Below are 56092 nucleotides of genomic sequence, written 5' to 3'. Positions count from 1 at the left end.
AGCGAGTCGGCAAACTCCTTGAAGAACTCGGCATTGGCGCCGGTCATCATGCAGACGATCGCATAGGCACGCTGCCGGTTGAGGCCGTGGGTGCCCATGAAGTCGTCTTCCTGGGGGCCGTCCTGATTGGCTTCGTCCAGCAGGAACCAGCCATCGGCGGCATCCTGCATGGTCGTATTGAGGTCCTCGTCCTCGGCACCGAGCAGCAGCACGGAGGAAAGCGCATCGACGGCATCCTCCTCGCGGCCGAGAACCGGCAGGTTGAGCTCAGAGACCAGCATGTGGCCGGCCTCGTGGAAGAGAATGAAGATGGCGTTGTTGACGACGAAACGCTGGCCTTCCTCGACCTGTTCGGCCGTCAGCTCCTCGGCCCGAACACTTGTGAATGGCTGGCAGAGCCATGCGGCAACGGATGCCAACGTGACCACGGCGACAGACTTGATTGACAGCATGTGAGAGACCCCGAACCCCTGATAGCTCGCCGATTATCTACAGCAGAGGTTAAGCGAGAGAGAAGCACCATTTCTGACAAAAACAGGCCGCATCCCGTGGCCCTGCCGTGTCGATGACATCAGCCATAACGATACGCGGCCTTACGGCAGCTTGGTCGATGAACGCTTGCTGACCGCCGGCTTCAGTTGAAATTCATCCGCGACATGCAAAAGCTTCTCTCACGACATTCCAGACAGGGAGGACACGCCATGGACAGACGTCTGTTTCTGACAATCTTGGGGGGCGCTCTAGCGTCGCCGGTCGTTGGCTTCGCACAGGAAGCCCCCACGGAAGACATGATCATGCGGCGGCTGGATGCCGCTCCGCAGCGGCAGATCGCCCCGCGGAACCGGGTCACCATCGACGAGTTCAAGCGGCGGCCGGAGCTTCGACGCCAAGCGCCTTCGATCGATATCCAGGCGATCAACTTCGCAACAGGCTCAGCGGATATTCCGCGTTCGGAATTTCGCAAGGTGCAGCAGATCGCCCGCGCCATGGAACAGCTGCTGCGTCGCCGGCGCGCGGTTCGCTTCCTGATCGAGGGTCACACGGATGCGGTCGGGTCCGCCTATTCCAATCAGGTCCTGTCGGAGCGCCGGGCTGCCTCGCTCAAGATGGTTCTGGTCCGCGAATTCGGCATTCCCTCGCGTGTTCTTGAAACCGTCGGCTATGGCGAAGATTACCTGCTGATCCCGACCGAGCGATCGGAATGGCGTAACCGACGCGTCACGCTCCGCCGTATCGACGACTTCATCCGCTGATCTTGTGCGTGAGTGAGGGCCAGTGCGCTGGTCCTCCCGTCGACGGATCGATGTTTCCGGGGGAGGAACACGCGGCTGCGGCCCGCGTTCACTCCCCCGGAACACGTCCCCACGGAGCACTCGATGCCGCATCAATCCCCCATCCGCTACCATGCCGATCTTGAAACCCCGTCCGCCGACGAAAAGGAGGCGATCGAAGAGATCAAGGACAGCATGCTCTACATCATCGGCAAGACGCATGAAGATCTCGGACATGCGCAACGCAGCGTGCACGCCAAGAGCCATGCCCTGCTCGAAGCCACCGTCACCGTCCATCCGGAGCTTTCGGCCGAACTGCGCCAGGGGATTTTCGCCGAACCGGGGCGGACCTATCCCGCCATCATCCGCATCTCGACCATTCCCGGCGACCCGCTGCGCGACAGCGTTTCACTTCCCCGCGGCTTTGCAATCAAGCTCTTTGATGTCGAGGGTACGCGGTTGCCTGGCAGCGAAGGCGATCGGACGCAGGACTTTCTGTTTGCCTCGGCGCCGGCCTTTGCCGCACCGGATGCCGCCGGCTTTGCCAAGAACCTCAAACTGATCGCCCGCACCACGGACAGGGTCGAGTGGGCCAAGAGCGCGCTCAGCTGGATCCTCAGACCGATCGTCCGGGGACTGGAGGCCATGGGGGCGGATGCCGGGGCGCTGAAAGCAATGGGCGGTTATCCCGAGACCCATCCGCTTGGTGAACACTACTACACCCAGGTTCCCTTGCGCTTCGGCGAGTATGTGGCAAAGCTCGACCTCGTGCCGCGGTCCGAGAGCTTCAAACGCCTCACTGACGACAGGATCGATCTATCCGAAGGTCCCGATGTTTTGCGCGAAGCGGTCGCCGAGGTCATGGCACGCGATGGCGGAGAATGGACCCTGCGCGCGCAGCTCTGTCGCAATCTCGAGACCCAGCCGATCGAGGATGCCTCCGTCGTCTGGCCCGAGGAAGACAGCCCCTATCTGGAAATCGCGACCATCAGCGTGGCGCCGCAGACGGGCTGGTCGGAAGGTCGCTCGCGCGCCGTCGATGACGGGCTGACCTTCCGTCCATGGCGCGGCATCGAGCAGCATCGGCCTCTCGGCAATGTCATGCGCGCCCGCCGGGAAGTCTATCCCGTCGCAGCCGCCAAACGCAGCGCCTTGATCGGCTGTCCGATGCATGAGCCGAAGAGCAGGCCCGATCTGCCTTGATCGATGAATAAAAACGGGCCGGCCGATGGGAAGGCCGGCCCGGATCGGCCGCTTTACGCGTTACATTCGCGGACCTGACGCAGCGTAAGGCGACCGGAGAGTGCAGCCTTACGCAACGTTAAGCACAGCTTCTGGCGCGTGCGCCGGGTAACCAAGCGCTTCTGCGACCGGCTTGTTGGTGATGCGGCCCTTGTGAACGTTGAGACCGTTGCGCAGGTGACGGTCTTCGGCAATCGCCCGCAGACCGCGATCGGCGAGCGCCAGACCATGGACCAGCGTTGCATTGTTGAGGGCATGCGCCGAGGTAATCGGCACCGCGCCCGGCATGTTGGCGACGCAATAATGCACGATACCGTCAACCTCGTAGGTCGGATCGGAATGGGTCGTGGCATGCGAGGTCTCGAAACAACCGCCCTGGTCGATGGCAACGTCGACGATGACGGCACCCTTCTTCATGCCGGACAGCATTTCGCGGGTGACGAGCTTTGGGGCGGCTGCACCTGGGATCAGGACCGCGCCGATGACGAGATCGGCCGAGAAGCTTTCCTGCTCAAGCGCATCGATGGTGGAATAGACGGTGTGAACGCGACCGCCGAAGATGTCGTCCAGCTGGCGCAGACGCGGCAGCGAGCGGTCGAGGATCGTGACGTCAGCGCCGAGACCGACGGCCATCTTGGCCGCATGCAATCCGACAACACCGCCACCGATGACGGTAACCTTGGCCGGCAGCACGCCCGGCACGCCGCCAAGCAGGATGCCGCGACCCCCATGGGCTTTCTGCAGGGCCGTCGCACCCGCCTGGATCGCCAGGCGTCCGGCGACTTCCGACATCGGCGCCAAAAGCGGCAGGCCGCCGCGCTCGTCAGTCACGGTTTCATAGGCAATGGCTGTGACGCCCGAATCGAGCAGGCCCTTGGTCTGGTCCGGATCCGGCGCGAGGTGGAGATAGGTATAAAGGATCTGGCCTTCACGCAGTTGCACCCATTCGGAGGGCTGCGGCTCCTTGACCTTGACGATCATGTCGGACTTATCGAACACGTCCTTTGCCGAGGCTGCGATCTTCGCGCCAGCGGCGATATAGGCGTGGTCGTCTGCGCCGATCCCGGCGCCTGCTCCCGTTTCGATCAGGACGTCATGGCCATGTGCCACATATTCTCTGACGGCACCGGGGGTCAGACCCACACGGTATTCATGGTTTTTGATTTCCTTCGGGCAACCGACACGCATAAGCGTTCCTCTCTTTTATTCGCAGCCTGCGCTGCTTTGTTTCAGATACGGAAATTCAAACATTCTCCGCACAAAATGTCCTTGCAAAGTGAAGCCTAGGACATCAGACAATTCGCAGCTTCTTGCGTCAGACAGCTGCAAAACGGAGAAATCTACGAATGGCGGAACTGGATGCCATTGATCGTGCCATTCTGAAGGCGCTTCAGGAGAATGGCCGGATGACAAATGCTGAGCTTGCCGAAACGGTGGGCTTATCGCCATCTGCCTGCTCGCGGCGTCACGACATGCTTGAAAAATCCGGCGTCATCAGCGGCTATCATGCCCGCCTGTCGCACAAGGCGATCGACTACAAGATGATGGTGATCGTGCACATCTCGCTGTCGGGCCAGTTTGCCAAGACGCTGACCGAATTCGAGGCCGCCGTGAAGCGCTGTCCGAACGTGCTTGTGTGCTATCTGATGTCGGGCGAGTACGATTACATTCTGCGTGTGGCCGCCAAGGATCTCGAAGACTACGAGCGTATCCACCGCGACTGGCTCTCGGCGCTTCCGCATGTGGTGAAGATCAATTCGAGTTTTGCGCTTCGCGAAGTGATCGAACGTCCCAATGTGGGTCTTTGATCGAGGATCCTGAAAATCCTAATGATTTGTTTTAGGCCGTTCTTACGGATGCTGCGTAAGGTCATGCCATTCCTTTTTGTATTCAGGACGGCATCATGAGCAATAATCTCGGTATGGATGTTCGCAAATCACCCCGCAGCCGTTGCCGGCTCGACAGCAAGATCCATTATTTTCGGCAGCAGGCAGATGCGCGCGTGATCAACATTTCGCGCACCGGCCTCGCTCTGGAACTCGCCACCAAGCTAACCGCCGCCGCCGGCAGTCAGGTGATCATCGAAAACGAGGATATCGGCCATCTGGAAGGCGTCGTCCGGTGGAACTATGGCGGCCGCATCGGCATCATGTTCCGACCGAACAGCAATTCGATTGCCAAGGTCGCGGCCTATTTCCGCAACTACCATCAGGAAGTCCGACCGGTCCTGCGCGGCTGAGCTCTTCGGACCGGAAGTTAACGGTAAACACCCCGCATAACCGACAAAACACCCAAAATCTCCTGAGGAGGTCGCTCGCATTCTAATGACCTTGGCCAGATGCCGTTAAGGCGCCTGGCTGAGGTTTCCTGCGTTTCTTTCAATCAATTTGACGGAGCGCAATTTTATGCTTGCTGCCAAACTCAACCCGGACGGCCGCCGCAGCCACCGTATCCGCTGTCATATCAGGGGAACGCTGGAATTCATCGGCCAGAAGTTCAACGTCCGTATTCTCGACATTTCCCGAACCGGCATGGCCCTGCATCTCGAGGGCTGGATCGAAGCCAAGCGCGGCGCGACAGTGACTGTCAGTTGCCCCGAACTCGGCCACATCGAATGCACCGTCCGCTGGTACCGCGCCGGCAAGATGGGGCTCGAATTCGAGCAGACCACCAATGCGGTCGCGCAGGTCACCGCCTACTTCCGCCACTTCCATCGGGATCCCCGCAACCTTGTTCCGATCTGACCCAGGAGAGAGCAACACGTCTCATCCCTGTCATTTTAGAGGTGCAAGCCTCTTAGAAGCGACCTAACCTGCGTCGCTTTCAGAACCTGTTCTTCGTGAGGCCCCTATGCCGTCTTTGCTCGATCTCCATCCGATTTCCCGCCGCTCCTTCTTGAGCGGTATTGCCGCATCGGCGGCTCTCGTCACGCTTCATCCCTTTGCGGCGCGCGCCGATGGCAACCAGGCGCATCTCAGGCTGATGGAAACCACCGACATCCACGTCAACGTGATGCCTTACGACTATTATGCCGACAAGCCGAACGACACGATGGGCCTTTCGCGCACCGCAAGCCTGATCGATTCGATCCGCGCCGAAGCCGGCAATTCGATGCTGATCGACAATGGCGACTTCCTGCAGGGCAATCCGATGGGCGACTACATGGCCTATCAGAAGGGCATGAAGCCTGGCGACGTGCATCCCGTGATCAAGGCGATGAACGTGCTCGGCTATGATTGCGGCACGCTCGGCAATCACGAGTTCAATTACGGCCTCGACTTCATGTTCAACACGCTGGCGGGTGCTACATTTCCCTTCGTCTGCGCCAATCTGACCAAGGGGCAGCTTGCCGCTGATCCCAAGCAGGATCCGCTTTATTTCAAGCCCTACCACATCATCGAAAAGCAGATCCGCGACGGATCGGGGGCAACCAGCCCGATCAAGGTTGGCTTCATCGGCTTCGTGCCGCCGCAGATCATGCTCTGGGATGCGAAGAACCTCGAAGGCAAGGCGATGAGCCGCGACATCCTGCAGGCGGCCCGCGCCTGGGTGCCGCAGATGAAGGAGGATGGCGCCGACATCGTGATTGCGCTCTCCCATTCCGGTATCGACGGGAATGGTGAAAGCGAAGGCATGGAAAACGCCTCGCTTTATCTCGCAGGCGTCGAGGGTATCGATGCGATCTTCACCGGACACCAGCATCTCGTCTTCCCCGGACCGAAGGATTTCGAGAACGTGCCGGGTGCGGATGCCGTGAAAGGCACGCTGCTCGCCAAGCCCGCGGTCATGGCTGGCTTCTGGGGCTCGCATATGGGCCTGATCGACTTGCTTCTCGAAAAAGACGGCTCGAGCTGGAAGATCGTCGACTTCACCTGCGAGGCACGGCCGATCTACCACCGAGACGACAACCGCAAGGTCGTGGCCGACGTGAAGGACAAGCCCGAGGTCATCGCCTCGGTCGCGACCGAACACCAGGCGACACTCGATTATGTGCGCACGCCGGTCGGCAAGACGTCCGCGCCGCTCTACTCCTATTTTGCGCTGGTCGCCGACGATCCGTCGATCCAGATCGTTTCGATTGCCCAGTCTTGGTACATCAAGGAAATGTTGAAGGATGGGCCGCACAAGGATCTGCCGGTGCTGTCGGCGGCGGCCCCGTTCAAGGCCGGCGGTCGCGGCGGTGCCGATTATTTCACCGACGTGCCGGCCGGCGACATCGCGATCAAGAATGTCGCCGATCTCTATCTCTATCCGAACACCATCCAGGCGGTTGCGATCACCGGCGAACAGGTGAAGAACTGGCTGGAAATGTCGGCCGGCATCTTCAACCAGATCGAGAAGGGCGCAAAGGATGCGGCCCTGATCAATCCGGATTTCCCGTCCTACAATTACGACGTCATCGATGGCGTGACCTATCAGATCGACCTGACGCAGCCAGCCCGCTACGACAAGGACGGTGTGGTCGTCCATCCGGAAGCAAGCCGCATCGTCAACCTGCAATTCGACGGCAAGCCGATCGACCCGGGCCAGACCTTCGCTGTCGCGACGAATAATTACCGCGCCGGTGGCGGCGGCAAGTTCCCCGAGATCGCCTCCGACAAGGTGATCTTCGTCGGCCCGGATACCAATCGCGACATCATCGTCCGCTACATCGTCGAACAGGGCACGATCAATCCGTCGGCCGACGGCAACTGGTCCTTCGCACCGATCGGTGAGACCACCGTTGTCTTCGAGACCGGCCCGAAGGCACTCGATTTCCTCGCCGACTTCAAGGGCGGCCAGATCGAGGATGCCGGCGAAGCAGCGGAAGGATTTGCGAAGTTCCGCCTGACGCTCTGAACCACGGCAGACGGCGCAATCGCTCAACAAGAACGGAATCGATTCAAGATGTTGAATCGATTCCTTAAACTGCTGTGGCAAGCGCTGGCGAAGATGTCAGATCCATGGGGCAATTCGACAGCTGTTCTTCGAAGGCCCGGATCAGCCAAGTGCCGGCAGGCCCAGGCGGATTGTCGGTCCGCCTGATGGCGTAGAGATTGTAGGACCCCTGCTCATAGGCTGGCAGATCGAGATGCACGATCCGGCCGCTCGCCATGTCTTCGCGGATGATCGAGGCCGGCAGCCCACCCCAGCCGAGGCCGCCACGAATCAGCTGATGTTTCGTTGCCATGTCGCTGACCCGCCAGGTCTTGAACGACAACACGTTGAAATCGCGCCCCGACGTCAGATCCGAAGCGTCGCTGACGACGATCTGGGTCTCCTCGCGCACGTCCTGCAGCGACAGCGTGGCCTTGCGCCTCGCGAGCGGATGATCGGCCGCTGCCGCCGGCAGGAGAAAATTGTGGCCGATCCGGTCGACGATCAGCGTGTCGTCCTGCCGGGTCGGCGCTCCGCCGATGCCGATGGTCGCCTTGCCGCTCATTACCAGTTCGACCAATCGTCCGAGTTCGCCTACTTCGAGTCGCAGCGAGACGGATGGAAACTGCTGCTGAAATTCCCGAAGCACCGCCAGCATGGCGCCGGTCGGGACGAGCACGCTGATCGCCACCGACAGTTCCGCCTCCAGGCCCTGATGCATGCTGCGGACCTTGGCGCGCATGACCTGCAGATCGCCGACGATCCGGCGGGCATCGGTCAACATGGCCCTGCCCTCGTCCGTCAGTCTGGGTTGCCGCGTACCGGTCCGCTCGAACAGCGTCACGCCGAGCTGGCTTTCCAGATTGCCGATCGTATAGCTGACCACCGACTGGGCGCGGTTGAGCTGCCGGGCGGCTGCGGAAAAACTTCCGGTATCAGCCACGGTGAGAAAGACCTGCAATTGGTCGAGAGTGGGATTGGCATCCATGCGATCGGGCATCCATCCAGTTATTCGATATGACCGATCTAGATTATCACAGTTTTATTGATGCGTGGTCGGACATAGATGCATGGCAGGCCTGCTCCCAAGGGCCCACCACCATTCGAGGAATTGCACATGTCTTCCATCCTTCTCGTCACCTCCAGCCCGCGCGGCTCGGAATCCCTCTCGAACGCGATCGCCACCGAGCTCGCCGAGAAGTTCGCCGGCGAGACCGGCACGCTGGTCCGTCGTGACCTTGTCGAAACCCAGCTCGACCACGTCGACGGCGCCTTCACCACCGCAATCCGCAAGCCGGCTGATGCACGCACCGCCGAAGAGGCCGCATCCGTCGCCACATCCGACGCGCTCGTCGCGGAACTGATGGCCGCCGACACGATCGTCATCGGCACCGGCCTCATCAACTTCAACATCTACTCGTCGCTGAAAAGCTGGATCGACCACATCGCTCGCGCCGGCCTGACCTTCAGCTACACGGAAAACGGCCCGGTCGGCCTCGCCAAGGGCAAGAAGGCCTATCTGGTGCTCGCCGCCGGCGGCATCTACTCCTCCGGCCCAGGCGCCCCGATGAACCATGCTGAACCCTATCTCAAGACGGTCCTCGGCTTCCTCGGCATCGAGCTGGTCGAGACTGTCTATGTCGAAGGCGTGGCATACGGTCCGGAAGCCGCCGAAAAGGCCGTGGCTTCTGCCAAGGCCAAGGTCGAGGAACTGGCGCGCGCTGCCTGAGCTATCAACGCTCCAACGCGGCAGCCGCGCTGCCGCCCTCATTTTGCAAACGGCAAGGTCCTTCAGTTGCCGTTTGCCGCCAGAGCAAGCCCTGTCTCGCTCCCCGTCCTGGACAGGCGCTTGTCGCGGTGCGCTTGAAGCCGCGCGACGTTGGTCAGTTCCGAGACAATCTCCGCGCTCACCTCGGATGCGATACTGTCGACCGGCTGCGGGCGGCCCAGCAGATAGCCCTGGAGCTCGTCACAGCCAGCAACGCTCAGGTAACGAGCCTGATCCAGCGTCTCCACACCCTCCGCCACGACCCGCATGCCGAGCCCGCTGCCCAGATCGATGATCGTGCGGACGATGGCGTCGGCCGTCTCCTCGGTTCCGAGGGCTGACACGAAGCTGCGATCGATCTTGATCACGTCGAAGGGGTAGCGGCTCAGATAGCTGAGCGATGAGTAGCCGGTGCCAAAATCGTCGAGCGCAATCCTCAAGCCCAGCGTCTTCAAATGGCCGAGAATGAGGCGTGCCCGCTGGTCATCATCGATCAGCACGCTCTCCGTGATCTCAAGCTCCAGCTGATGCGGCGAAACCTCGGACGCATCCAGGATCGCTTCGATCCGCTCCAGAAACTGCGGATGGCGGAACTGCACCGGCGAGACGTTGACGCTGATATGCAGATGCTCCGGGAAACCGGTTGCCAGACGGCAGGCCTCGATCAGCACCCATTCTCCCAGTTCGATGATCTTGCCAGACACCTCGGCGACGGGGATGAAATCACCCGGCTGCACCATGCCGCGCTCCGGATGTTTCCAGCGCACGAGAGCCTCATATCCGACGATCATAGCATCCGATGCCGAGACCCGCGGTTGGAGATAGAGCTCGAATTCGCCGCGTTCCAGTCCTCGCTCGATATCGGCTTCGAGCGCGCGTCGCTTTTCGATCAGCTCATCCATGCCCCTGCGGTAGGATCTGAACGTGTTCCGGCCGGATTTCTTGGCGTGATAGAGGGCGATGTCAGCACGGCCGATCAGCTCGTCGAGCTCGCCCGCATGTTCGGGGCAAAGCGCGCCACCGATGCTGACACCGCATTTGATGCGTTCGCCCTGGCCGGTGTCGAAGGGTTGCCGGAAGGCTTCGACCAGGCGGCGACCGAAATCTTCGCATTGGGCTTCGAAATGGCAATTGCCGAGGATGATTGCGAACTCGTCACCGCCGAGGCGAGCCGCCATGTCGGCGGGACCGAGTGCTGCGGACAGACGCCGCGCCGTCTCTCTGATCACCTCGTCGCCAGCAGGGTGCCCGTAAAGATCGTTGACGTCCTTGAAATGGTCGAGATCGACCAGAAGAACCCCGCAACCCCACCCGTCATTCGCCTGTTTGACATGGGCGGCGAGCGTTTCGGTAAACAGCGCACGGTTCGCAAGCCCTGTCAGCGGATCGTGCTGCGCCAGATGGCGCATGCGGCTTTCGACGGCCTTGCGCTCACGAAGATCGACGAGGCAGCTGATCCGGATATGCCGGCCGCGATATTCTATATTGCGGCCCCGAGCCTCGATCGGGATGCTTGAGCCGTCGGCGCGGACGATCTGGAACTCTCGCGACACGTCGGGCGCCGGATTGGGATCCTCGATCAGCATGCGCCGCCCGGTCTGGTCGACAACATCGAGGATCGACGTTCCGATGAGATCTGCAATCTTGCGACCCGTCAGCACCTCGAACTGCTCATTGCCGTCAATGATCACGCCGTCTTCGTGCATGACGATCGCTTCAAAGGTGGCGTTGGCGAGCGCCGTCACCCGATCCGCCTCTTCCTGATCGCGGACCTGGGATTCGAGTGCACTTCGATTGCGTTCCTGGTGCTGGATATTGTCCATCAGGTGGTTGAACAGCCGGGTCAGTTTCTCCGCCTCGTCGCCCGGATCGACCAGCAACCGATCGCCCAGATCGGCTTTGCCGGAAACGAGCTTTGAAAGAGCGTCCTCGACATGGCCGACACCGAGCCGCGTCCCATGTTCGGCGACGTTCAGGCCGATGTCTTCGGCCTCGGCCGTGACGCGAACCGGCACGAGTTTGTCGAGCGTCCAGAAGAAGGCATAGCCGAGGCCGAAGGCCCAGTAGAAGTTCAGGGCAGAACCAAAGATCTGGATGTAGAGCTGATCGAACCGTCCACCGAGCGGCAGCCGATCGACCGGCGCCAGAAGCGCAAGTGCCACGGTTCCGGCGACACCGGCAAAGGCGTGCACGCCGACGGCGCCGACGGCATCGTCAACCTTGAGCTTCTGTTCGAGGTACTGATTGCCGACGATGGCGACGATCGCGCCGAGCGCGCCCGTGAGGAGGGCGCCACCCGGCTCAAGCAGGTGGCAGCCCGCTGTGACCGCGACCAGCGCACCCAGCATGCCACACAGCGCCTTTTCCGGCAGCACCACGCCATCTTGCCTCGCACCGATCACGTAACCGACGCAGGTGCCCATGCCGCCAGCGAGAACCGTGTTGAGGATGATCGGCGCAACATCCGCGTTGGCTGCCAGGGTGGAGCCGCCATTGAAGCCAATCCAGCCGAAAAACAGGATGAGGCCCCCGGTGGTCGCCAGAACCGGATTGTTGCCGGCAAGACGCACCGGGCGTCCCTGCGCATCAAAACGCCCGCGTCTCGCTCCGATCACCAGGCAGGCAGCAAGTGCGACCCAGCCACCCGTGGCATGTACCACCGTGGAGCCGGCAAAATCGACGAAGCCGAGATTGGCGAGAAAGGCCCCGGAGTTCGGCCCGATCGCCGTGCCCCAGACCCAGTGCACGAAAATCGGATAGATCAGCGTCGACAGGATGATCGATCCGAGCACATAGGCCGAGAGTGTCATGCGCTCGGCGACGGCACCGGAAACGATCGTCGCCGCCGTGCCGCAGAACATCACCTGGAAGACGAAGAACCCGGCGAGCCAGCTGTCGAGGCCCTGCAGCAGGAAATAGTCAGGATCGAGCCCGACCGGCAGGAAGCCGGAGCGGCCGAAGGCGAGCATGAAACCCACGACTGCGAAGCCGACGACGCCAAAGACAAAATCCAGGAGGTTCTTCTGGGCGACATTGATGGAATTCTTCGAGCGCACCATGCCGGCTTCAAGAAGCAGGAATCCCACCTGCATCATCATCACCATGCCGGCCGCCGCCATCAGCCAGGCGAGATCGGCGGAAGCCTTGGCCGCCTGAACGGACACTGCGTCAGCGGCATGAACAGGGAGTGCTAAGCCGAACACGAGGCTCGCTGCCAAGCCGTGAAAAGCAAGGAATGAAACGGAGCGAAACGCAATGATCACTGGAAAACCCGGACAATATCTCAGGGGCCAGTGTTGCGGTGCATCATTAACATTCGATGATCGCGAAGAAACATTTCTTCGCAATATCAAAGTGCAACGTTAGACGATGCGCGTTTCCTCACCGTCACCGAAAAGCGCGGGGCCATTCTGATCGATGATCTGCTGCGCCTTGCGGAAGGTGCAGTCGAGGGCATCATCGAGCGAGGTGAAGACGTCGGCGCGGATGAACTTGCGCTCGAGCACCCGACCATCCACGGTCTGGACGATGCGACCGGCGAGCCGGTACTGGCTGCCTTCACGCATGGGTTCGGCATGGATGACGCAGTCCTTGTAGGGCTGCGGCTCGGCCAAGGGCTTGGCAGCGGTCTCGGAAGAGGAACCACCGGTGAAAATCGAGAGGATGCTGGACAGAATAGACATGGCCTGACCTAGCACAAGCGGGCCTGCCGAGGAAGAGCAGGTGCGGCGGCTTCCCGCATCATGATGGCGTGATACAGTCGGCACCGGTCGGGAGGGACCGTGGGAGGCTTGAGGATGCGGATCGTCATGGGCTTGTTGCTTGCACTCGTTTTTCTCAGCATCGCGGCTATCGTCTTTCTCTATCTCAGACCACCGGTGCTCGCGCTCGAACGGGAGGCAAAGACAGGTGCGGACACGCCGCTCGATTCGCTTGAAGCCCTGATCGCAGATGGCGAGACAGCGGCCGGCAAAATCCGGGAAGGGCTTGCCAAGCAGATCGTCTGGGCGGACCCAATCCGCAAAGCGAAGGCGCCGGTGTCTGTGGTCTATGTGCACGGCTTTTCCGCCTCGTCCGCCGAGGTTCGCCCCCTGCCCGACCTCGTGGCACAAGCGCTCGGCGCCAATCTCTTTCTCACCCGGCTTACCGGTCATGGCCTCGACGATCCCGACGCCTTGGGCCTCGCGACGATCGATGACTGGGCGACGGATGTCGGCGAAGCACTTGCCATCGGTGCCCGCCTGGGCGATCGCATCGTCGTTATCTCGACTTCCACCGGTGCCTCGCTCGTCACCTGGGCGCTCGGTCGCCCTACCCTTGCGGACAAGATCGCGGCTTCTGTGTTCCTCTCACCCAATTATGGCGTACAGGCTTCCGGAAGCTTCCTGCTGACAGGCCCGTTCGGCGCGCAACTGGCCAGCCTGATCATCGGCGAGCGCACGGGCTTTGAACCGATCAGCCCGCTCAACGCACACAACTGGACAACTAATTACCCGGTGGCCGCGCTCGTTCCCATGGCGCAATCGGTCCGGCTGGCAAACCACACGCCGGTGCAAGATATCCGCGTCCCCGCCCTCTTCCTTCAATCGGCCGAGGACAAGGTTGTCAGGCCGGATCGGACGGCGGCGGTTGCAGCGCGCTGGGGCGCTGATCACAGGCTCGTCGACCCGGGTCCGACCGGCGACGCCAACAATCATGTGATTGCCGGCGACACCTATTCGCCCGAGACCACGGAGCCGATCGCGAAGATCATCCTGGACTGGCTCGCTGGCCAAGGTATCAGATGATGAGGTTGGCGAGGATCTCGTTTTCGGTAATGTCCTCGAAGCCGAGACCTGCCTGATCGAAACGGTCGAAGAGCTCTGCGAAGTTCTCGCGCTTGCCCGTCTCGATGCCGATCAGGATAGAACCGAAGTTGCGCGCCGACTTCTTGAGGTACTCGAAGCGGGCAATATCGTCTTCGGGCCCGAGCAGATTGAGGAAGTCACGCAGCGCACCTGGACGCTGCGGCAGGCGCAGGATGAAGTATTTCTTCAAGCCGGCGTAACGCATGGCGCGTTCCTTGACGTCCGGCAGACGCTCGAAATCGAAATTGCCGCCGGAGACGACGGCGACGATCGTTCGACCGCTCAAGGCGACTCGCGGCAGAAGATCCAGGGCCGCCAGTGCCAGCGCCCCTGCTGGTTCCAGCACCACGCCCTCGACATTCAGCATGTCGGTCATGGTCACGCAGATCGCGTTTTCCGGTACGATCAGCACCTGGTCGGGGCGGAAGGCCTTCAGCGCTCCGAAATTATGGTCGCCGATCCGGGCGACGGCTGCCCCATCGACGAAATTGTCGACCTTGGGCAGCGTGATGACCTTGCCGGCTTCAAGGCTCTTCTTCAGGCTCGGTGCGCCCTGGGGTTCGCAGAAGATCATCGCCTCGGGCGAAACCTTGCCGGCCATATAGCCGGTCATGCCCGACGAGAGCCCGCCGCCGCCGACCGGCATGATGACGAGATCAGGCGTCACGCCTTCCGGCAGCTGCTGCATCACTTCAGCCGCTACCGTCGCCTGGCCCTCGATGATATCGGGATGGTCGAAGGGCGGCACCATATAGCCGCCGATCGCTTCGACATGTTCGCGGGCCGCCTGATAGCACTGATCGAAGATATCGCCGATCAGGCGAATGGTGATGAATTCGCCGCCGAAGATGCGGGTCTTGTCGATCTTCTGCTGCGGCGTCGTCACCGGCATGAAGACCACGCCCTGCACGCCGAAATGGCGGCAGACATAGGCGAATCCCTGGGCATGATTGCCAGCGGAGGCGCAGACAAAGGTGGTGCCGGAGGGGCTGTCGGCGACGATCTTGCGGAAAAAGTTGAAGGCGCCCCGGATCTTGTAGGAGCGAACAGGCGTCAGGTCCTCGCGCTTCAGATAGACATTGGCGCCGTAACGGGCGCTCAAATGCTCGTTGAGCTGCAGCGGCGTCTCGGGGAAAAGCCCGCGCATGGCTTCCAGCGCTTGGTCGACCTGATCGGGGGTCACGTCAGCCTCCGTTGAATTTTGGACAGAGCCCCGCTATGGCATAGACATCGGGCAGAGACAAAGCCTCTTTGCGTTGCAACAGACGGAAGTCATTCCTTGAATACCAATCTGCTCCGCTCCGTCGTCTATATCGCAGCCCTGTGCGGGCTCTATCTGTCGACGGCCATGCTGATCCCGGCCATGGTGGACCTCTATTATGGCGATCCCCACTGGTCTGTCTTTACGGTGTCTGCAGCCATGGTTGGCGGTCTGTCGGTCACGGCAGCCATGGCAACTCGCGGGCCGCCGCCAGCCTTCTCCAAGCGCATGGGCTTTCTCCTCGTCAACGTGCTCTGGGCTACCTTTTCGCTGGTCGGTGCGATCCCGATCTATTTCTCTCAGCTCGACCTCACCTTTGCCCAGGCCCTGTTCGAATCGGTTTCAGCCATCACCACGACGGGCTCGACCGTTCTTTCCGGACTGGACGACATGGCGCCCGGTCTCCTCGTCTGGCGCTCGCTGCTGCAATGGCTGGGCGGGATCGGGATCGTGGCGCTCGGCCTGTTCGTGCTGCCGTTTCTAAGAGTGGGCGGGGTCTCCTTCTTCAAGATGGAATCCTCCGACATCGCAGACAAGCCGTTCGCACGCATCGCCACCTTTACCAGTGCCTTCGTCGCCATCTATGTCGCGATCACCCTGATCTGCATGATCGCATACGATGTCTTCGGCATGAGCCATTTCGATGCGCTCAACCATGCCCTGACAACGATCGCCACCGGTGGCTTCTCCACCCATGACGCCTCCTTCGGTTATTTCGACAGCTATGCGCTTCGCGGGATCGCAACCTTCTTCATGACGGTCTGCAGCCTGCCCTTCTCGATCCTGATCGTCTTCTTCATCAAAGGGCGCCTCGACGCCCTGCGCGATCCGCAGATTCTCGTCTTTCTTGGCTATCTCACCGCCTTTGCCATCTCTGCCGCGCTCTACAACCATCTGCGCAACGGCGTGGACCTGCCGCTGGCACTCTCGCATTCCCTCTTCAATTTCGCATCGATCCTGTCGACGACAGGCTATGCCAGCGAGGACTACACGATGTGGGGGCCGTTTGCGGTCGCAGCCGCTTTCTTTGCCACCTTCATGGGCGGCTGCTCCGGCTCAACCGCCGGCGGCATCAAGGCCTACCGTTTCGTCATCATTTTCAACATCATCGTCACTGGCCTGAAGCGGCTCATCTACCCGAATGCCGTCTATTCCGTCCGCTACGGCAACCAGATCGTCGATGCCGATACGCAGCGCGCCGTGTTCCTGTTCTTCAGCGCCTATATCTTCATCTGGGTGATGGGCAGCCTTGCCATGGCGCTGGCCGGCTACGATTTCGCCACCGCCTCGTCCGCCGTGATCACGGCGCTCTCGAATGTCGGCCCCGGCATCGGGTCGCTGATCGGCCCGGCCGGCAACTTCGCCACGATGCACGATCCGGAACTCTACATCCTGTCGCTTGCCATGCTGCTCGGCCGTCTCGAAGTGCTGACCGTCATGGTGCTGCTGGTGCCTATTTTCTGGCGCTCGTGAGCATCAGGCCAACGTGATCGCAGAGAACCGCTCCGCGCTTGACGCCCGGGCTTGGTTCTTCCCACACTCCGGCTGAATCAAAGCCGGAGAATCACGTGTTTCTGAAATACCAAGCCCCTGCCCGCGGCCTTGCCGTCACCATTGTCGGCGCACTTCTTTCTGCGGCACCGGTCACGGCCGGCCCGCTTCTCGACGCGGCGATCGAGGCGGAGAAGCTTGCGGCACAAAACGATGCAAAGGGTGCCTTCGAGGCGATGCGTTCGGGGCTTGCAGCCTTCAGCCAGAGCCTGCCGCTCACGGTCCCCCGCGCCGTCTTCATCACGGAAGTCCCGAAGGCCTACAGGGCCTATACCGCAAAAGCGGAGCCGGTCTTCGTCACCGGCGAGAAGCTCATCACCTATGTCGAGGTGGCCGGTCTCAAATGGCGCCCGGCGCCCGACAACCAGCGGGAATCCCGCTTCACGGTCGACCTTGAACTCACCGACGACAAGGGCAAGACGCTGGCACTGCAGAAGGAATTCGGCAATTTCACATTTACCGGCCATTCGGATGCGATCGAGATCTACACCCATCTGACGCTCGACGTGGATGGCGCCAAGCCCGGCGCCTATGTGCTGCGCTATACAGTGAACGATGTGATCGCCGAGCGCTCGACGCCCTTCGAACTGCCCTTCACGCTGAAAGACAAGAGCTGAACGCCCATATCGGGCGTTCAGTGTGTCGGATCAATTCGCCATGGTCGAGCGGTGCGCCCAGCCGGTCATGCGCTTTTCGAGCCAGGCCATTAGCGCATACATGGCGATGCCTTCGACCGCGAGCGCCAGAAGCCCGGCAAAAACCAGGGGCACGTTGAACTGGCTCTGGGCCGAGCTCATCATGTTGCCGAGGCCGTAATTCGAGGCCACCGTCTCCGAGACAACAGAGCCGACGAAGGCGAGCGTGATCGCAATCTTCAGGGAGCCGAAGAAATAGGGCATCGAGCGAGGAATGCCGACTTTCAACATGATGTCGAGCTTCTTCGCACCCAAGGCCCGCAGCACGTCCTCGGTTTCCGGCTCGATGGTCGCGAGGCCCGTTGCCACATTCACGACAATCGGGAAGAAGGAGATCAGAAAGGCGGTCAGCACAGCCGGTACCGTGCCGATGCCAAACCAGATGACGAGGATCGGCACCAGCGCCACCTTGGGAATGGCGTTGAAGCCAATCATCAAGGGGTAGAGCCCGGCATAGATGGTCTTCGACCAGCCGATGAAGAGGCCGAGCGCCAGTCCGGCGACGACGGCAATCAGGAAGCCGAGCGTCGTTGTGTAGAGCGTCTGCAGCGAATTCTTCCAGATCGGCGACCAGTATTGCACCACCGCCTCGAAGACCCTTGATGGCGCCGGCAGGATGGTCGGCGGCATGTCGAGCGCGATCACCGTCAGTTCCCAAACGGCAAAGAGCGCCAGCGTGTAGAGGAAGGGCGCGGCCCGCACCCAGTTGATACGCTGCATCAGTGGCTTGACCACCGGCCGGGTCGGGGCTGTCTCGATCGTCATCGTCATGCTGCCACCCTCGCCTTTGCGATCTCGCCGTGTAGCACATGCACCATGTCGTTGAACTCGGTCTCGTACATCAGTTCCAGGTCCCTTGGTCGCGCGAAGGGCACTGTGTGTTCCTTGACTACCTTGCCGGGTCTGGCACTCATCACAAAAATCCGGTCGGCGAGGAAGACTGCCTCGCGCAGGTCATGGGTCACAAGCACGATGGTCACGCCCTGGGCCGCATGCAGGTCGCGGATGACGCACCAAAGCTCCTCGCGGGTGAAGGCATCCAGCGCGCCGAAGGGCTCGTCGAGCATCAGGAGTTCGGGTTCGTGGATCAGGGCGCGGCAGAGATTGGCGCGCTGCTGCATGCCGCCCGACAGCTGCCAGGGGAATTTCGAGCCGACGCCCTTCAGGCCGACGATCTCAAGCAGGTTCTCGGCCTTTTCGACATATTCCTTCTTGTTGGCTCGAAGGCGATGGCGATGCCTTTCGACGATCTCAAGCGGCAGCAGGATGTTTTCGAGCGTAGTGCGCCAGGGCAACATGGTCGGGTTCTGGAAGGCCATGCCGACGATCGACACCGGCTTGGTCACCTGCTGGCCGGCGACGATGACGACGCCGGATTGCGGGATATGCAGCCCGGTCACGAGCTTCATCAGGGTCGACTTGCCACAGCCGGACGGGCCGACGACGGCTGAGAATTCGCCCTTGTCGACGCGCATGGTGAGGCCGGACACGGCCAGCGTTCCGTCGGCGCCGCCATAGCGCATGTCGACATTGTCGATGGAAACGAGGTGGGACATCGGGGCTCCGGTCAATATTGCATTACCCAACCTCCCCTTGAGGGTGAGGTCGCTGCGAAGCAGGAGTGGGGTGATCTCGCGAAAGGTCACCCCACCCCGAACCTGCGGTTCGACCCTCCCCCTCAAGGGGAGGGTCAGACCATCAAGGCAGCATCCGCTCTTCCTTGGCCGGCAGGAAGCTTCCGTCGAAGACCTGCTCGGCCGTGACATTGCCCTTCAGGCCCATGGAGACCTTGAGCGTCTCGATCGAGGCGGAAAGGCGCGCCATGTCGACGCTGCCCATGCCGTTTTCGACGACATAAGGCGTCTTGATGTTCATGGCATTGGCCATCTCGAGACGTTCCTTCTCGATGTCGGCGTTCAAAGTCTCATTGCGCTTCAAGACGGCGGCTGCCCCCTCTTCCGGATTGGCAACGGCATCGGCAAAGCCCTTGGCGAGCGCCTTCAGGAAGCCTTTCACAGCTTCGGGATTTTCGGCAGCGAAGTCGGAGTTCACCAGCACGCTGTTGCCATAGAGGTTCAGACCGTTATCGGCCATCAGAATGGTCGCGATGTCGTCGGCCGGAATGCCTTGCGCCTTGAGGTTCAGGATGACCGAGAAGGCAAAGCCGAAGACGGCATCGACATCGCCCTTGGCGAGCATCGGCTCGCGAACGGGAAAGCCGATCGATTCGATGGTGATGCCGCTGTCGTCGATTCCGGCGGCCTGCTTGAAGGCCGGCCACTGCGCAAACGCGCCATCCGGCGGCGGGGCGCCGAGCTTCTTGCCTTCGAGCGACTTTGGATCTTCGGTCACGCCGAGCGACTTGCGGCCGACGACCGAGAAGACCGGCTTGTCATAGACCATCATCACGGCCTTGACCTTCTGGGACGGATCCTCATCCAGGAACTTGATCACCGAGTTGATGTCGCCGAAGCCCATCTGATAGGCGCCGGTTGCCACGCGCGGGATCGCCTCGACCGAGCCATTGCCCGAATCGATCATCACATTGAGGCCTTCCGCTGCGAAATATCCCTTGTCCTGCGCCAGCAGGAAGCCGGCGGCTGGGCCCTCGAACTTCCAGTCGAGCGTGAACTTGATGGCCGTCTCGGCATGCGCCTGACCGACCGGCAGCGTCACGCCGGCAAGCAGACCCGCCGCAACAACCGAGGCCGAAAAGAGACGTCTTGTGATCATGGATTTGAGCTCCCCTTGTTTTTGATGGGCGCATCAAAGCAGGAAACGCGGAACCCGCAAAGCGGAAAATGCTCAAACTTTCGTCAAAAATGGATCTGCACAAATTTGGCGCATTGAATGCAAAGAGATGTACGACATCAAAGACCTGCCCCGAAGGGAACGGGTCAGCGCTAACAGTCAAATAAGAAATAGCAATATTGGTGCGGACGGCGGGGATCGAACCCGCATGACCTAAGGCCGAGAGATTTTAAGTCTCTTGCGTCTACCAGTTTCGCCACGTCCGCGCGGGCCCTGTTTCGATCACTTCGGCGGACGCGTCAAGGGTGGCGGGCCAATGCTGTGGCCCGCCCCGTGTCATCGATCACTCAGCTTGCCAGTGCATCGAGGAATTCGACGCCGATCTCGCGGGGGCTGCGCCATTTGACCGCGCAGTCATGGGTCGTGCCGTCCTCGAGGCGCAGGCGGAATTGAGGGGGAATGTCGGCGGTCGATTCGAAGCTCACCTTGGCGCCGAGCGGCGAGAGATTGCGAATCATGCAGTCGAAGGTGGAATGGCCGCCGGGGAGAATGGCGCGGCCGGCTTTAAGCGCCCGAAGGCGGGGCTGACGACGACGATCTGGCTGTTCCATGGGCATGCATCCTTTCAGGCCTTACAACCGTAAGAATGCACAGAAGCGCTCAACAAAGGCTTCAATCGACCGGTCGCATTTTAACGATCGGGCAGCACAGCTGTCGCAGAAACGAAAAAAGGCGGAGCTTGCGCCCCGCCTTTTGACGATCGTCAATTCCAGTTATCAAGCGAGCTTGGCAGCCAGCTTGGCGACATGGGCGCCCTGGTAGCGCGCACCTTCGAGCTCGATCTCGGAGGGCTGGCGCGAACCGTCGCCGGCCGTGATCGTGGAGGCGCCGTAGGGCGAGTTGCCCATGACTTCGCTCACACCCATCTGACCCTGGAAGGCGTAAGGCAGACCGGCATAGACCATGCCGTGATGCAGGAAGGTCGGGATGAAGCCCATGATCGTGGTTTCCTGGCCGCCGTGCTGGGTCGCGGTCGAGGTGAACATCGAGCCGAGCTTGCCGGTCAGCTTGCCCTGGGCCCAGAGGCCGCCGGTCTGATCCCAGAAATTGCGCATCTGCGAGGCGACCGTGCCATAACGGGTGCCGGCGCCGACGATGATCGCGTCGTACTGGTCGAGCTCGGACGGGTCGGCGATCGGAGCCTGCTGGTCCATCTTGTAGTAGGAAGCCTTGGCGACATCTTCCGGCACCAGTTCCGGAACGCGCTTCACGGTCACGTCGGCGCCAGCGGACTTTGCGCCTTCGGCCACGGCATAGGCCATGGTTTCGATGTGACCGTAAGCGGAATAGTAGAGAACCAGTACCTTGGCCATGTCGTATCTCCCTTTGAAACTGCGGCCCCGCCGCGCTGTTGGATGAGCGAGATGTAGCGCATTCCACGGTGGCGACCAGTCGCGGCCGTAGGAACGCAGTGTTCAATCAATGAGTGCCTTTACTTCTCTTCACGGACATAAAACGGTAACGTGTCTCCCAGCCTGCCCATCCCAAGGACCCAATCCATGACCTCCACGATCCAGACCGCCGCGATGCTCGCCATCGGCGACGAACTCCTGTCGGGCCGCACCAAGGACAAGAATATCGGCCATCTCGCCGACCTGCTGACGGTTGCCGGCATAGATCTGAAGGAGGTGCGCATCGTCGCTGACGAAGAGGACGCAATCGTGGAAGCCCTCAACGCGCTCAGGTCGAAATACACCTATGTGTTCACGTCAGGCGGCATCGGCCCGACCCATGACGACATCACGGCGGATTCGGTATCGAAAGCCTTCGGTGTGCCGTGCCTTCACGATCCCGACGCCATGAAGCTGCTCGGCGACATGTATGCCGGCCGAGGTCTCGAATTCACCGAGGCCCGACAGCGCATGGCCCGCATACCGGAGGGCAGCCGCCATATCCCGAACCCGGTCTCGACCGCGCCCGGCTTCATTATCGGCAATGTGCATGTCATGGCCGGTGTGCCGCAGGTCTTCCAGGCGATGATGGCGCATGTGATCGAGACGCTTCCGGCCGGCCAGCGGGTGCTGTCGCGCTCGATCGCCTGCCCCTTCGGTGAAGGCGATATCGGCACGGCACTCGGTGCCATCCAGAAGGCCCATCCGGAAACCTCGATCGGCTCCTATCCGCATTTCGACGGCCGGCGCTTCTCGACCGAGCTGATCGTCCGGGCGCGCAATCAGGCGGTTGTCGATGCGGCAGCGGCCGATGTCGAGGCGATGATCGATGCGATCCGGAACGAAAAGGATGCAGCCGCCACCCGCGATCTCGGCACCGGCGAGGTCGCCTGAGCGCGGGATCCTCTGCGTCTCAAACCCCTCCCGACTTGACCGAGGTCAAGGCGGAACCCTCGGATGGAACACATAGTTATCTCATGCGGACGCTGGATAAGGGCCGCAAGAGGAGACGACCATGGGTTACCGCACACTTCTTGCCATATTGGACACACCGAAAACCACGCAACAGGTAACGGATTTTGCCGTCGCCATTGCCAACCAGTTTCAATCACATGTGATCGGCGCCCATGCGGAGGCCGTGGCCATGGTGCCGCTGGTCGCGCCGATGGAAATCCCGGACCCCGCGACCGTCCAGGCGCTGCAGGACATGGCGCATCAGGAGACGGAAAGCGTGGAGCGCATCTTCCGCGACATCGGCAGGCGCGAAGGCTTCTCCCATGAATGGCGAAGCTTCGTCACATCCTCCGGCTTCAATTCCGCCGCCCTGATCGACAGCGCGCGCAGCGCCGATCTCGTGATCGCCGCTCAGGGCGAGGCGGGCATGCTGTCCGAAACCCGTTCCGAACTCGAGAGCTTCCTGTTCGAAAGCGGACGGCCGGTGCTGCTCATCCCGCATATCCTGAAGGCACCGAAACCGATCCGCCGGGTGCTCGTCGCCTGGAACGGCTCGCGTGAGGCGGCCCGCGCCACCTTCGATGCCCTGCCCTTCCTGATGGCGGCCGAAGAGGTCGAGATCTTCACCGTCGACGCCCCCGACACCTCCACCCAGACCGGCGCAATCGCCGGCGCCGAGCTCGCCGCTTCGCTTGCCCGCCACGGGATCAAGGTGACCGTCACGGCGTCGGAAAAGACCGGTCTCGACCCGGCAATCGCCATCGAGAACCGCCTGTCGGACAGCTCCATCGATCTCCTGGTCATGGGCGCCTATGGCAACAAACGCTGGTGGGAAATGCTGTTCGGCGGCGTCACCCGCACGCTGCTCGATTCGATGACGGCACTGACGCTTCTGTCGCGCTGATTGATCGACTAATCGGGCGGGAACGCGAGGCCTTGCCAGAGGCTTCGGATTCCCGCTAATAGCAACGGCCAAAGACTGGAACCCTTTGAGGGGACGAGGTTCGCGCGGTATCTGCCGCGCGAAACGCGTTTCGGGACCCGTGCAAAGCGGCCCGCCTGAAAGGATCCGGTCGACGGCGCCGCAATCCGGCGCGGACGATATCATCCAGCCAGCGGAGCCCCGTGCATGTCTCTCCCCGATAAAGCCTTTCCCGTTTCCTGGGATCAGTTCCACCGCGACGCGCGCGCACTCGCCTGGCGCCTTGCCGGTCTTGGTCAGGAATTCCGCGCCATCGTCTGCATCACCCGCGGCGGCCTGGTACCGGCGGCGATCATCTCGCGCGAGCTCAACATCCGCCTGATCGAGACGGTCTGCGTCGCCTCCTATCATGACTATGTCAACCAGGGCGAAATGAACCTGCTGAAGGGCATCACCGCCGAACTGATGGTCAATGGCGGCGAAGGCGTGCTCGTGGTCGACGATCTGACCGATACCGGCAAGACGGCGCTTGAAGTGCGCGAGATGATGCCGAAGGCGCATTTCGCCTGCGTCTACGCCAAGCCGAAGGGCGTGCCGACCATCGACACCTTCGTCACCGAAGTCTCCCAGGATACCTGGATCTATTTCCCATGGGACATGGGCTTCACCTATCAGGAGCCGATCGCCAAGGGCTCGAAGGGCTGATCCAAGCCCCACCGCCATCATCAAACCCGCCTGTCACCCGCAGGCGGGTTTTTTCTTGGCCGGCAAAAACGCTCCTACACTCCGACTTCTCGGCTAGCCGCCTCGCTTATTGCGCACGGCTGGTGATGGGACGGAACAATTCGGCCGCTCGGCCGTATGGCTCTCATGTTCCACTCCCAACGGTAGAGAGCAACTGATGGCCACCCTTCACTCGCCGCCGACAGCATCGAACGCCTACCCGGTGTCGGCGCTGTTCGTCCCATTTCCTTTCGTCTGCTTCACGCTGACGCTGATCACTGACATCCTCTACTGGCGAACCTCGCATCTGATGTGGAGCAATTTTTCCGACTGGCTGTTGTTCTTCGGCCTGATCTTCGGAGCCTTGTCCATTCTCGCAGGTCTGATCGATCTCGCCCGTCCCGCCACGCGTGCTATTCGCCCCGGCTGGCCGGCGGTCATCGCCTATCTCGCGGTTCTGGTGCTCGCCTTCATCAACAGCTTCATCCATGCCGGCGACGGCTGGACGGCCATTGTGCCCTATGGCCTTGCCACATCCCTGATCACCGTCATTGCCATGATCGCCTGTGTCTACCTCACCGCCGAACAGCGCAGCGCCGACGCCTGGAGAACGCCATGACCCGCTCTACCCTGACGCTCCGTCACGCCGCCCTCGCCTCGACCGCCGTTCTTGTGCTGGCGCTTGCCGGCTGCAGCGACGACAACGGCAATTTCGACATCACCAGCCAGATCGGCCCCGACCCGGTCCTGCCGGAGCCCCGCCAGTCCCTGCTGCCTGACCTCAAGGTCGCGGAAGTCGTTGGATGGGGGGAAAACGAGACCCCCGACGTACTGGAAGGCTTCACCATCACCGCATACGCCCGCGATCTTGCCAATCCGCGTACCGTGCACACGCTTCCGAACGGCGACGTGCTTGTGGTGCAAAGCAAGGCCCCACCCGGCAAGCCGGTGGAGCGGCCCAAAGACGTTATTCGTGATTTCATCATGGCGTTTGCGGCCGGCAGCGGCGGTAACGACAAGCCCACCAATCTCATCACGCTGCTGCGCGACACGGACCGTGACGGCACCGTGGACGAGCGGCATGATCTGCTCACCGATCTCAACTCCCCCTTCGGTCTCGCCTTTGCCGACGATACCCTCTATGTCGCGGCCGCCGATGCGGTCCTCGCCTATGACTATCAGCTCGGGCAGAACGAGATCACCACGCCGCCGCGCGTCCTGACGCCGCTGCCGGGCGGCCCGATCAACCATCACTGGACCAAGGACCTGGCGCTGAGCCCCGACAGCCGCTTCCTCTACGCCTCGGTCGGCTCGAACTCGAATGCCGGCGAACGCGGTCTGGAGGCCGAAAAGGGCCGCGCCGCGATCTGGCAGATCGACCGGGAAACCGGTGCCTCGCGCGTCTATGCGTCTGGCCTGCGCAACCCAAACGGCCTGACGATCAACCCCGAGAGCGGCGCGCTCTGGACCGTCGTCAACGAACGCGACGAGCTCGGCCCCAATCTCGTACCCGACTACATGACCTCGGTGCAGGACCGCGGCTTCTATGGCTGGCCGTGGAGCTATTTCGGCCAGCATGTCGATCCGCGCCTGCACCCGCCGCGGCCTGACATGGTCGAGCAGGCGATCAAGCCGGATTATGCGCTGTCGAGCCATGTGGCCGCCCTCGGTCTCGCCTTCTCCTTGGGCATGGCCATGCCCGAGGAGTATGCGAATGGCGCCTTTGTCGGCAATCGCGGCAGCTGGAACCGCGACCAGTTCAATGGCTACAAGGTGCTCTACGTGCCCTTCGAGAACGGCATGCCGTCGGGTGAAGCCCGCGACGTGGTGACCGGCTTCCTCAATCCTGACGAAGAAGCCCGCGGTCGACCCGTCGGCCTCGGCTTCGACGGCACCGGCGCCCTGCTGGTTGCCGACGATGCCGGCAATACAGTCTGGCGGGTAGCGGCCCAGAATGCGACGGCGCTTGCCGAACCGCTCGGCACGGACGAAATGCCGCCGGGTTCCCCGGTCGCGGAGGAACAGGCCAGTGCCGCTGAAGCCGTCGAAGGCGCAGCGCCAGCAACCGCACCGGCCGAGGGCACGCCCGCAACGGAAACGCCTGCGCCTGCGGCCCCTGCCCCGGACGCCGCAACGCCGCCGACCTCCGAAGATCCGGCGGTAGCACCAACCCCGGATACGCCGGCCAATGCTGGCGACGGCACGCTCGCGCCTCCGACACCGCCCCAAACGGATGTCCCCGCGACCGGACCGGAAGGTGCTGTCCAGGACGCGACGCCTGCAACGCCGGCTCCCGCTCAGCCCTAATCCACTCATTGGGCTCTGAAAAACGAAAAGGCCCTCCGCCAGACAAGCGGAGGGCTTTCGATTCGGTCACAAAAACTTCCGCGATCAGGCCGGCAGGCGGCGATCGTATTCGTCCTTGAGTTTGAGCCAGCCGTCCCAGAAGGGCTCCGCCCGCTGGCCGTCCAGATGGGCACCGAGAATGTCGAGATGCATGTGCCAGCCGGCACCGACCATGAGCAGATTGGCACGATCGGAAATGCGGCGATGGGTGATGGTCAGCAGCACCTCATCCCCGTCCGCCTTCAGATCGAAGGCGACCTCACCGCTCTCGCCCCAGGTGAACACGAGCCGCTTGTTCCTCTGCACCTCGAGCACGCGGCTTGTCATGCGCATCTCCTCGCTGAAGCCTTCCGGCCGAGCGCCTGGCGGGTCCGTCAGCTCCTCGTTGCGCCACACCAGTTCGAAGGTCGAACCCGCCTTCTCCTCCATGCTGCCTGCGGCGAGCCATTTGCGCCGCATCTCGCCATCGGTCAGATATGACCAGATCCTCGAAGCGGGTCCCGGCAACAGGCGCTCGATCACCAGCGTTGCGGGCTCGGTCACTCGGCCATAAGGATTTACGTCCAGTCTTTCCGTCATCGTCATTCTCCATCAGGTTTCTGTCGGGGAAATGCGGCATCCTCCGCTCGGAGGAGCCGTTCGAGGACATCCAGCCGGCCGGTCCAGAAGTGCTCGTAGGCGCTCAGCCACTGGTGGGCACCGGCAAGCGGTCCCGGATCCAATCGGCAGAGATGGGTACGGCCTCGGATCTCGCGGCGGATGAGGCCTGCGGCTTCGAGGACCTTGATGTGTTTGGAGGCGGCGGCGAGCGACATAGAGAAAGGCTCGGCCAGTTCGCCGACGCTCCTTTCTCCTTGCGAAAGGGCCGCCAGCATGCGCCGACGCGTCTCATCGCCCAGCGCGTGAAAGATCATGTCCAAAGAATTGTGTGAAATATCAACCATGCGGTTGAATATCGACGATCACCCGTCAATTGTCAACCATGTGGTTTAATGATGGTCTACGCGCATGTTTCTCAGAGGAAAAATAGCCAGCCGAGAACCAAGAGGAGAAAGCAACCGCCGACGATGAGCGACCAGGCGGAGAGCGCAAATCCGGGTTTTGCGCCACTGTCTGACTGCGCGGAATATTCGGTGGACCGTCGCACCTCAGTGCCTTGGCCGTTTTCGCTTGGCTCCGTCACCATAAAATCCTCCCGTCTCGTTACCTCAGCGGGTAACCCACCGCCATGGCTTCGGTTCCGATGCTGTCCCCGGACCGGTCCGATAGCCCTGGAGGGAACCCTGTCTCCCCTGCTCCGTTTCATCCGCACAGAAGGAGAGGCTTTTCATGAATACGCGGTCGAAATTTCATCTGATGGCACGGGCCGGTTATGGCGCGCGGGGTATCGTTTTTCTGATGATTGCGGGGCTCGCTCTGTTTTCAGGCATCGCCGGCGGTGAGGCCGACACGCAATCGGCTCTCGAAACCATCCTGCAGCAGCCGTTCGGGCGGATCTGGATCGGGCTGATCGGTCTGGGGCTCGCCGGCTTCGTGGTCTGGCGGCTTGCTCAGGCATTGGCCAATGCCGATGGCCATGACGAAAACGCCAAGGGCTACATTATTCGTGGCGCGATGTTCGGCAGCGCGATCACCTATGCCGGTCTCGCCATGACCGCTCTGACGCTCGCACTTGCCTACGGGTCGAACAGCGGGTCGGGCGGCGAAGCGGGGCTTGCCGCCTGGATCATGTCACAGCCATTCGGGCGCTATCTCGCCGGGCTGACCGGTCTCGGCTTCGTGGCTGGTGGCGTGGTGACGTCCATCAAGGGCCTGCGTCGCGGCTTCGGTAAATATCTGGACCTCGATGCCAACAGCAATTCGCCGGCTGTGCTCATCTCCATCTACGGTCTCGTCGCCCGCGGCGTCGTCTTTGCGATCGTCGGCGGCTTCTTTGTCTATGCGGCCTTCACGGTCAATCCAGAACAGGCTGGCGGCACCGCAGAGGCACTGGCCTGGGTCCGTCAGCTCCCCTTCGGCAGCGTGGTCTATGGCGTCGTCGCGCTCGGTCTTGGCGCCTTCGGTCTCTACAATTTCGTCGAGGCGCGTTACCGGCGCATCAATGCGCCCGAGGCCGGCGACCTGCGCCGTCAGCTACCTATCGGCCGTGCGAACTGACTCATGAGGACGACCGTCGATGCCGTCACCTGCCACTACAGCAGATCCTGCGATGGCACGATGGTCACCCCCGGTGCCGCCGACACGGCGGCATCCAGCATGGCGCGGGCAATGGCTTCCGGCGGGTTCGCCTTCAGAGACGACGGCAGGATCGGATTCAGCATTGAAAGCACCCTGCCCGCCCACTGCTCCATCGGCCGTGGCTCCTGGCGCGGGCCATCGATAAGCCCGGGGCGGACCAGCACGGCTCGATCGAAGCCGAGCTGCAGGATATCACGCTCCGTCTCACCCTTGACCCGACTGTAGAAAAAGAGCGACTTCACGTCGGCCCCCTTCGCAGAGTTGAGAACGAAGGCCCGTGCACCGTGAGCTTTTGCAAGCCGTGCAATTTCCAGAGGATAGTAGTGGTCGACCTGACGGAAGCGCTCGCGTGATCCGGCCGTTTTCAGCGTGGTGCCGAGAGCACAGATCACGGCATCGGCGGACCAGATCGACGGGTCCTCGGGAAGATCATCGAAATCGACGATCGGCGCCGAAAGGCTTGGTCGCTCCGGCAACGGCCGGCGGGTCGGGGCGGTCACCGTCGACACGCGTGGGTCGGCGAGCGCCAGATTGAGGACATGACTGCCGACAAGTCCGGTGGCGCCCAACAGCAACAGATGCATGATCCCGTCTCCTTCATTCCGATGTCTCGCCTCAGGGCCAGCGCCAGTGCGCGATGCAGGCCTCAATGCATGCCAAGACTGCCCGTTCCATCACACAAACGAAAGAAGCGCCACATCGCTGTGGCGCTTCTCTTGTTCGCGAATTAGCGATTTTCCGAACTTCCTCAGGCGGCCGTGCGATAGCCTGCCGAGCCGGCCGATGCGCCACCTTCCAGCTTGAAGCGGGCAAGCTGCGCCTGCAGCTGGCGGGCTTCGCCGGCGAGAACCTGGCTGGCGGCCGTCGTCTCTTCGACCATGGCGGCGTTCTGCTGGGTCATCTGGTCCATGTGGTTGACCGAGGTGTTGATCTCGCCGAGGGCTGCCGACTGCTCTTCGGCGGCACGGGCGATCGTCACGACGTGATCGTTGACGCGGTTGACCAGCGATTCGATCTCCTTCAGCGCCTCGCCGGTGGACAGAACGAGCGACACGCCGCCCTTCACTTCCTCGGCTGAGGTGTTGATCAGGGTCTTGATCTCCTTCGCGGCATTGGCCGAGCGCTGAGCCAGTTCGCGAACCTCCTGTGCGACGACGGCGAAACCACGACCGGCTTCACCGGCGCGCGCAGCTTCGACGCCGGCATTCAGCGCCAAGAGGTTGGTCTGGAAGGCGATTTCGTCGATCACGGAGATGATCTGGCTGATCTTCTGCGAGGACTGCTCGATGCGGCCCATGGCGTCGATCGCGTTGCGGACGATGTCGCCCGACTTGCCAGCGCTCGACTTGGTCTCGTCGACCATATGCGAGGCTTCCTTGGCGCGCTGGGTCGAGGTCTTGACCGTTGTGGTGATTTCTTCCAGCGCTGCGGCGGTCTCTTCCAGCGAAGCGGCCTGCTGCTCGGTGCGGCGGGCGAGCTGGTTGGCGGCCGAGGACAGTTCGCCGGAATTGCCGGTGATGGTGCCAGCGGCATTCAGGATGTTCTGCATGGTCTGGCGCAGCACGGCCATGGTCTGGTTCACGTTGCCCTGCAGTTCGGCAAAGGCGCCCTGGAACTGGCCCTGCATGTCATGCGTGAGGTCGGCATCGGCAAGCGCTGCAATGACGCGGCGCACTTCGGTCACGCCACGATCGACGCTTTCGACCAGCTCGTTGACCGAGGCGGCGAAGCGCTGCAGGTCCGCATCCTCATAGGTCTTGCCAATGCGCTTGGAGAAGTCGCCGGCAGCGGCAGCGGCAACAATGCCGCTGATCGAGGTCTGCAGATCCTTGCTCTGGGCGTGCAGTGCCGCTTCTTGGGCTTCCATCGCACGCATCTGCTCTTCGTTCGTGCGGAAGACTTCGAGAGCGCGGGCCATTTCGCCGATTTCGTCCTTGCGCTCGGTGCCCGGAATGCTGCTGCCAAGCTTGCCGGAGGCCATTTCCGTCATGACGGCGGTCAGGCTGCGGATCGGGTTGACGATGCCGCGGCGGGCGAGAAGGAAGCTGATCGCGACGCCTGCGAGAATGCAGACGGCAGCGGTCACGACCTGGACCAGCATGGTGAAGCCGGAGGCGGCCAGCGCGTTTTCACGCGAACCCGTCAGGCTCTCGGCCGACGAGGTCGAATATTCCTTGACGACAGCAGTCACTGTCTTCTGCGCCTCAAGGGCCTTGGCGAGCTCGGCCTTCATGACGGCGAGATCCTGACCAGCCGGCGTGGCGGCGACGGCCACCATGGCGCGGATCTGGTTGAAGTAGGCGTCGAGCGCCTGCTTGGTGCGTTCGAGGATCTGGGCTTCGGCCGGGCTCGCAGTGGTCGCGATCTTCGGCAGGCGTGCCAGCATTTCAGCGGCACGCTTGTCGGTCTCGGCGGCAAAGTCGGCGGCCTTCTCGGGCGCCAGCGCCAGCTGGTAGGTCATGCGCGAAATGGCGATGATGTCGACGCGCAGGTCCATGGCCTCGCGTGCCACCTCCTCGCGGGCGCCGGTATCCTTGAGGGCCGCGCCCAGCGAGGACAGACCGCTCGCGCCCACGGCCGCGATGGCAGCGGCCGCCACGCCCATCAGGACGACGACAAGGCTGACCTTCTTCAGAATGGAAAGATTGGCAATACTCATGGAAATTTCACTCCGTGCGAACCCGCCATCCTGGCAGGCGGCCCTGACCGGCCGGGCATGGAGCTCATTCCATACGTATGCCTCCCTCAATACGTGGGACATGTTGCGATTTCGTTGCTACGAAATACAGGAAAGACGCATATGATTTTTAGGTGGCCCCGGGAAGGCGCGACGCGGTCGCCGATTTCGCATGTCAAGGCACTGATTCTTGGCGCGGGTCATCCCCAGGTTTTTGAGCAACAGGCGCGGTCTTTCGCGAAAGCCCTCAAATCCGGGGCGCCGTTCGCTCAGACGGGTCATTTCGGGACGAAATATAGCCCGTGACATCTGGTTGACGGAGAGACATCCGCAGCGGCATGCGTCACATCGACCGAGAAAGCCCTTTCATTCCCGTGACTTCGCTCTTTTGCCCGTTATCCACAATGTAACACCACAACATATAGCGTTAACATTTCCTTCACAGACCACCCCTTGACGGAATCAGTCGGGACGATGTTAATGGATCCTGTTGCGGCGGCGACTGGACCGGGCATGAACGAGGCCGGGTTTCATCAAACATTGTAGCGGCTTTCTTGCAAGTGGAACGGCGTTCTGACGACGCCTTCCGCGCCAGGAAATTTGTGCGATTTTTGACCGCCGGGCGGGGGTTTCAGATCTGGCGGCAATAAACTGTTAGTACTATATTTAGTGTTTGCAGCCACCATCTCTACCATATACAGGGTCATCATCTCCGGATGAATCACCTGACGGACGAACAAGTGAACGGCTGCGCGGTTCGGCGTGCAGACGACATGTTTTATCGCGCCGAATTTCCGGCGCCCAAGATCGAGGGACACAGGCAGATGCGCATTGAACGTCGCTTCACCAAACCGGGACAGTCCGCTTACGCGGAGATCGAGTTCCGCAAGGCCATCAGCGAAATCAAGAATCCCGACGGCTCAATCGTATTTCGTCTTGCCGACATCGACGTCCCCGCCCAGTTCAGCCAGGTGGCGGCCGACATTCTCGCCCAGAAATATTTCCGCAAGGCGGGCGTGCCGAAGATCCTGAAGAAGGTTGAGGAAAACGACGTTCCCTCCTTCCTGTGGCGCTCGGTCGCCGACGAAAAGGCACTCGCTGCTCTGCCCGAGAACGAGCGCTACGGCTCGGAAACCGATGCACGCCAGGTCTTCGATCGCCTGGCCGGCACCTGGGCCTATTGGGGCTGGAAGGGCAAGTATTTCTCCTCCGAAGAAGACGCGGCCGCCTTCAAGGACGAGCTCGCCTATATGCTCGCCACCCAGCGCGTCGCACCGAATTCTCCGCAGTGGTTCAACACCGGCCTGCACTGGGCCTATGGCATCGACGGCCCCGGCCAGGGCCATTTCTATGTCGACCCCTTCACCGGCAAGCTGGTAAAGTCCAAGTCGGCCTATGAACATCCGCAGCCGCATGCCTGCTTCATCCAGTCCGTCGAAGATGACCTGGTCAACGAAGGCGGCATCATGGATCTCTGGGTCCGTGAAGCCCGTCTCTTCAAGTATGGCTCCGGCACCGGCTCCAACTTCTCCTATCTGCGCGGCGAAGGCGAAAAGCTTTCGGGCGGCGGCCGTTCGTCGGGCCTCATGTCCTTCCTGAAGATCGGCGACCGGGCGGCCGGCGCCATCAAGTCCGGCGGCACCACCCGTCGTGCGGCCAAGATGGTCGTCGTCGACATCGACCATCCGGATATCGAAGCCTATATCGACTGGAAGGTGAAGGAAGAGCAGAAGGTTGCCGCCCTCGTCACCGGCTCCAAGATCGTCGCCAAGCATCTGAAGGCGATCATGAAGGCCTGCGTCAACTGCGAGGCCGACAACGGCGCCTGCTTCGACCCGAACGAGAACCCTGCCCTCAAGCGCGAAATCAAGGCCGCGAAGAAGGACCAGGTTCCGGAAAACTACATCAAGCGCGTCATCCAGTTCGCCCAGCAGGGCTACAAGGATCTCGACTTCAAGACCTATGACACCGACTGGGATTCGGAAGCCTATCTCACGGTCTCCGGCCAGAACTCCAACAACTCGGTCTCCCTGAAGGACGACTTCCTGCGCGCCGTCGAAAACGATGGCGACTGGAACCTGACCGCCCGTAAGGACGGCAAGGTGATGAAGACGCTGAAGGCCCGAGACCTCTGGGACAAGATCTCCTATGCCGCCTGGGCATCCGCTGACCCGGGCCTGCACTTCAACACGACGATGAACGACTGGCACACCTCGCCGGCAGCGGGCCCGATCCGCGCGTCGAACCCGTGCTCGGAATACATGTTCCTCGACGACACGGCCTGCAACCTGGCTTCGCTGAACCTGCTCCGCTTCAAGGATCAGAAGACCAAGAAGATCGACATCGCCGACTACGAACATGCCGTTCGTCTGTGGACCGTCGTTCTCGAAGTCTCCGTGATGATGGCGCAGTTCCCGTCGCGCCAGATCGCCGAACGCTCCTATGAATACCGCACGCTCGGCCTCGGCTACGCCAATATCGGCGGCCTGCTGATGTCCTCCGGCATTCCGTATGACTCGGCCGAAGGCCGCGCCATCGCCGGCGCGCTGACCGCCATCATGACCGGCGTGTCCTATGCGACGTCAGCCGAAATCGCTTCGGAACTTGGCCCCTTCCCGGGCTTTGCACCGAACCGCGACAACATGCTGCGCGTGATCCGCAACCATCGCCGCGCCGCCCATGGTCTGGCGGACGGCTATGAAGGCCTCTCCGTCAATCCGGTCCCGCTGGTCCATGCCGAGTGCACGGATCCGGCCCTGGTCGCCCATGCGACGGCTGCCTGGGACAAGGCGCTCGAGCTCGGCGAAAAGCATGGCTACCGCAATGCCCAGGTCTCGGTCATCGCGCCGACCGGCACGATCGGTCTCGTCATGGACTGCGACACGACCGGCATCGAGCCCGACTTCGCGCTCGTCAAGTTCAAGAAGCTCGCCGGTGGCGGTTACTTCAAGATCATCAACGCTGCCGTTCCGGAAGCGCTGCGCTCGCTCGGCTATTCGGAAAGCCAGATCGCCGAGATCGACGCCTATGCCGTCGGCCATGGCAACCTGAACCAGGCGCCGGGCATCAACCCGTCCTCGCTCAAGGCCAAGGGCTTCACCGACGAGAAGATCGAAGCCGTCAACGGCGCGCTGAAGGCTGCCTTCGACATCAAGTTCGTCTTCAACCAGTGGACGCTCGGCGCCGACTTCCTGAAGGACACCCTGAAGGTTTCCGACGAGCAGCTCGCCGACATGAGCTTCAACCTGCTCGACCACATGGGCTTCTCGAAGAAGGACATCGAAGCCGCCAACATCCACGTTTGCGGTGCGATGACGCTGGAAGGCGCACCCTTCCTCAAGGCCGAACATCTGCCGGTCTTCGATTGCGCCAACCCCTGCGGCAAGATCGGCAAGCGTTATCTGTCGGTTGAATCCCACATCCGCATGATGGCAGCGGCCCAGCCGTTCATCTCGGGTGCGATCTCCAAGACGATCAACATGCCGAATGAAGCGACCGTCGAAGATTGCGGCGCCGCCTACATGCTGTCCTGGAAGCTGGCGCTGAAAGCCAACGCGCTCTACCGCGATGGCTCGAAGCTCTCCCAGCCGCTCAACGCCTCGCTGATCGAGGACGAGGATGATGAGGACGGCGTCGACGAACTGCTCCAGCAGCCGATGGCGGCCCAGGCCGTCACGATCACGGAACGCATCGTCGAGCGCATCGTCGATCGTGTCGTGCGCGAGCAGGAAAAGCTGCCGACCCGCCGCAAGGGTTACACCCAGAAGGCCAAGATCGGTGGTCACACCATCTTCCTGCGCACCGGCGAATATGACGACGGCCGTCTTGGCGAAATCTTCCTCGACATGAACAAGGAAGGCTCGGCCCTTCGCGCCTTCATCAACAACTTCGCCATCTCCGTCTCGCTCGGCCTGCAGTATGGCGTGCCGCTCGAGGAATATGTCGACGCCTTCACCTTCACCAAGTTCGAGCCGGCCGGCATGGTCACCGGTAACGACGCGATCAAGAATGCGACATCGATCCTCGACTACGTCTTCCGCGAACTGGCGATCTCCTATCTCGGCCGCCACGACCTCGCGCATGTCGATACCTCGGACTTCACCACCACGGCGCTCGGCCGCGGCATGAAGGAAGGCAAGGCCGACGTCGTCTCCAAGGGCCTGACCCGCGGTTACAAGCCGACGCTCGTCTCAAGCCACATGCCGGCAGCGTCAGGCGCCGAACCCAAGGGTGCAGCAACCGCCGCCCCCGCCAAGGCCTCGGCCACCGTCACCGCCTTCTCGTCTTCGGGCGCCACTGCCCGCAAGCTGGAAGTGACGACGGCCGTTGCCACCTCTGAAGTCGTGTCCTTCAAGCGCGACTACGAGGAACGGTCGGTGGAACTGGCCGAGGAGATCGCAGCCGAAAGCCTGTTCTCCGACGCCAGCGCCGAAGACGCCGCCGCCGCCAAGGCCGAAGCCAAGAAGCTCGAGGCATCGCGCCGCATGCGCTCGATCGCGCAGGGCTATACGGGCAACATGTGCTCGGAATGCCAGAACTTCACGATGGTGCGGAATGGGACTTGCGAGAAGTGCGATACTTGCGGTGCCACGAGCGGGTGCAGCTGAGGATGACATTTGATCGAGATTTCGGCCCGGGGGAAACCTCGGGCCGAAGTGGTTTTGGGCACCCCATCCCCCCATGCGGGGGAGGACGGAAAATCGAAGGCTTAGGCCAGCGCAAGCGGCCTAAACTTCAGATTATCCTGGAGAGGGGCAGAGTTCCGTTGGCGAATACCTGACCAAGCCCCTCTCTCGCGATTTCAGATGTTTAGCCGTGGCTTGCGCCACGACTAATTCATCGAAATCGCTTTCTCCCCCGCAAGGGGGGAGATAGGGCCGCCTCATTCGCCTCATTCGCCGCAGTTCCGCAACTCCGCCAGAATGAAACTGCAGACGCCATCGAGATTGTCCTGGACCTCGCCGTTCCAGACCCGCAGCACCCGAAAGCCCTGGGAGCGAAACCAAGCATCCCGCTGGGCATCGCGCTCACTCTCGGCATGCTGATGTCCATCTACCTCAATGATCACTCTTGCCTCGAAGCAGACGAAATCAAGAATGTAACCATCAAACGGCACCTGCCGCCGGAACTTGAAGCAGCCGAGCTGTTTTGTCCGCAGCACCTGCCAGAGCCGGTTCTCGGCCCAAGTGGCATCCGCCCGCATGGTGCGGGCAAAACGGCGGTGATGCTGTGGAACCTCGCGATGTGTCATTCGAGCCCCTCGAAGCCACCAGAGATTGCACCTGGTTCGTGGCGAAGGAAAGAGGCTTCCGATAGGTATCAAGGCTGCTTTCGGAGGGAGGACATAATGGAAAGCTGCAAGGACCGAAATGGTGATACCTGGGAGATCTATAAGAGCGATGGTTGGCGGTGGCGACGGACGGCACCAAACGGCAGAATTGTGGGCGCATCGGCCGAGAGCTACGTCAACAAAAGCGATTGCATCAGCAACGCGCAACGCAATGGTATGACCTGCACGCCAAAGTAAGCCGTCCTACGCTCCCTCGGATTTGACCCGAGGGCAAGTTTCAACCCGCCCGGAGGGAGCGATCCCGACAGGCGGCGAAGCTCGGGCATTAGTTTTCCCTCACCCTGAAGTGCCCGACCTCGTCGGCCTCGAAGGGCGAGGCCATCAGCGCAGGATGCTTCGAGGCCCGCCCTTCACGCGGGCACATCAGCATGAGGGCATCAACCGCCCGCAGTCCCATTGGGCGAGAAGCAGGACACCGGAACCAATTGCAATTGAAACTGTTAGCTCTTCACAACAGCCAAGGAGAGAACATCATGCGCGCACTCAACCTCATCACACTGCTGCTCGTCATCGTCGGCGGCGTCAACTGGCTGCTCGTCGGGCTGGCCAATTTCGACCTCGTCGCCACCCTGTTCGGCGGTCAGGATACGGCGCTTGCCACGATCGTTTACGTTCTGGTCGGCCTGTCGGCCCTTTGGCAGATTGTCCCCTTCGCCAAGGCCATGTCGGTCGGCGAGACGCGGGCGGAAGCCAATATCGGCGGTCATCGCTGATTGAAGCCCATATTCAGATTGCGGTCGCCTTTGCAGGCTGCAGTTCACGGGGCCGGCCATGCCGGCCCCGTTTTCGTTCGGCTGGTACCTTTCGTTCGAATGAACGGGCCGTCCCAAAAAAGTCCGCCTTGCCCGCTGTTTCAGGCCCGGCCGCCCAACGCTTCCTTAACGGCCTTGCGGTACATTACGATAGATTGAAAGACGGACGGAGACCCAAGCGAAATGTCCAAACCGACCTTCCGCTTCACCCATTACGACCTGAAGGAACAGCGCGCTGGCACGATCATCGAGGTTACGCTGTCGGCCGTGAACAATGTGCGGCTGATGACGCCGACCAATTTTCAGCGCTTCAAGGAAACGCTCGATTACAAATTCCAGGGTGGCGTGGCGAAGAAGTCGCCGCTCAAGATCGCCATTCCGGAAAGCGGCCACTGGCACCTGATCGTCGACATGGAAGGCCATCACGGACTGGCCGAATCCAAGGTCAAGATGATCGCCGCTCCTGCCGTGCAGCCGAAGCAGAGAGCCTCGTAAAAAGGCTCCGCACGGCCTCCTCCGGCAATCGCCTCCCGTTCCCATGCAGACACGCTCGCTCTCACACCGAAAGCGGGATGAGCGTGCTGTCGAGGCCATCGTCATCACCTGGCAGCAAGACAAGCCGGCGGCGCTTGAAGTCGCTGGCAGGAGCCCGACTCCTCCATTGAAAGCGACAGAGCCCTTGGCGGCTCGCCTCGGGATCATCAGGCCGCGTCGACACCAGTCGTTGATGTTTCCCCCGCCCCGTCCTCCGGAACCAGATCCTCGGCGAAAAAGGCGCGGCCGCGGCCACCTTGCTTGGAGGCATAAAGCGCCCGGTCGGCGATCGCCATGATCGGCCGCGCGGCCGCACCGTTTTCGGGCGCAATCGCCAGACCGAGGCTGATGCCGACATCGACCTCCGGTCCGCTCAATAGCGTGATTGGCCGGGAGACCGAGGCGATGATCGATTGGGCGAGCATCGACAGGCGCGGCCGGTCGCGGAAGGCGTGGACGAGGATGACGAATTCGTCGCCACCGACACGGCCGACCAGACCGCTTTCGCCAACGGCCTCGCGAAGCCGCTCTGCCACGACGCGGATGACCTCGTCGCCGGCAGCGTGGCCATGCAGATCGTTGACGGCCTTGAAGCGGTCGAGATCGCAGGCGATCACCGCAAAGGGCGCGTGAGCCAGTCGCTCGGCAGCCTCGTTCAGGGCGTTGTCGAAGCAGAGGCGGTTGGCAAGGCCCGAAAGCGCATCCCGATGGGCGAGCTCGCGGTTGCGCTTTTCGCTCTCCTCCAGCCGCTCCGACAGCCGGCCGATATAGCGGCCGAGCACGAAGCTTGCGGCCAGCATGAGGCCGCAGAGCAGGACGACGGCGGGAACGGTGATGGTCCAGATATCGGCACCCGGCTTGAACAGCGTGAAGTCGAAGCTGCCGAGCGTCTGACCGTCGGCGCTCTTCACCATCAGCAGACCGTCGCCATTGCGGTTGAATCGCAGGTTTCCATATTCGAGTTGCGAGTTGAGGTCCGCCACCAGATCGGCATCGATCGGCCGGGCGGAGACCAGGATGACGGGATCGCCTTCCGGGAGCGCCACCTCGCCGTCATCGGGAACGATCGCCATGGCGGTCGCCAGCATCACCTCTCCGTCGACTTCGGCAAAGCCAAAAGCGGCGATGGCATGGACCTCAGATGCCGGCACCGGGTGCTGACCAAAACCACCCTTGATCGTGGTGCGATGCGCATGGTGGCGGGTCAGCGCGAGATCGGCAAGTGCCTTCAGGTCATCGCCGGGCTTCAGTTCGCGGGCGGTCAGATCCACCTTGTCCTGCCAGGCCGACATCAGGACGCGACCACCGGGACCGATCAGAAAACTGCGCTCATGGCCGAAATCGTACCAGAGCGAGGAGACGAATTCCTCGATCACATAAGAGGCGTGAAACTTGAGGGTGATGTATTTCACCGAGCGATCCCAGCGGGCCAGACCGAGCTGGTCGCGAGCCAGCAGGCTCTGGCGATCGCGCAGCACATTCTCCAGCAGCAGGATCTGCTTTTCGGCCGCGATATCATCGGCCTTGCGTGAGGCGATATAGCCGATGAAGAGCAGCGACAGAGCAGAAAGCGTGATGAGCACAATAGAGAACAGCTTCACCATGGCCGGCAAGCCAAGGCGCGGCGCGCCGGTCATGCCCGGCACCTGCCATCCATCCATTTCTTTCGCCATGCACAATCCCCTGTTCGACCGGCAAGTCTAGGGCACAGCGCTTAAATTGGGCTTAAGCTGACATGACGATAGGCAAGTCGGGATCAGCCGCCCCGCTCGCGGCGCAGCTTCGCCCACCAGTCGAGGCGCTTCTTGATCTCCCGCTCGAAGCCACGCTCCGGCGGATCGTAGAAGGTCTTGCGGCCCATCTTTTCGGGGAAATAGTCCTGGCCGGAAAAGGCGTCCGGCTGGTCATGGTCGTAGAGATAGCCTTCGTTGTAGCCTTCCGCCTTCATCAGCTTGGTCGGGGCGTTCAGGATGTGCTTTGGCGGCAGCAGCGAACCGTGCTCCTTGGCGGCGCGCATGGCCGCCTTGTAGGCGACATAGACGCCGTTCGATTTGGGGGCGGTTGCGAGATAGACGCAGGCCTGAGCCAGCGCCAGTTCGCCTTCCGGCGAACCGAGATAGTCATAGGCATCCTTGGCGGCATTGCAGACGACCAGCGCCTGCGGATCGGCCAGACCGATATCCTCGACCGCCATGCGCACCAGTCGGCGGCCGAGATAAAGCGGATCTTCGCCAGCATCGAACATCCGGCAGAGATAGTAGAGGGCGGCGTCGGGATCCGAACCGCGCACGGCCTTGTGGAGGGCCGAGATCAGATTGTAGTGGCCGTCCTGCCCCTTGTCGTAGACGGGCGCGCGTCGCTGGACAATCCGGCCAAGCCCCTCGGTATCGAACACCTCATCAGGCCGTGCGGCGCGCCAGACTTCCTCGGCCAAGGTGAGCGACGCCCGGCCGTCGCCATCGGCCATGCGGATCAGGGCCTGACGGGCATCGGCATCCAGCGGCAGCGGCTTGGCTTCGGTTTCCTCGGCGCGTTTCAGAAGCGTCTCGATGCTTTCGGCATCATGGCTCTTGAAGGTGAGGACCCGGGCGCGCGACAGAAGAGCGGCATTCAGCTCGAAGCTCGGATTTTCCGTCGTGGCACCAACCAGGATGACGGTGCCATCTTCCATGACGGGCAGGAAGCTGTCCTGCTGGGCGCGGTTGAAGCGATGGATCTCGTCGACGAAGAGCAGGGTCTGGCGACCTTCCATGCGGCGCAGGCGCGCGCTTTCGAAGACTTTCTTCAGGTCGGCGACGCCGGAGAAGATCGCCGAGATCTGCTCGAAGGCAAGCCCCGCCTCGCCGGACAGGAGCCGGGCGACGGTTGTCTTGCCCGTTCCCGGCGGGCCCCAGAAGATCATAGAGCCGAGAGAGCCGGAGGCGATCATCCGGGCGAGCACGCCATCCTCGCCGGTCAGGTGTTCCTGACCGGTCACCTCGCCCAAGTTCTTCGGCCGCAAACGATCGGCGAGCGGACGACGCTCGGCCATTTCCTTCGACAGTTGCGGCGCAAAGAGATCGCTCATCGGAAGATCTGCCGGATGCGCTGACCACCACGCTCGATCTCGACACGCCAAAAGCCCGGATCGCTCTCGGCCATGGTCTGCAGATCATCGACGGATGCAATCTGCTCGCCATTTACGGCCACTACGATGTCGCGCGGGGCAAAGCCGAGCCTTGCAGCCGGCGAGCCGCGCACGACTTCGGTGACGACGACGCCAGTGACTTCCGAAGGCATTTTCAGCTCGTAGGCAAGGCGCGGCGAAAGATTCCCGGCCCGGATGCCTGCGAAGGGGCTGCGGCCCTCGATCAGCTGGATATCGCGCGGCCGGGTCTCAGGCGCCGATGCCAGCTGCAGGGGAATTGCCTCCTGCTTGCCATCCTGCTGGATGGTGAGTTCGGCAACCTTGCCGAGGCCCGCGGTGGTGAGGCGATAGCCGAGTGCATCGGGATGTTCGACCGGAACGCCATTGACTGCGGTCACCACCTGCCCCGGCTTGAGACCGGCCTTCTCCGCCGGCCCGCCCTCGACGACGCTGACGACTAGCGCGCCACGTACGGTCTCAAGACCCAGCGCTTCAGCAACATCGGAGGTCACAGGCTCGAAGCTTGCACCGACGTAAGGCCGCTCGAAGCTTGCTTCGCCGCGATCGGCTGCATCGAGGAAGACGCGGACCAGATTGGCCGGGATGGCGAAACCGACACCGTTCGAGCCGCCGCCGCGCGAGAAGATTGCCGTGTTGATGCCGATCAACTCGCCATTCATGCTGACGAGGGCACCGCCGGAATTGCCGGGATTGATCGCGGCATCGGTCTGGATGAAGAAGCCGAAATCGCCTTCCGTCACCTGGTTTCTGGCAAGTGCTGAAACAATCCCCGAGGTCACCGTCTGGCCGACGCCGAAGGGGTTGCCGATGGCGAGCACGAGATCGCCGACCTCGGTTGCGTCGGAATTGCCGATCGGAAGCGTCGGCATGACCTCGTTGGTCTCGAACTTCAGAACCGCGAGATCAAGCCTGTCGTCCTTGAGCACGACCTTGACCGGAAACTCCCGGCCATCAGCGAGCGCCACCTTTATGTCGTCGGCGCCATCAATGACATGGTTGTTTGTGACCACGACGCCGTCTGCCTCGACGATGACGCCGGACCCGAGCGATGACTGCTTTTCCGTGCGGTTCGGCATGCGCTGGCCGAAGAACTGTTCGAAGAACGGGTCACCGGCAAACAGGCTGGAGCGGGTCTGCACCAAACGCTCGGCATAAACGTTGACGACGGCACCCCGCGCCTGCTTCACCAGCGGCGCGAAGGAAAGCTGCATCTCGATCTGGCTCTTTGGCACCGCCTTGTCCTGGGCAAGCGCTGGCGATGCGATCGACGCGATCAGGGCGATGATGACAGCAACAGGTTTGAGGCAGTCGAAGCGCGGCATGCGAAGATCCTTCATGCGATATGGACGTTCTAGACCCGGTTCGTGCGCCGTCAAATAGGCAGAACCAAGGAAGGTGTATCGCAGATGGGGATAACGCGCGTCGGCCTCAAGTGCTGACGGTTTCGATGATGCGTGTCATCAGGCCGTGAAGCTCGTCACGGTATCCGGTGCGGGCGGACGGCGCGCTTTCATTCGATGTCATGGTAACGGTTACGCCAAGCCTCGGTGTGATGTAGAGCATCTGGCCGCCGTAGCCCCAGGCATAGTTCACCTGCTCGCCTGCCATTTTTTTGAGAAACCAGGCATAGCCATAGCCATCGCCGTTGAAGACGGAGTTGGTGCGGCGGATCCAGCTTTCGCGGATCCACTCTTCCGAGATGAGCCGCGTACCATCCTCCGTCACGCCGCCCCGGCGATAGAGTTCGCCGAAGGCATGCAGCGAGCGTGGCGTCATGGCCATCTGGTTGCCGCCAAGATAATAGCCCTGGGGGTCGCGGTGCCAGGAGCCGATGCGGAAGCCGTCGAGCGGCCCGAGCCACTCCCGGGCAAGAGCCAGCGTCGGCTTGCCGGAGACCTTGGTAAGGATGACGGAGAGCAGATGCGTCGAAGCGGTCGAATAGAGCATGCCGCCGCCGGGCTCCCCGACAAAATCGGCGGCAAGCGCAAAACGGGTCCAGTTGCGGCTCGACACCCAGCGGCCGTAGTTGGCGCCAGACATGCGGTCGAGCCCCGCGCGCATCGAAAGCAGGTGGCCAATGGTGATCTGCGACAGGCGAGGATCGGGATTGGCGGGAAACTCCGAGCGAAGCACGGTCTCGATCCGCTGGTCGACGCCTTCCAGCAGGCCCTTGTCTATGGCGATCCCGACCAGTGCGGAGACGACACATTTGGACGCCGACTTGATGTTCGTCGAGCCCGTCAAAGAATTGTTGCCATAGGCGCGTTCGGCGAGCGTCTCGCCGTCGCGGGTGACGATCACCGTTTCCAGCGTCTCGAGCCGACGCGCCTCCTCCAGAAGGTTTGAGATCCTCGGTCGCAACGCGTCGATATCCATGGGGGCTGCGGAGGCCTGAGCCGCCACGGGCGTCTCCACCGGCGACGTAGCCTCCGGCGTGCCGGCTTGTGCCAGCGCCTGAGGGCCCGAAAGGACGGAGACGGCACCGGAGACGCCTAGGATGGAAAGGAATGTTCTTCTATGCATGCGTCCCAAGGTAGTGAGCATCGCGCGTGAGAAAAGCCTGAGCAGCCAAGATCTCACCGGATCGTGAGGGATTTACAACAGACGGAGCCCGGAACGTTCTCCACGCGGCAACCGTTGCCCCGTCATCAGGAAAGGAGAGCGACCATGTCTCGAACCCGCCTTATCGCATCCACCCTCGCCGCCTTTGCTTTCGCCAGCCCGATGGTGATCGCCCTTCCCCAACCGCTGCAGGCGGCCAGTTTCGATTGCCGTACGCCCGACCTTGCGCCGGACGAGGCGGCGATCTGCCAGAACATCGACCTCAACGACATGGATGTTCGCATGGTGACGACGTTCGAACTGTTGCGCGAAGTCTTGCCGATGGGCAGCCGCGGCGCGCTGGAAACCTCGCAAATCGAATGGCTGGAAAAGCGCCGCGCCTGCGAGGCCAATCTCGACTGCCTGGCCGCCGCCTATGCCAGCCGTATGGCAGAGCTGCGCAACGGGGTTGGCGAAGTGCTGAGCCTCATTGAGGGCGTGCCGCCCACAGAGCAAGTCAATTAGGGTATTTTCTAACTGCCGAAATAATAGAGCGACAAGGCCGTTGCCAGCAGGGCTGCTACGCCGCCAAAGGCAAGGCTACGACGGCGATCCTGGCGCGAGGACGCCCCCCCGGCGTAGTCGAACCGCTCATAGACGACGTTCTTCATGGGAAGACCGAGTTCGAGCAAAGTGTCGGACACGGCCGACACCATGCCGCCTGGGCCACACATCAAGGCAACACAGCTGCGTGGTTCGATCCCATCAAGAAGATCCTTCAGCCGGGCCTGGTCGAGCCGGCCGACCGCACCGTCGAAGCCGGGTGGCGAATCCTCGCTGATCAGCAAGACCTTCAGGTCGAGCGCGGCGTGAGCTGCGGCTATTTCCTCCAGACAGGCGAAATTACTCGGCGTTCCCACCGCATAGGCGAGCCGGATGGGCCGTTTGTCGCGCCGTGCGATGAGGTCGCGCAGCATGCCGATGATCGGCGCAATGCCGACACCGCCGGCGACGAGGAGCACCGCCTCGCCCGGATGAGCCTCCAGGGCGAATTCACCATAGGGACCGTCAATGCCGATCGGCGTGCCGGGCTGCAGATTGCCGATGCCACGGGTGAAGTCGCCGACCTCCTTGATGATCAGGCTCAAGCCCGGGCGGGTCGGGCTGTCGGCGATCGAAAACGGGTGATCGAACAGCGGGAAGCGCCTGCCGCCTTCCGTCATCCAGACAAACTGGCCGGCATGATAATCGAGCGGCGGTGTGTTGTCGGCGGGCTGGATGTCCAGTTCCCAGAGACGATCGGCCCGACGGGTGACTGACCGGAGCCGCCACGGCCTGCGATGGAGATTGAGCCAGCGATAACCATAGAGGATCGCAAGCACAGCAAGAATGGTGGCGGCGATCAGGAACCAGTAGATCTCCAAAGGCCCTCTCGCCGCAAAGCGACCAGTGGACATGGCATGGTGCAGACCGCCCACCGTCGCTACCGTCCCGAGAACGAGATGCGTTGCCCGCCAGACTTCGTAGCGCCAGGGCAGACGGTTGCGCAATGCTGACGACAGGACCAGGAGGATGAGGGCTGCCCAGGCAACGACGCCAGAGCGATAATGCGGCTGGGTCAGGTAGGCGACCAGACGCTCCGTACCGAGGTTGGTATCCTCAAGCCAGGTCGGGGCGACGTAGGCCAGAGGGTGAAGCACGATCGCCAAGAGGATCCACCAGGCGGCCAGCTTGTGAAAGGCCATGATCTTGTCGATGCCGAGACGGCCGGAGACCACTTCGAAACGGCCGGAGGTTACGAATTGCACGGCCATGGCGGCCAGTCCGACCATGCCTAGGCCGGCGGCCAGTCGCTCCAGCGGATCGTGCGGAGAAACATCCGTCATCAGGGAGAGAGCAAGCGGCAGAGTGCATAGCCCGAGATAGAGGGCCGCCAGAAGGCTGGCCGGCAGACGGGGCAAGCGGCGGGCGGGGCGTTGCGGCATGGTGGCCATGCCTGGCGTCACGGTTTCGGTCATCAGGTCCTCCTTTATCCCTTTCTAGCAGAAGAACCCGGTTCGGAATTGATCTCGGTCATATCCTGACGTCGTTTTGCAGTTCATCATGCTCCTATCGCCACGACGCATACGACCGAGGAGGATCCCATGACGCCGCGACGACCAACACGCCTTTTCACCTTATTCGCCAGCCTGCTGGCGTGGACTACAGTGCTGTTCGCCGCATCATCGGTGCAGGCGAGCGACGACAGTCCGATCAGCAAACTGGTCGAAGCATGGCTCTCTTCGCCACATGGCAACTACCACTCCCCGTCCTTCATTTACTGGAACAAGGAGGGGGAGGTTCCGAAGAACTGTGCCACCTGTCACTCCGAGACGGGCTTCCTCGATTTTCTCGGCGCCGACGGCAGCGCTGCAGGAAGCATCGAGAAACCGGGTGTGATCAATTCGCCGATCGGCTGTGCTTCCTGTCATACCGAGGCGGCGCATGCACTGGATGCGGTGCGCTTCCCCTCTGGCACGGAAGTTGGCGGACTAGGGAGCTCCGCGACCTGCACCGTCTGCCATCAGGGTCGGCAGTCGGGCGCTTCGGTCACCAAGGCAGTCGGCACGCTCGGGGAGGACGAGGTGTCGGGTGAGCTCTCCTTCATCAACATCCATTATGCCGTGGCCGCCGCGACCATGCATGGCGCGGATACGGCAAGCGGCTATCACTATCCCGGCAAGACCTATGCAGGGCGCTTCCAGCATGTTCCGAGCGCTAACAGCTGTGTCGCATGTCATGATCCGCACACCACCAAGGTGGCTGAAGACAGCTGCATGACCTGTCACAGGGGCGTCGAGACCATTCGCGACATCCGCATGCGGCATGCCGATTACGACGGTGACGGCGATATCAAGGAAGGCGTGCATGGCGAGATCGGCACCCTGCATGAGCAACTCTACGCCGCGATCCGGGCCTATGGCGACGCCGTGCTCGGTGCACCGATTGGCTATCACAAGGACCGGCATCCGTATTTCTTTGGGGATACAAATGAAGACGGCGTCATCGGCGACGAGGAAGCGGTGCGCGACAATGCCTACAGGGCCTGGACCCCTCGCCTGATGAAAGCGGCCTACAATTACCAGGTCGTGATGAAGGACCCGGCAGGCTATGTCCACAATCCGGCCTATCTCTTGCAACTGCTGTATGACAGCCTCGAAAGCCTATCATCGGCGGTGGAGATCGACATGGCGCAGTTCTCACGGCCCTGAGGTCAGCGAGGAGCAACCCGCTGATGTCGCGTCAGCGGGTTGCCTTTCCACCTCCGTCTTCTCTCCCAGCCAGGCAACAAAGGCCCTGACTGCCGGCCGCTTTGCCGCAGCCGGCGCCACCGTCGTGAAATAGGCGGTGCCGAGATCAAGGGCGCCATCGGGCCAGGGCTTGAGGCTACCATCGGCGACGAGCCTTTCGGTGATCGAGCGCCACCCGAGCATCAGGCCGCGGCTGTCTAGCGCCGCTTGGACTGCCTGAACATAGTTGTCGAAGACATGGGACTGGCCGCGCGGCTTGGGCAGACCACGCCGTGCGAAATAGTCGCTCCAGCCTTCCCAGTGTCGCGCCTCGACGGTGCGGACATGAATAAGCGGTGCGGTATCCAGCCCGGCGCCTTTTGCCAGCAGGTTTTCAACGAGGGCCGGGTGGCCGACGGGACAGACGGTCTCGTCGAAGAGGCGCAGCGTCTCCCCATCAGTCCAGGTGCCACGGCCATAGCGCAGGACGAGATCGGTGCCCGGCCAGATCTGCGGCAGGTCGGTGGGCGGCACCTGCACATTGACGAATAGACCGGGATTCCGGCTGTAGAAGTCGCTGAGGCGCGGCATCAACCAGTGGGTGGCAAAACCCATGGTGCAGGCGACGGTCAGGCGCTGGTCTTCCAGACCGGTGCTGCTCCGGATTTCCTCGATGGTGTCGGCGATCAGGGCGAGGCCATCACGGGTGGCGCGGGCGAGTTGCTGGCCGGGTTCGGTGAGGCGCGCGGGGCGCGTTGTGCGATCAATCAGCACGGCGCCGACATGGTCTTCCAGCGCCTTCAGAGCTTGCGTCACAGCGGGCTGGGTCACGTTCAAGGCGCTTGCCGCTTCGCGCATCGAGCCGAGCCGCGCGACGGCTTCAAAAGTGGTCAGAAGGCGCAAGGGCGGCAGACGGCTCAAATTAACCTCCAGCTTAACTCAGCATAAGCATAATCGCTCTGTTTTCCCCTGGGAAGTCGAATGATGATCGTCAGATCCGATCCGCTCTCTTGAGCCAGACTTAAGGAAAACCCGCGATGAACATGCATGTTGCGACTGGGGCCGTGACCCTTGCCGACAAGGGCCTGCATCTGGCGCTTTCGGAGGGAAAACAGGCCTATTTCAATTACTACTGGCTGCGTGACAATTGCCCCTCTTCGTTCGACAGCAAGACCCGCGAGAGGAGCTTCGACATCTTTCATCTGTCGCAGGCGCCGCGCGCTGACAGTGCCGAGTTGGAGGGCGATACACTCATCATCCGCTGGGCGGGCGAGAATCACGTGTCGCGTTTTCCGCTCGCGCTGCTTGAGCTCTATACCGAGGGCAAACATCGGCCCGATCCGGCCGACCTGCCGCGCAAGGCGTGGTTCAGCGACCACTATCCCGATATCCCGCGTTTCTCGCAGCCGGAGTTGATGCGCGATCCGGCCAAGGTTGCGGGGTGGATCAAGGCGATGATCGTCGAGGGGCTGACGATCGTGACCGATATGCCGGACAGCGATGAGGGACTGACCGAGACGGTCAAGCTGATGGGCCATGTGCGGCCGACCTTCTTTGGCGACTATTTCGACGTGAAGACGCATATCAACCCGACCAACACCGCCTATACGGCGAAGGCGCTGGAGCTGCATACCGACACGCCGGCCGAGGAACATGCACCGGGCATCCAGTTCCTTCATTGCCGGGCGAATACCGTCGAGGGCGGCATGAGCATCTATTCGGACGGGGTAGCGGTGGCGAATGCCTTTCGGGAGATCGACCCGGAGGGGTTCAAGCTTCTGTCGGAGATCGACATTCCCTTTTATTGCGAACACGACACTTACGACATGCGCTCGCGGCAGCGGGTGATCGAGCTCGACAAACATGGCGAGGTCTCAGGCCTGACCATCAGCCAGCATATGGCCGATCTCTTCGACCTGCCGCAGACCGTGCTCGACGACTACTACCCGGCCTTCTGTCGCTTCGGGAAGATGCTGCAGGACGACCGCTTCATGATGCGCTTCCTGATGAAGGCGGGCGAATGCATGGTGTTCGACAACCATCGCATCGTGCATGGCCGCATGGCCTATTCGGCAACCAGCGGCGACCGCTATCTGCGCGGCTGTTATGCCGATCGCGAGGAGATGCGCTCGACCTATCGGGCGCTGACGACGGAAGGACGGTTCAAGACATGAATATTTCCCCTTCGGTCAACGACATGCTCGATGAGGCAACACTGACCACGCTGCGTCAGGATCTGGCGGCTACCTTCCGGCTTTGCCATCGCTTCGGCTGGAGCGAGTCGGTCGGCAATCATTTCAGTGCGGCTGTCTCGGCCACTGGACGCAAGTTCCTGCTCAATCCGCGCTGGCAGCATTTCGCGACGATCAAGGCGAGCGATCTGCTGTTGCTCGATGCCGACGATCCCGACGTGATGAAGGGCGAGAATGCGCCCGACCCCTCGGCCTGGGCCGTGCATGGCACGCTGCACCGGATGTTGCCGGAGGCGCGCGTCATCCTGCATTGCCACTCGCCTTATGCGGTGGCGCTCTCCTGCCTGAAGGATCCGACGCTTCTGCCGCTCGACAACAACACGGCGCGGTTTTTCGGCCGGATCGGCTATGACCTAGACTTCGGCGGGATTGCGGATGCGGAGGAAGAAGGCGAACGGCTGGCCGAGATGATCCGCGGCAAGGCGGTACTGGTCATGGGCAATCACGGCGTCTCGGTCGCCGGCGAGACGGTGGCGGATGCCTTCGAGGATCTCTACTTCTTCGAAAAGGCGGCGCAGACGATGGTGCTGGCGCTCTCGACCGGCAAACCGCTGGCGGTGCTGTCGGACGAGATCGCGCAGGGCACGTCGGACGGGTGGATTCCGTATCGGGGCATGGCGGAGAAGCATTTCGCGTATTTGAAGTCTTGCCTGGATAAGGAGGATCCCAGTTACCGGGATTAAAATCCAGACGGCGGTCCTGGCCAGTTCCTTCGCTTTCGCTGCAATTGGAATAGTCAACACGCATTGCGCGAACACCGAGCTGCACTTATCTGCTCTGCGTCATGGCTATGGGCGGAGGAGCAGCAATGGTGAAAGCCGAACGGATCAAGGTGGCGCTGGCACAGGTGCTGCCGGGGGTGGATATCGAGGCGCTCTTCGCTCAGGCGGCAGCGGAAAGCGCCGACGTCATCGTCTTTCCGGAAATGTTCTCGAATGGATATCGCCGGTATGACACGACACCATCCGGCCGCGCGGCCTGGATTGATGCCGCCGAATCGATCGACGGGGCCTTTGTCGAACGGTTTCGCCAGGCGGCGCAGCGCTACCGAATCGCTGCTGTCGTGACCCTGCTGGAGCGGGGTGAGGAAAAGCCGTTCAACACCGCTCTTCTCATCGACCGACAGGGGCAGACCGTCTTGCAGCAGCGCAAGCGCCACATCTGCTTTTTCGACAATCCGGAAGATGCCTGCGCTGCCGGGGAGCGGTCCGACGTGGCCGAACTCGTCACCGCACATGGCTCGATGACAGTCGGGCTAATGATCTGCATGGACCGGGAGTTTCCGGATGTGGCCACAGACCTGATGCGCGCGGGCGCCGAAATCATTCTGGTTCCCAACAGTTGCGCGCTGGTCGACGATCCCGAGATCGGCGATGTGCGTCTGGCGGGGATCCGCGCCACGGCCTACCAGACCGTGACGTGCATGGCGGTGGCCAATTATCCTGAAACGAAGGATGACGGGCATTCGGTGGCTGTTGACGAATTGGGCAAAGTCGTCGGCATGGGGACGCCAGAGGCCGGTCTTGTTTTCGCCGAGTTCGATCTTGCAAAGGTGCGCGAGACCCAAAAGCAGGAGTGGTTCCGGCGGAAGCGTTGACCGCACCTCCGGATGCGCGGATCAGCCCCGACCATCCGGATATTCGGCGGGGCCCTTGATCTCGATCGTGTTGCCGAAGGGGTCCTTCACGTAGAAGGAATGGCCCATGCCGCGGGCGCCGCCATGCAGGGCTTCGCGGTCGATCGTGACGTTATGGCTTGCGAGATGGGCGCGCAGTTCATCATGGTCGAAGGGGCCGGTTGCGATGCAGACGTGGTCGACGTTACGGCCGCCTGACACAGGCGGGGCAGCCTTCTGGCCGCCCGGATGGGTGATGTCCCAGAGCACGATCAAAGCGCTGCCGCACCAGACCTGCTCCATGCCGAGCGCCGGATAGGTGTAGCCGGGTCGGCAGCCGAGCACGTCGTGATAGAAGCGGAGCGCCTTGTCCATGTCGTCGACGATGAAGACGACGTGGTCGATGCCGACGAGGCTGAAGGGGACGGTCATCGCGGCTCCTGAGGGTCAGGGAATTCAGGCTGGCGGCTGGCCAGCTAGCCGGCAGGAAGACGGACTTCCGGCAGGTTCTGGATCTCCGGCAAATGCGGAGAGTCAGGAGGCGGCTCGCCGCCTCCTGATGCGCTGTTCGAGGCTTATTCCGGCAGTTGACGCACCGCACCCTTGTCAGCGGACGAGGCGAAGGCGGCATAAGCCTTGAGTGCTGTCGTGACGTTGCGCTTGCGCTTTTCGGCAGGCTGCCAGCCGAGCTTGTCTTGTTCCGTGCGACGGCGTTCCAGTTCGGCGGGATCGACGACGAGGTTGATCGTGCGGTTCGGAATGTCGATGTCGATCAGGTCGCCTTCGCGCACCAGACCGATCGCGCCGCCCTGGGCTGCTTCCGGCGAGGCGTGGCCGATGGAGAGGCCCGAGGTGCCACCGGAGAAGCGGCCGTCGGTGACCAAAGCGCAGGCCTTTCCGAGGCCCTTCGACTTCAGATAGCTCGTCGGATAGAGCATTTCCTGCATGCCCGGGCCGCCCTTCGGGCCTTCATAGCGGATGACGACGACGTCGCCGGCGACGATGTGGTTGGACAGGATCGCCTTCACGGCTGCGTCCTGGCTTTCGAAGACGCGGGCTGGGCCCTTGAACTTCAGGATCGATTCGTCGACGCCGGCCGTCTTCACGATGCAGCCGTCGAGCGCGATGTTGCCCTTCAGAACGGCAAGACCGCCATCCTTGGAGAACGGATGATCGACCGAGCGGATGACGCCCTTTTCGCCGTCGGTGTCGAGATCGTCCCAGCGCGAGGCCTGCGAGAAGGCCTGGGTGGTGCGAACGCCACCGGGGGCGGCCTTGAAGAATTCGCGAACCGTTTCGGAATTGGTGCGGGTGATGTCCCAGCGGTCGATGGCGTGGCCGATGGTTTCAGCATGCACGGTCGGGCAATCGCGGTTGATCAGGCCGCCGCGGTCGAGTTCGCCGAGGATGCGCATGATGCCGCCGGCGCGGTGGACGTCTTCCATGTGCACGTCCTGCTTCGCCGGGGCCACCTTGGAGAGGCAGGGCACGCGGCGCGACAGGCGATCGATATCGTCCATGGTGAAGTCGATGCCGCCTTCATGGGCAGCGGCCAGGATGTGCAGGACCGTGTTGGTCGAGCCGCCCATCGCAATGTCGAGCGCCATGGCATTTTCGAAGGCGGCCTTGGAGGCGACGTTGCGGGGAAGCACGCTTTCGTCGTCCTGCTCGTAGTAACGGCGGGTGATGTCGACGATCAGGTGGCCGGCCTCGACGAAGAGGCGCTTGCGGTCTGCATGGGTGGCGAGCGTCGAGCCGTTGCCGGGCAGCGAGAGGCCGAGGGCCTCGGTCAGGCAGTTCATCGAGTTGGCGGTGAACATGCCCGAGCAGGAGCCGCAGGTCGGACAGGCGGCCTTTTCGATCTCATCGACATCGGCATCGGAGATGCTGTCGTCGGCGGCGGCAACCATGGCGTCGACCAGGTCAAGCGCCACCTTGCGACCCTGCAGGATTGCCTTGCCGGCTTCCATCGGGCCACCGGAGACAAAGACCGAGGGGATATTGAGGCGCATGGCGGCCGAGAGCATGCCGGGCGTGATCTTGTCGCAGTTCGAGATGCAGACCATGGCGTCGGCGCAGTGGGCATTGACCATGTATTCGACCGAGTCGGAGATGATCTCGCGTGACGGCAGCGAATAGAGCATGCCGTCATGGCCCATGGCGATGCCGTCATCGACGGCGATCGTGTTGAACTCCTTGGCGACGCCGCCGGCGGCTTCGATTTCACGCGCGACGAGCTGGCCGAGATCCTTCAGGTGGACGTGGCCGGGCACGAACTGGGTAAAGGAGTTGACGACCGCGATGATCGGCTTGCCGAAATCGCCGTCCTTCATGCCGGTCGCGCGCCAGAGGCCGCGGGCACCGGCCATGTTGCGGCCGTGGGTGGTGGTTCTCGAACGATAGACGGGCATGGGTGTCACCTCGATGGCTTGTTCGCCGCCATGCCTGCACCCTCGGCGCCAAGGCAAGGCGGCCATTTTGGAACTGGTCTAAGCCATGTCCCCTCACCTGTCACTAGCATCCAAGGGCAAATCGGTACGCCTTGGACTCACGGAGCGTGCGACTTAGTTCGCATTTGAGTGATCGGCTTAAGCCTGCGGCAAGATGTGTTTATTAGAGTTTACCGCGGAAAGGGGAGTCATGATGACCCGGAAACCTGCCCGCGTGATCCTGTTGAAAGATGCCCGCCAGAAGCTCAATCCCGAGCCTGCGCCGCGCTGGAACCCGTTCAAGGCACTCTACCGGATGCGCCGCATCCTGATGATGGCCTGCCTTGCGGTGCTGGCCGTCATTCATTTCGAAAAGCTTCCCTATTCCTATCTGGTTGTCCCGGCATCGAACAAGGTAATCGACTACGCCATCACCGGCGCGGTCGCGCCCCGTACCGAGCCAATCGAGGGCCGCTTCGTCACCTGCGCTGGGGCGCAGCGGATCAATTGCGTCGTCGATGGCGATACTTTCTGGTACCGCGCTGTGAAATACAGGATTTCTGATATCAACACGCCGGAGATCGGGCGCCCTGCCTGCGAGCGGGAACGGCAGCTTGGGCTTCAGGCACAGGTTGCGCTGCTCGACGCACTGAATGGCAGCGGACTTGTCATGGAACGGCGGGAGCGACGCGACGTGGACCAATATGGCCGCAAGCTTCGGGTGGTGCTGCAGGACGGACGCTCCGTCGGCGATGATATGATCGCACGCGGCATCGCGCATCGCTGGGAAGGCCAAAAGCAGAACTGGTGCGGCTGACGCCGCGTCGGCGAAGGCCGCGAAATCTTACAAACTTCCCACTGCATAGACCTACACGAAATTGTTCCTCTCGGACTTCTTTTCCAGGCAATGAAACTCTGGTCTCTATTCTCCCGTCTTCTATCTTAGAGTGACAGAGAAAGCCTCAAGAGGTCTGCTATGCCGGTCTACCATCCGCCGAAGATTGCAAGTTCCGAGATCACGCCAAAGTCGCTTTATCTCAAGCGACGGCATTTCATGGGCGTCGCGGCCGGCGGCATCGCCGCGGCCGGGCTTGGAGCACCGGCACTCGCTGCACCGCTTGCCGCCAAGCCGAGCATCTACACGCTCGACGAGAAGCTGACCTCGAAAGTGGATGTGACGACCTACAACAATTTCTATGAGTTCGGCACCGGCAAGGAAGATCCGTCGCGCAATGCAGGGTCTCTGACCACGCGGCCGTGGACGATCGAAGTGGGCGGACTGGTGGCCAAGCCGCAGGTGATCGATATCGAAACGATCATGAGCGAAATCCCGATGGAAGAGCGCGTCTACCGGATGCGCTGCGTGGAAGCCTGGTCGATGGTGATCCCGTGGATCGGCTTCCCGATCTCGGCCTTGCTCGACCGGGTCGAGCCGCTGGGTTCGGCGAAATATGTGGCGTTCGAAACGCTTGTAAGACCTGAGGAGATGCAGGGACAGGCCGGCATCTTCCAGGCGCTGGAATGGCCCTATCGCGAGGGCCTGCGCCTCGATGAGGCACGCCATCCGCTGGCGATCCTGGCGACCGGCCTGTACGGCGAGACCCTGCCCAACCAGAACGGCGCTCCAATCCGGCTCGTCGTGCCATGGAAGTATGGCTTCAAGGGCATCAAGTCGATCGTCAAGATCACGCTGACGGAAGAGGAGCCAGCGTCGACCTGGAACCTGTTGCAGCCGTCGGAATACGGGTTCTACGCCAACGTCAATCCCGAGGTCGATCACCCACGCTGGAGCCAGGCGACCGAGCGGCGGATCGGCGAAGCGAATGGGCTCTTCGGTGGCGCGCGGATCGATACGCTGCCGTTCAACGGCTATGCCGACGAGGTCGCAAGTCTTTATCACGGCATGGATCTGACGAAGTTCTACTGATGGCCACGCTTGCGCTCCCTGCCCTGCCCGCCCGCTACAAGCCGGCGTCGATCTGGGCGCTTTATGCCATCGGGCTGATGCCGGGGCTCTATGCCTTCTATCTCGGGATCGTCGGCGGCCTCGGCGCCGATCCCGTGCGCGCCTTCGAGCATCTGCTGGGGCTCTGGGCCTTCCGCTTTCTCTGCCTGGGGCTCGCGGTCACGCCATTGCGGGATCTGTTCGGGATCAATCTCATCGCCTATCGGCGCGCGCTTGGGCTATTGGCATTCTATTACGTGCTGGCGCACTTTACCGTGTACCTGACGCTGGATCGGGGGCTCATCCTGTCGTCGATCGCCGGCGACATCCTGAAACGTCCCTACATCATGCTCGGCATGGCGGGGCTTTTGATGTTGGTCCCGCTGGCGCTGACCTCCAACCAGTGGTCGATCCGCAGGCTCGGTCAACGCTGGAACAAGCTGCACAAGCTGACCTATCCGATCCTGCTCGCGGCAATCCTGCACTATGCACTGTCGCTGAAGGTGATCGATCCGGAAGCCGCCTTCTATATCGCGGTCACGGTCATCCTGCTCGGCTACCGCCTGGTGCGGCCGAAGATCATGGAGCGGCGGCGGGCAAAGCGCATGGCGGGCGCGACCCGCTAGTCTGGCGACCCTTTATAGCGCGTGCGATGTCGCGCTTCGAAGAAGGCTGCCAGGACTATGCCAAGGCCATAGGCAAC

At 62.0% G+C, this 56092-nt stretch carries 53 protein-coding genes and 1 tRNA gene (2 of these 54 only partly in view); 27 read left to right on the top strand and 27 right to left on the bottom strand.

Going from position 1 to position 56092, the window contains the following annotated elements:
• A protein-coding gene (locus ACQKP1_RS08955; protein ID WP_427274977.1) for a DUF4344 domain-containing metallopeptidase crosses the window boundary here: on the bottom strand, positions 1-452 show its beginning. 463 nt of this gene lie to the left of the window's left edge; the window shows 452 of its 915 coding nt (coding positions 1-452); the start codon lies at positions 450-452; its stop codon lies beyond the left edge, outside the window.
• Between the two features lie 249 nt (positions 453-701).
• Between ACQKP1_RS08955 and ACQKP1_RS08950 the strand changes: the two genes are divergently transcribed.
• Together ACQKP1_RS08950 and ACQKP1_RS08945 are read left to right on the top strand one after the other, a co-directional pair.
• Positions 702-1253 carry an OmpA family protein gene (locus tag ACQKP1_RS08950; protein ID WP_203015549.1) on the top strand — a complete coding sequence of 184 codons (552 nt, stop codon included), beginning with the start codon at positions 702-704 and terminating at the stop codon, positions 1251-1253.
• Positions 1254-1376: 123 nt separating this feature from the next.
• Positions 1377-2474, top strand: a complete 1098-nt coding sequence (locus ACQKP1_RS08945; protein WP_427274976.1) for a catalase family protein — start codon at positions 1377-1379, stop codon at positions 2472-2474.
• A gap of 108 nt (positions 2475-2582) precedes the next feature.
• On the opposite strand, the gene ald is transcribed toward ACQKP1_RS08945, so the two are convergent.
• Positions 2583-3701 (bottom strand): alanine dehydrogenase, encoded by a 1119-nt coding sequence (gene ald, locus ACQKP1_RS08940; RefSeq protein ID WP_427274975.1) that lies wholly within the window; start codon positions 3699-3701, stop codon positions 2583-2585.
• Positions 3702-3859: 158 nt separating this feature from the next.
• Between ald and ACQKP1_RS08935 the strand changes: the two genes are divergently transcribed.
• The 4 genes from ACQKP1_RS08935 (at position 3860) to ACQKP1_RS08920 (ending at position 7352) form a co-directional block, all read left to right on the top strand.
• Positions 3860-4321, top strand: coding sequence for an Lrp/AsnC family transcriptional regulator (locus ACQKP1_RS08935; RefSeq protein ID WP_054150114.1), 462 nt, complete (start codon positions 3860-3862; stop codon positions 4319-4321).
• A gap of 95 nt (positions 4322-4416) precedes the next feature.
• Positions 4417-4752 (top strand): PilZ domain-containing protein, encoded by a 336-nt coding sequence (locus ACQKP1_RS08930; RefSeq protein ID WP_427274974.1) that lies wholly within the window; start codon positions 4417-4419, stop codon positions 4750-4752.
• A gap of 166 nt (positions 4753-4918) precedes the next feature.
• Entirely contained in the window at positions 4919-5257 is a 339-nt protein-coding gene (locus ACQKP1_RS08925) for a PilZ domain-containing protein (RefSeq protein ID WP_427274973.1), read from the top strand.
• A 106-nt stretch (positions 5258-5363) separates the two neighbouring features.
• Positions 5364-7352 carry a bifunctional 2',3'-cyclic-nucleotide 2'-phosphodiesterase/3'-nucleotidase gene (locus ACQKP1_RS08920; protein ID WP_427274972.1) on the top strand — a complete coding sequence of 663 codons (1989 nt, stop codon included), beginning with the start codon at positions 5364-5366 and terminating at the stop codon, positions 7350-7352.
• A 64-nt stretch (positions 7353-7416) separates the two neighbouring features.
• On the opposite strand, the gene ACQKP1_RS08915 is transcribed toward ACQKP1_RS08920, so the two are convergent.
• The gene (locus ACQKP1_RS08915; protein ID WP_427274971.1) at positions 7417-8358 is read right to left on the bottom strand and encodes a LysR family transcriptional regulator; all 942 of its coding nucleotides are present in this window, start codon (positions 8356-8358) and stop codon (positions 7417-7419) included.
• Between the two features lie 129 nt (positions 8359-8487).
• Here ACQKP1_RS08915 and ACQKP1_RS08910 point away from each other — a divergent pair, with 129 nt between their 5' ends.
• Positions 8488-9099 carry an FMN-dependent NADH-azoreductase gene (locus ACQKP1_RS08910; protein ID WP_006728611.1) on the top strand — a complete coding sequence of 204 codons (612 nt, stop codon included), beginning with the start codon at positions 8488-8490 and terminating at the stop codon, positions 9097-9099.
• 62 nt (positions 9100-9161) lie between these two features.
• On the opposite strand, the gene amt is transcribed toward ACQKP1_RS08910, so the two are convergent.
• Together amt and ACQKP1_RS08900 are read right to left on the bottom strand one after the other, a co-directional pair.
• Positions 9162-12401 (bottom strand): ammonium transporter, encoded by a 3240-nt coding sequence (gene amt / locus ACQKP1_RS08905; RefSeq protein ID WP_427274970.1) that lies wholly within the window; start codon positions 12399-12401, stop codon positions 9162-9164.
• Between the two features lie 99 nt (positions 12402-12500).
• Entirely contained in the window at positions 12501-12821 is a 321-nt protein-coding gene (locus ACQKP1_RS08900) for an HlyU family transcriptional regulator (protein WP_427274969.1), read from the bottom strand.
• Between the two features lie 114 nt (positions 12822-12935).
• Here ACQKP1_RS08900 and ACQKP1_RS08895 point away from each other — a divergent pair, with 114 nt between their 5' ends.
• Positions 12936-13925, top strand: a complete 990-nt coding sequence (locus ACQKP1_RS08895) for an alpha/beta hydrolase (protein ID WP_427274968.1) — start codon at positions 12936-12938, stop codon at positions 13923-13925.
• Here the strand turns inward: ACQKP1_RS08895 and ilvA are convergent.
• Positions 13918-15132, bottom strand: a complete 1215-nt coding sequence (ilvA, locus tag ACQKP1_RS08890; RefSeq protein ID WP_425958084.1) for a threonine ammonia-lyase — start codon at positions 15130-15132, stop codon at positions 13918-13920. The two genes, ACQKP1_RS08895 and ilvA, sit on opposite strands and share 8 nt — an antisense overlap.
• A gap of 132 nt (positions 15133-15264) precedes the next feature.
• Between ilvA and ACQKP1_RS08885 the strand changes: the two genes are divergently transcribed.
• Together ACQKP1_RS08885 and ACQKP1_RS08880 are read left to right on the top strand one after the other, a co-directional pair.
• Positions 15265-16719 (top strand): TrkH family potassium uptake protein, encoded by a 1455-nt coding sequence (locus tag ACQKP1_RS08885; RefSeq protein ID WP_427274967.1) that lies wholly within the window; start codon positions 15265-15267, stop codon positions 16717-16719.
• Positions 16720-16814: 95 nt separating this feature from the next.
• Positions 16815-17414, top strand: a complete 600-nt coding sequence (locus tag ACQKP1_RS08880; RefSeq protein ID WP_427274966.1) for a hypothetical protein — start codon at positions 16815-16817, stop codon at positions 17412-17414.
• Positions 17415-17444: 30 nt separating this feature from the next.
• On the opposite strand, the gene ACQKP1_RS08875 is transcribed toward ACQKP1_RS08880, so the two are convergent.
• The 6 genes from ACQKP1_RS08875 to wrbA all read right to left on the bottom strand — a co-directional run bounded on the left by ACQKP1_RS08875 (position 17445) and on the right by wrbA (position 21616).
• The gene (locus ACQKP1_RS08875; protein ID WP_427274965.1) at positions 17445-18263 is read right to left on the bottom strand and encodes an ABC transporter permease; all 819 of its coding nucleotides are present in this window, start codon (positions 18261-18263) and stop codon (positions 17445-17447) included.
• Positions 18260-19048, bottom strand: coding sequence for an ABC transporter ATP-binding protein (locus tag ACQKP1_RS08870; RefSeq protein ID WP_427274964.1), 789 nt, complete (start codon positions 19046-19048; stop codon positions 18260-18262). Before ACQKP1_RS08870 ends, ACQKP1_RS08875 begins: the two co-directional genes overlap by 4 nt.
• A gap of 142 nt (positions 19049-19190) precedes the next feature.
• On the bottom strand, positions 19191-20225 hold the full coding sequence (locus ACQKP1_RS08865; protein ID WP_427274963.1) for an ABC transporter substrate-binding protein: 1035 nt from the start codon (positions 20223-20225) through the stop codon (positions 19191-19193).
• A gap of 198 nt (positions 20226-20423) precedes the next feature.
• Positions 20424-20509: transfer RNA gene (locus ACQKP1_RS08860), tRNA-Leu, on the bottom strand.
• Positions 20510-20590: 81 nt separating this feature from the next.
• A complete protein-coding gene (locus tag ACQKP1_RS08855) occupies positions 20591-20854 on the bottom strand; it encodes a PilZ domain-containing protein (RefSeq protein ID WP_006728621.1) in 264 nt (87 codons plus the stop codon).
• Positions 20855-21019: 165 nt separating this feature from the next.
• Positions 21020-21616, bottom strand: coding sequence for an NAD(P)H:quinone oxidoreductase (gene wrbA, locus ACQKP1_RS08850; RefSeq protein ID WP_006728622.1), 597 nt, complete (start codon positions 21614-21616; stop codon positions 21020-21022).
• 186 nt (positions 21617-21802) lie between these two features.
• On the opposite strand from wrbA, the gene ACQKP1_RS08845 reads away from it, so the two are divergent.
• The 5 genes from ACQKP1_RS08845 (at position 21803) to ACQKP1_RS08825 (ending at position 26600) form a co-directional block, all read left to right on the top strand.
• On the top strand, positions 21803-22588 hold the full coding sequence (locus ACQKP1_RS08845; protein WP_427274962.1) for a competence/damage-inducible protein A: 786 nt from the start codon (positions 21803-21805) through the stop codon (positions 22586-22588).
• Positions 22589-22709: 121 nt separating this feature from the next.
• Positions 22710-23552: a universal stress protein gene (locus tag ACQKP1_RS08840; RefSeq protein ID WP_427274961.1), complete on the top strand. Its 843-nt coding sequence runs from the start codon at positions 22710-22712 to the stop codon at positions 23550-23552.
• Positions 23553-23777: 225 nt separating this feature from the next.
• Entirely contained in the window at positions 23778-24275 is a 498-nt protein-coding gene (gene gpt / locus ACQKP1_RS08835; protein ID WP_203015492.1) for a xanthine phosphoribosyltransferase, read from the top strand.
• A gap of 196 nt (positions 24276-24471) precedes the next feature.
• Positions 24472-24912: a DUF2231 domain-containing protein gene (locus ACQKP1_RS08830; RefSeq protein WP_427274960.1), complete on the top strand. Its 441-nt coding sequence runs from the start codon at positions 24472-24474 to the stop codon at positions 24910-24912.
• Positions 24909-26600, top strand: coding sequence for a PQQ-dependent sugar dehydrogenase (locus ACQKP1_RS08825; protein ID WP_427274959.1), 1692 nt, complete (start codon positions 24909-24911; stop codon positions 26598-26600). The genes ACQKP1_RS08830 and ACQKP1_RS08825 overlap by 4 nt, the downstream gene beginning before the upstream one ends.
• Positions 26601-26684: 84 nt before the next feature.
• Here the strand turns inward: ACQKP1_RS08825 and ACQKP1_RS08820 are convergent, their stop codons facing one another.
• Together ACQKP1_RS08820 and ACQKP1_RS08815 are read right to left on the bottom strand one after the other, a co-directional pair.
• Positions 26685-27218 carry an SRPBCC family protein gene (locus ACQKP1_RS08820; protein ID WP_427274958.1) on the bottom strand — a complete coding sequence of 178 codons (534 nt, stop codon included), beginning with the start codon at positions 27216-27218 and terminating at the stop codon, positions 26685-26687.
• 2 nt (positions 27219-27220) lie between these two features.
• Positions 27221-27583, bottom strand: coding sequence for an ArsR/SmtB family transcription factor (locus ACQKP1_RS08815; protein WP_203015482.1), 363 nt, complete (start codon positions 27581-27583; stop codon positions 27221-27223).
• A 385-nt stretch (positions 27584-27968) separates the two neighbouring features.
• On the opposite strand from ACQKP1_RS08815, the gene ACQKP1_RS08810 reads away from it, so the two are divergent.
• Positions 27969-28796: a DUF1206 domain-containing protein gene (locus ACQKP1_RS08810; RefSeq protein WP_203015480.1), complete on the top strand. Its 828-nt coding sequence runs from the start codon at positions 27969-27971 to the stop codon at positions 28794-28796.
• A gap of 35 nt (positions 28797-28831) precedes the next feature.
• On the opposite strand, the gene ACQKP1_RS08805 is transcribed toward ACQKP1_RS08810, so the two are convergent.
• The 3 genes from ACQKP1_RS08805 to ACQKP1_RS08795 all read right to left on the bottom strand — a co-directional run bounded on the left by ACQKP1_RS08805 (position 28832) and on the right by ACQKP1_RS08795 (position 32372).
• Complete coding sequence (locus tag ACQKP1_RS08805) at positions 28832-29461, bottom strand: NAD-dependent epimerase/dehydratase family protein (RefSeq protein ID WP_427274957.1); 630 nt, start codon at positions 29459-29461, stop codon at positions 28832-28834.
• A 164-nt stretch (positions 29462-29625) separates the two neighbouring features.
• Positions 29626-31536: a methyl-accepting chemotaxis protein gene (locus ACQKP1_RS08800; RefSeq protein WP_427274956.1), complete on the bottom strand. Its 1911-nt coding sequence runs from the start codon at positions 31534-31536 to the stop codon at positions 29626-29628.
• Between the two features lie 551 nt (positions 31537-32087).
• Positions 32088-32372 carry a hypothetical protein gene (locus ACQKP1_RS08795; RefSeq protein WP_427274955.1) on the bottom strand — a complete coding sequence of 95 codons (285 nt, stop codon included), beginning with the start codon at positions 32370-32372 and terminating at the stop codon, positions 32088-32090.
• 6 nt (positions 32373-32378) lie between these two features.
• Here ACQKP1_RS08795 and ACQKP1_RS08790 point away from each other — a divergent pair, with 6 nt between their 5' ends.
• Entirely contained in the window at positions 32379-36161 is a 3783-nt protein-coding gene (locus ACQKP1_RS08790; RefSeq protein ID WP_427274954.1) for a vitamin B12-dependent ribonucleotide reductase, read from the top strand.
• A 284-nt stretch (positions 36162-36445) separates the two neighbouring features.
• Here the strand turns inward: ACQKP1_RS08790 and ACQKP1_RS08785 are convergent, their stop codons facing one another.
• The gene (locus tag ACQKP1_RS08785; RefSeq protein WP_427274953.1) at positions 36446-36805 is read right to left on the bottom strand and encodes an endonuclease domain-containing protein; all 360 of its coding nucleotides are present in this window, start codon (positions 36803-36805) and stop codon (positions 36446-36448) included.
• Between the two features lie 572 nt (positions 36806-37377).
• Between ACQKP1_RS08785 and ACQKP1_RS08780 the strand changes: the two genes are divergently transcribed.
• Positions 37378-37617, top strand: a complete 240-nt coding sequence (locus ACQKP1_RS08780) for a DUF378 domain-containing protein (protein ID WP_203015454.1) — start codon at positions 37378-37380, stop codon at positions 37615-37617.
• Positions 37618-37839: 222 nt separating this feature from the next.
• Positions 37840-38151 carry a DUF1883 domain-containing protein gene (locus tag ACQKP1_RS08775; protein ID WP_427274952.1) on the top strand — a complete coding sequence of 104 codons (312 nt, stop codon included), beginning with the start codon at positions 37840-37842 and terminating at the stop codon, positions 38149-38151.
• A gap of 206 nt (positions 38152-38357) precedes the next feature.
• On the opposite strand, the gene ACQKP1_RS08770 is transcribed toward ACQKP1_RS08775, so the two are convergent.
• The 4 genes from ACQKP1_RS08770 to ACQKP1_RS08755 all read right to left on the bottom strand — a co-directional run bounded on the left by ACQKP1_RS08770 (position 38358) and on the right by ACQKP1_RS08755 (position 43714).
• A complete protein-coding gene (locus tag ACQKP1_RS08770; protein ID WP_427274951.1) occupies positions 38358-39863 on the bottom strand; it encodes a diguanylate cyclase domain-containing protein in 1506 nt (501 codons plus the stop codon).
• Positions 39864-39946: 83 nt separating this feature from the next.
• Entirely contained in the window at positions 39947-41257 is a 1311-nt protein-coding gene (locus ACQKP1_RS08765; RefSeq protein WP_427274950.1) for a replication-associated recombination protein A, read from the bottom strand.
• The gene (locus ACQKP1_RS08760) at positions 41254-42675 is read right to left on the bottom strand and encodes a DegQ family serine endoprotease (RefSeq protein ID WP_427274949.1); all 1422 of its coding nucleotides are present in this window, start codon (positions 42673-42675) and stop codon (positions 41254-41256) included. The genes ACQKP1_RS08765 and ACQKP1_RS08760 overlap by 4 nt, the downstream gene beginning before the upstream one ends.
• A gap of 91 nt (positions 42676-42766) precedes the next feature.
• Positions 42767-43714, bottom strand: coding sequence for a serine hydrolase domain-containing protein (locus tag ACQKP1_RS08755; RefSeq protein WP_427276426.1), 948 nt, complete (start codon positions 43712-43714; stop codon positions 42767-42769).
• A gap of 291 nt (positions 43715-44005) precedes the next feature.
• Here ACQKP1_RS08755 and ACQKP1_RS08750 point away from each other — a divergent pair, with 291 nt between their 5' ends.
• Complete coding sequence (locus ACQKP1_RS08750) at positions 44006-44404, top strand: lysozyme inhibitor LprI family protein (RefSeq protein WP_427274948.1); 399 nt, start codon at positions 44006-44008, stop codon at positions 44402-44404.
• Between the two features lie 8 nt (positions 44405-44412).
• On the opposite strand, the gene ACQKP1_RS08745 is transcribed toward ACQKP1_RS08750, so the two are convergent.
• The gene (locus tag ACQKP1_RS08745) at positions 44413-45897 is read right to left on the bottom strand and encodes a ferredoxin reductase family protein (RefSeq protein ID WP_427274947.1); all 1485 of its coding nucleotides are present in this window, start codon (positions 45895-45897) and stop codon (positions 44413-44415) included.
• A gap of 126 nt (positions 45898-46023) precedes the next feature.
• On the opposite strand from ACQKP1_RS08745, the gene ACQKP1_RS08740 reads away from it, so the two are divergent.
• Positions 46024-47130 carry a polyheme membrane-associated cytochrome C gene (locus tag ACQKP1_RS08740; protein WP_427274946.1) on the top strand — a complete coding sequence of 369 codons (1107 nt, stop codon included), beginning with the start codon at positions 46024-46026 and terminating at the stop codon, positions 47128-47130.
• Here ACQKP1_RS08740 and ACQKP1_RS08735 read toward each other — a convergent pair.
• Entirely contained in the window at positions 47119-48069 is a 951-nt protein-coding gene (locus tag ACQKP1_RS08735; RefSeq protein ID WP_427274945.1) for a LysR substrate-binding domain-containing protein, read from the bottom strand. The two genes, ACQKP1_RS08740 and ACQKP1_RS08735, sit on opposite strands and share 12 nt — an antisense overlap.
• A 116-nt stretch (positions 48070-48185) precedes the next feature.
• Between ACQKP1_RS08735 and ACQKP1_RS08730 the strand changes: the two genes are divergently transcribed.
• From ACQKP1_RS08730 to ACQKP1_RS08720, 3 genes are all read left to right on the top strand, one after another.
• Positions 48186-49322 carry a TauD/TfdA family dioxygenase gene (locus ACQKP1_RS08730; RefSeq protein ID WP_427274944.1) on the top strand — a complete coding sequence of 379 codons (1137 nt, stop codon included), beginning with the start codon at positions 48186-48188 and terminating at the stop codon, positions 49320-49322.
• A complete protein-coding gene (locus ACQKP1_RS08725; protein WP_427274943.1) occupies positions 49319-50083 on the top strand; it encodes a class II aldolase/adducin family protein in 765 nt (254 codons plus the stop codon). The genes ACQKP1_RS08730 and ACQKP1_RS08725 overlap by 4 nt, the downstream gene beginning before the upstream one ends.
• Before the next feature lie 125 nt (positions 50084-50208).
• Positions 50209-50997 carry a carbon-nitrogen hydrolase family protein gene (locus tag ACQKP1_RS08720; protein ID WP_427274942.1) on the top strand — a complete coding sequence of 263 codons (789 nt, stop codon included), beginning with the start codon at positions 50209-50211 and terminating at the stop codon, positions 50995-50997.
• 21 nt (positions 50998-51018) lie between these two features.
• Here ACQKP1_RS08720 and ACQKP1_RS08715 read toward each other — a convergent pair whose 3' ends face one another.
• A complete protein-coding gene (locus ACQKP1_RS08715; RefSeq protein ID WP_427274941.1) occupies positions 51019-51447 on the bottom strand; it encodes a VOC family protein in 429 nt (142 codons plus the stop codon).
• 143 nt (positions 51448-51590) lie between these two features.
• Complete coding sequence (ilvD, locus tag ACQKP1_RS08710) at positions 51591-53426, bottom strand: dihydroxy-acid dehydratase (RefSeq protein WP_427274940.1); 1836 nt, start codon at positions 53424-53426, stop codon at positions 51591-51593.
• A 229-nt stretch (positions 53427-53655) separates the two neighbouring features.
• Between ilvD and ACQKP1_RS08705 the strand changes: the two genes are divergently transcribed.
• The 3 genes from ACQKP1_RS08705 to msrQ all read left to right on the top strand — a co-directional run bounded on the left by ACQKP1_RS08705 (position 53656) and on the right by msrQ (position 56015).
• Complete coding sequence (locus ACQKP1_RS08705) at positions 53656-54261, top strand: thermonuclease family protein (protein ID WP_427274939.1); 606 nt, start codon at positions 53656-53658, stop codon at positions 54259-54261.
• 159 nt (positions 54262-54420) lie between these two features.
• Complete coding sequence (gene msrP, locus ACQKP1_RS08700) at positions 54421-55371, top strand: protein-methionine-sulfoxide reductase catalytic subunit MsrP (RefSeq protein WP_427274938.1); 951 nt, start codon at positions 54421-54423, stop codon at positions 55369-55371.
• Complete coding sequence (gene msrQ / locus ACQKP1_RS08695) at positions 55371-56015, top strand: protein-methionine-sulfoxide reductase heme-binding subunit MsrQ (RefSeq protein ID WP_427274937.1); 645 nt, start codon at positions 55371-55373, stop codon at positions 56013-56015. Before msrP ends, msrQ begins: the two co-directional genes overlap by 1 nt.
• On the opposite strand, the gene ACQKP1_RS08690 is transcribed toward msrQ, so the two are convergent.
• A protein-coding gene (locus tag ACQKP1_RS08690) for a DUF2809 domain-containing protein (RefSeq protein WP_427274936.1) crosses the window boundary here: on the bottom strand, positions 56012-56092 show its final stretch. It continues 342 nt past the right edge of the window; the window shows 81 of its 423 coding nt (coding positions 343-423); the start codon falls outside the window, past its right edge — the gene reads right to left on this strand; it ends in the stop codon at positions 56012-56014. The two genes, msrQ and ACQKP1_RS08690, sit on opposite strands and share 4 nt — an antisense overlap.

Origin of the sequence: Allorhizobium sp. NPDC080224 (genome assembly GCF_050281005.1) — a bacterium.
GTDB lineage: Bacteria > Pseudomonadota > Alphaproteobacteria > Rhizobiales > Rhizobiaceae > Allorhizobium.
This window is presented reverse-complemented; position numbering and strand designations above follow the sequence as displayed.

Excerpts from the sequence above, each read along its gene's own strand:
- ACQKP1_RS08720 (WP_427274942.1), top strand. The coding sequence starts at position 50,209 with ATGGTGAAAGCCGAACGGATCAAGGTGGCGCTGGCACAGGTGCTGCCG.
- ACQKP1_RS08725 (WP_427274943.1), top strand. The coding sequence starts at position 49,319 with ATGAATATTTCCCCTTCGGTCAACGACATGCTCGATGAGGCAACACTG.
- ACQKP1_RS08935 (WP_054150114.1), top strand. The coding sequence starts at position 3,860 with ATGGCGGAACTGGATGCCATTGATCGTGCCATTCTGAAGGCGCTTCAG.
- ACQKP1_RS08900 (WP_427274969.1), bottom strand. The coding sequence starts at position 12,821 with ATGTCTATTCTGTCCAGCATCCTCTCGATTTTCACCGGTGGTTCCTCT.
- ACQKP1_RS08755 (WP_427276426.1), bottom strand. The coding sequence starts at position 43,714 with ATGGATATCGACGCGTTGCGACCGAGGATCTCAAACCTTCTGGAGGAG.
- ACQKP1_RS08925 (WP_427274973.1), top strand. The coding sequence starts at position 4,919 with ATGCTTGCTGCCAAACTCAACCCGGACGGCCGCCGCAGCCACCGTATC.
- ACQKP1_RS08785 (WP_427274953.1), bottom strand. The coding sequence starts at position 36,805 with ATGACACATCGCGAGGTTCCACAGCATCACCGCCGTTTTGCCCGCACC.
- ACQKP1_RS08830 (WP_427274960.1), top strand. The coding sequence starts at position 24,472 with ATGGCCACCCTTCACTCGCCGCCGACAGCATCGAACGCCTACCCGGTG.
- ACQKP1_RS08930 (WP_427274974.1), top strand. The coding sequence starts at position 4,417 with ATGAGCAATAATCTCGGTATGGATGTTCGCAAATCACCCCGCAGCCGT.
- ACQKP1_RS08950 (WP_203015549.1), top strand. The coding sequence starts at position 702 with ATGGACAGACGTCTGTTTCTGACAATCTTGGGGGGCGCTCTAGCGTCG.
- ACQKP1_RS08730 (WP_427274944.1), top strand. The coding sequence starts at position 48,186 with ATGAACATGCATGTTGCGACTGGGGCCGTGACCCTTGCCGACAAGGGC.
- gpt (WP_203015492.1), top strand. The coding sequence starts at position 23,778 with ATGTCTCTCCCCGATAAAGCCTTTCCCGTTTCCTGGGATCAGTTCCAC.
- ACQKP1_RS08865 (WP_427274963.1), bottom strand. The coding sequence starts at position 20,225 with ATGATCACAAGACGTCTCTTTTCGGCCTCGGTTGTTGCGGCGGGTCTG.
- ACQKP1_RS08760 (WP_427274949.1), bottom strand. The coding sequence starts at position 42,675 with ATGAAGGATCTTCGCATGCCGCGCTTCGACTGCCTCAAACCTGTTGCT.
- ACQKP1_RS08745 (WP_427274947.1), bottom strand. The coding sequence starts at position 45,897 with ATGACCGAAACCGTGACGCCAGGCATGGCCACCATGCCGCAACGCCCC.
- ACQKP1_RS08945 (WP_427274976.1), top strand. The coding sequence starts at position 1,377 with ATGCCGCATCAATCCCCCATCCGCTACCATGCCGATCTTGAAACCCCG.
- msrP (WP_427274938.1), top strand. The coding sequence starts at position 54,421 with ATGCCGGTCTACCATCCGCCGAAGATTGCAAGTTCCGAGATCACGCCA.
- ACQKP1_RS08715 (WP_427274941.1), bottom strand. The coding sequence starts at position 51,447 with ATGACCGTCCCCTTCAGCCTCGTCGGCATCGACCACGTCGTCTTCATC.
- ACQKP1_RS08780 (WP_203015454.1), top strand. The coding sequence starts at position 37,378 with ATGCGCGCACTCAACCTCATCACACTGCTGCTCGTCATCGTCGGCGGC.
- msrQ (WP_427274937.1), top strand. The coding sequence starts at position 55,371 with ATGGCCACGCTTGCGCTCCCTGCCCTGCCCGCCCGCTACAAGCCGGCG.
- ACQKP1_RS08825 (WP_427274959.1), top strand. The coding sequence starts at position 24,909 with ATGACCCGCTCTACCCTGACGCTCCGTCACGCCGCCCTCGCCTCGACC.
- ACQKP1_RS08770 (WP_427274951.1), bottom strand. The coding sequence starts at position 39,863 with ATGGCGAAAGAAATGGATGGATGGCAGGTGCCGGGCATGACCGGCGCG.
- ACQKP1_RS08845 (WP_427274962.1), top strand. The coding sequence starts at position 21,803 with ATGACCTCCACGATCCAGACCGCCGCGATGCTCGCCATCGGCGACGAA.
- ACQKP1_RS08800 (WP_427274956.1), bottom strand. The coding sequence starts at position 31,536 with ATGAGTATTGCCAATCTTTCCATTCTGAAGAAGGTCAGCCTTGTCGTC.
- ACQKP1_RS08705 (WP_427274939.1), top strand. The coding sequence starts at position 53,656 with ATGATGACCCGGAAACCTGCCCGCGTGATCCTGTTGAAAGATGCCCGC.
- ACQKP1_RS08765 (WP_427274950.1), bottom strand. The coding sequence starts at position 41,257 with ATGAGCGATCTCTTTGCGCCGCAACTGTCGAAGGAAATGGCCGAGCGT.
- ACQKP1_RS08805 (WP_427274957.1), bottom strand. The coding sequence starts at position 29,461 with ATGCATCTGTTGCTGTTGGGCGCCACCGGACTTGTCGGCAGTCATGTC.
- ACQKP1_RS08855 (WP_006728621.1), bottom strand. The coding sequence starts at position 20,854 with ATGGAACAGCCAGATCGTCGTCGTCAGCCCCGCCTTCGGGCGCTTAAA.
- ilvA (WP_425958084.1), bottom strand. The coding sequence starts at position 15,132 with ATGCGCGGGCTTTTCCCCGAGACGCCGCTGCAGCTCAACGAGCATTTG.
- ACQKP1_RS08840 (WP_427274961.1), top strand. The coding sequence starts at position 22,710 with ATGGGTTACCGCACACTTCTTGCCATATTGGACACACCGAAAACCACG.
- ACQKP1_RS08915 (WP_427274971.1), bottom strand. The coding sequence starts at position 8,358 with ATGGATGCCAATCCCACTCTCGACCAATTGCAGGTCTTTCTCACCGTG.
- ACQKP1_RS08875 (WP_427274965.1), bottom strand. The coding sequence starts at position 18,263 with ATGACGATGACGATCGAGACAGCCCCGACCCGGCCGGTGGTCAAGCCA.
- ACQKP1_RS08790 (WP_427274954.1), top strand. The coding sequence starts at position 32,379 with ATGCGCATTGAACGTCGCTTCACCAAACCGGGACAGTCCGCTTACGCG.
- ACQKP1_RS08910 (WP_006728611.1), top strand. The coding sequence starts at position 8,488 with ATGTCTTCCATCCTTCTCGTCACCTCCAGCCCGCGCGGCTCGGAATCC.
- ACQKP1_RS08895 (WP_427274968.1), top strand. The coding sequence starts at position 12,936 with ATGCGGATCGTCATGGGCTTGTTGCTTGCACTCGTTTTTCTCAGCATC.
- ACQKP1_RS08870 (WP_427274964.1), bottom strand. The coding sequence starts at position 19,048 with ATGTCCCACCTCGTTTCCATCGACAATGTCGACATGCGCTATGGCGGC.
- wrbA (WP_006728622.1), bottom strand. The coding sequence starts at position 21,616 with ATGGCCAAGGTACTGGTTCTCTACTATTCCGCTTACGGTCACATCGAA.
- ACQKP1_RS08810 (WP_203015480.1), top strand. The coding sequence starts at position 27,969 with ATGAATACGCGGTCGAAATTTCATCTGATGGCACGGGCCGGTTATGGC.
- ACQKP1_RS08740 (WP_427274946.1), top strand. The coding sequence starts at position 46,024 with ATGACGCCGCGACGACCAACACGCCTTTTCACCTTATTCGCCAGCCTG.
- ACQKP1_RS08750 (WP_427274948.1), top strand. The coding sequence starts at position 44,006 with ATGTCTCGAACCCGCCTTATCGCATCCACCCTCGCCGCCTTTGCTTTC.
- ACQKP1_RS08775 (WP_427274952.1), top strand. The coding sequence starts at position 37,840 with ATGTCCAAACCGACCTTCCGCTTCACCCATTACGACCTGAAGGAACAG.
- ACQKP1_RS08920 (WP_427274972.1), top strand. The coding sequence starts at position 5,364 with ATGCCGTCTTTGCTCGATCTCCATCCGATTTCCCGCCGCTCCTTCTTG.
- ald (WP_427274975.1), bottom strand. The coding sequence starts at position 3,701 with ATGCGTGTCGGTTGCCCGAAGGAAATCAAAAACCATGAATACCGTGTG.
- ACQKP1_RS08820 (WP_427274958.1), bottom strand. The coding sequence starts at position 27,218 with ATGACGGAAAGACTGGACGTAAATCCTTATGGCCGAGTGACCGAGCCC.
- ACQKP1_RS08815 (WP_203015482.1), bottom strand. The coding sequence starts at position 27,583 with ATGGTTGATATTTCACACAATTCTTTGGACATGATCTTTCACGCGCTG.
- ilvD (WP_427274940.1), bottom strand. The coding sequence starts at position 53,426 with ATGCCCGTCTATCGTTCGAGAACCACCACCCACGGCCGCAACATGGCC.